At 53.4% G+C, this 55,077-nt stretch carries 58 protein-coding genes and 2 tRNA genes (2 of these 60 running past the window's edge); 35 read left to right on the forward strand and 25 right to left on the reverse strand.

Going from position 1 to position 55,077, the window contains the following annotated elements:
• On the reverse strand, positions 1-103 hold the 5' portion of the coding sequence (locus OU789_RS03325) for a hypothetical protein (protein WP_274653278.1). 98 nt of this gene lie to the left of the window's left edge; the window shows 103 of its 201 coding nt (coding positions 1-103); it begins with the start codon at positions 101-103; the stop codon falls past the left edge of the window.
• A gap of 2 nt (positions 104-105) precedes the next feature.
• Complete coding sequence (locus tag OU789_RS03330) at positions 106-318, reverse strand: helix-turn-helix domain-containing protein (protein WP_058260738.1); 213 nt, start codon at positions 316-318, stop codon at positions 106-108.
• Positions 319-518: 200 nt separating this feature from the next.
• On the opposite strand from OU789_RS03330, the gene OU789_RS03335 reads away from it, so the two are divergent.
• The gene (locus OU789_RS03335; RefSeq protein WP_274653282.1) at positions 519-1,118 is read left to right on the forward strand and encodes a hypothetical protein; all 600 of its coding nucleotides are present in this window, start codon (positions 519-521) and stop codon (positions 1,116-1,118) included.
• A gap of 2 nt (positions 1,119-1,120) precedes the next feature.
• Here the strand turns inward: OU789_RS03335 and OU789_RS03340 are convergent, their stop codons facing one another.
• The gene (locus tag OU789_RS03340; protein ID WP_040103946.1) at positions 1,121-1,435 is read right to left on the reverse strand and encodes an Arc family DNA-binding protein; all 315 of its coding nucleotides are present in this window, start codon (positions 1,433-1,435) and stop codon (positions 1,121-1,123) included.
• Positions 1,436-1,519: 84 nt separating this feature from the next.
• Here OU789_RS03340 and OU789_RS03345 point away from each other — a divergent pair, with 84 nt between their 5' ends.
• From OU789_RS03345 to OU789_RS03355, 3 genes are read left to right on the forward strand one after another with little or no spacing between them, the layout of a single operon-like run.
• Positions 1,520-1,714 carry an Arc family DNA-binding protein gene (locus tag OU789_RS03345; protein WP_274653290.1) on the forward strand — a complete coding sequence of 65 codons (195 nt, stop codon included), beginning with the start codon at positions 1,520-1,522 and terminating at the stop codon, positions 1,712-1,714.
• A gap of 23 nt (positions 1,715-1,737) precedes the next feature.
• Positions 1,738-1,929, forward strand: a complete 192-nt coding sequence (locus OU789_RS03350) for a hypothetical protein (protein WP_025060031.1) — start codon at positions 1,738-1,740, stop codon at positions 1,927-1,929.
• Positions 1,926-2,957: a site-specific integrase gene (locus tag OU789_RS03355; protein WP_274653293.1), complete on the forward strand. Its 1,032-nt coding sequence runs from the start codon at positions 1,926-1,928 to the stop codon at positions 2,955-2,957. Before OU789_RS03350 ends, OU789_RS03355 begins: the two co-directional genes overlap by 4 nt.
• Before the next feature lie 68 nt (positions 2,958-3,025).
• Here OU789_RS03355 and OU789_RS03360 read toward each other — a convergent pair.
• Positions 3,026-3,099, reverse strand: a tRNA-Cys gene (locus OU789_RS03360).
• A gap of 257 nt (positions 3,100-3,356) precedes the next feature.
• On the opposite strand from OU789_RS03360, the gene OU789_RS03365 reads away from it, so the two are divergent.
• The 3 genes from OU789_RS03365 (at position 3,357) to OU789_RS03375 (ending at position 6,456) form a co-directional block, all read left to right on the forward strand.
• Complete coding sequence (locus OU789_RS03365) at positions 3,357-4,010, forward strand: protein-L-isoaspartate O-methyltransferase family protein (RefSeq protein WP_274653295.1); 654 nt, start codon at positions 3,357-3,359, stop codon at positions 4,008-4,010.
• 70 nt (positions 4,011-4,080) lie between these two features.
• On the forward strand, positions 4,081-5,475 hold the full coding sequence (locus OU789_RS03370; RefSeq protein WP_274653297.1) for a TolC family outer membrane protein: 1,395 nt from the start codon (positions 4,081-4,083) through the stop codon (positions 5,473-5,475).
• Positions 5,476-5,550: 75 nt separating this feature from the next.
• Positions 5,551-6,456, forward strand: a complete 906-nt coding sequence (locus OU789_RS03375) for a DUF2497 domain-containing protein (protein ID WP_274653299.1) — start codon at positions 5,551-5,553, stop codon at positions 6,454-6,456.
• Between the two features lie 21 nt (positions 6,457-6,477).
• On the opposite strand, the gene OU789_RS03380 is transcribed toward OU789_RS03375, so the two are convergent.
• Positions 6,478-7,929: a cobyric acid synthase gene (locus tag OU789_RS03380; protein WP_274653301.1), complete on the reverse strand. Its 1,452-nt coding sequence runs from the start codon at positions 7,927-7,929 to the stop codon at positions 6,478-6,480.
• 128 nt (positions 7,930-8,057) lie between these two features.
• Positions 8,058-8,372, reverse strand: coding sequence for a DUF6280 family protein (locus OU789_RS03385; protein WP_263953854.1), 315 nt, complete (start codon positions 8,370-8,372; stop codon positions 8,058-8,060).
• Positions 8,373-8,586: 214 nt separating this feature from the next.
• On the opposite strand from OU789_RS03385, the gene efp reads away from it, so the two are divergent.
• Positions 8,587-9,150 carry an elongation factor P gene (gene efp, locus OU789_RS03390; RefSeq protein ID WP_263953853.1) on the forward strand — a complete coding sequence of 188 codons (564 nt, stop codon included), beginning with the start codon at positions 8,587-8,589 and terminating at the stop codon, positions 9,148-9,150.
• Positions 9,151-9,225: 75 nt separating this feature from the next.
• Here efp and ygfZ read toward each other — a convergent pair whose 3' ends face one another.
• Positions 9,226-9,954: a CAF17-like 4Fe-4S cluster assembly/insertion protein YgfZ gene (ygfZ, locus tag OU789_RS03395; protein WP_274653329.1), complete on the reverse strand. Its 729-nt coding sequence runs from the start codon at positions 9,952-9,954 to the stop codon at positions 9,226-9,228.
• Between the two features lie 84 nt (positions 9,955-10,038).
• On the opposite strand from ygfZ, the gene OU789_RS03400 reads away from it, so the two are divergent.
• Both OU789_RS03400 and OU789_RS03405 read left to right on the forward strand, forming a co-directional pair.
• Positions 10,039-10,731, forward strand: a complete 693-nt coding sequence (locus tag OU789_RS03400) for a TIGR04283 family arsenosugar biosynthesis glycosyltransferase (protein WP_274653331.1) — start codon at positions 10,039-10,041, stop codon at positions 10,729-10,731.
• 181 nt (positions 10,732-10,912) lie between these two features.
• Positions 10,913-12,112 carry a pyridoxal-phosphate-dependent aminotransferase family protein gene (locus OU789_RS03405; protein ID WP_274653333.1) on the forward strand — a complete coding sequence of 400 codons (1,200 nt, stop codon included), beginning with the start codon at positions 10,913-10,915 and terminating at the stop codon, positions 12,110-12,112.
• Here the strand turns inward: OU789_RS03405 and OU789_RS03410 are convergent.
• The 3 genes from OU789_RS03410 to OU789_RS03420 all read right to left on the reverse strand — a co-directional run bounded on the left by OU789_RS03410 (position 12,109) and on the right by OU789_RS03420 (position 16,690).
• Positions 12,109-13,221, reverse strand: coding sequence for a pyridoxal phosphate-dependent aminotransferase (locus OU789_RS03410; protein WP_274653334.1), 1,113 nt, complete (start codon positions 13,219-13,221; stop codon positions 12,109-12,111). The genes OU789_RS03405 and OU789_RS03410 overlap by 4 nt on opposite strands.
• A gap of 101 nt (positions 13,222-13,322) precedes the next feature.
• A complete protein-coding gene (locus tag OU789_RS03415; protein WP_274653336.1) occupies positions 13,323-16,178 on the reverse strand; it encodes a valine--tRNA ligase in 2,856 nt (951 codons plus the stop codon).
• Positions 16,179-16,258: 80 nt separating this feature from the next.
• The gene (locus tag OU789_RS03420) at positions 16,259-16,690 is read right to left on the reverse strand and encodes an Lrp/AsnC family transcriptional regulator (protein ID WP_274653338.1); all 432 of its coding nucleotides are present in this window, start codon (positions 16,688-16,690) and stop codon (positions 16,259-16,261) included.
• Positions 16,691-16,880: 190 nt separating this feature from the next.
• On the opposite strand from OU789_RS03420, the gene OU789_RS03425 reads away from it, so the two are divergent.
• Together OU789_RS03425 and OU789_RS03430 are read left to right on the forward strand one after the other, a co-directional pair.
• A complete protein-coding gene (locus OU789_RS03425) occupies positions 16,881-19,178 on the forward strand; it encodes a xanthine dehydrogenase family protein molybdopterin-binding subunit (protein ID WP_274653340.1) in 2,298 nt (765 codons plus the stop codon).
• Positions 19,162-20,262 (forward strand): DUF2235 domain-containing protein, encoded by a 1,101-nt coding sequence (locus tag OU789_RS03430; protein ID WP_274653342.1) that lies wholly within the window; start codon positions 19,162-19,164, stop codon positions 20,260-20,262. The genes OU789_RS03425 and OU789_RS03430 overlap by 17 nt, the downstream gene beginning before the upstream one ends.
• Here the strand turns inward: OU789_RS03430 and OU789_RS03435 are convergent.
• The 3 genes from OU789_RS03435 to metF form a co-directional block, all read right to left on the reverse strand.
• Complete coding sequence (locus OU789_RS03435) at positions 20,259-20,645, reverse strand: GFA family protein (RefSeq protein WP_274653344.1); 387 nt, start codon at positions 20,643-20,645, stop codon at positions 20,259-20,261. The two genes, OU789_RS03430 and OU789_RS03435, sit on opposite strands and share 4 nt — an antisense overlap.
• An 18-nt stretch (positions 20,646-20,663) precedes the next feature.
• A complete protein-coding gene (locus OU789_RS03440) occupies positions 20,664-21,143 on the reverse strand; it encodes a PaaI family thioesterase (protein ID WP_274653346.1) in 480 nt (159 codons plus the stop codon).
• Positions 21,144-21,224: 81 nt separating this feature from the next.
• A complete protein-coding gene (gene metF / locus OU789_RS03445; protein WP_274653348.1) occupies positions 21,225-22,112 on the reverse strand; it encodes a methylenetetrahydrofolate reductase [NAD(P)H] in 888 nt (295 codons plus the stop codon).
• A 94-nt stretch (positions 22,113-22,206) separates the two neighbouring features.
• On the opposite strand from metF, the gene OU789_RS03450 reads away from it, so the two are divergent.
• Positions 22,207-23,124, forward strand: a complete 918-nt coding sequence (locus OU789_RS03450) for a LysR family transcriptional regulator (protein WP_263953841.1) — start codon at positions 22,207-22,209, stop codon at positions 23,122-23,124.
• Positions 23,125-23,196: 72 nt separating this feature from the next.
• Positions 23,197-23,982, forward strand: coding sequence for an inositol monophosphatase family protein (locus OU789_RS03455; RefSeq protein ID WP_263953840.1), 786 nt, complete (start codon positions 23,197-23,199; stop codon positions 23,980-23,982).
• Between the two features lie 53 nt (positions 23,983-24,035).
• Here OU789_RS03455 and OU789_RS03460 read toward each other — a convergent pair whose 3' ends face one another.
• On the reverse strand, positions 24,036-24,782 hold the full coding sequence (locus OU789_RS03460; RefSeq protein ID WP_274653351.1) for a rhomboid family intramembrane serine protease: 747 nt from the start codon (positions 24,780-24,782) through the stop codon (positions 24,036-24,038).
• Between the two features lie 39 nt (positions 24,783-24,821).
• A complete protein-coding gene (gene putA / locus OU789_RS03465; RefSeq protein WP_274653352.1) occupies positions 24,822-28,217 on the reverse strand; it encodes a bifunctional proline dehydrogenase/L-glutamate gamma-semialdehyde dehydrogenase PutA in 3,396 nt (1,131 codons plus the stop codon).
• A 108-nt stretch (positions 28,218-28,325) separates the two neighbouring features.
• Here putA and OU789_RS03470 point away from each other — a divergent pair, with 108 nt between their 5' ends.
• Together OU789_RS03470 and OU789_RS03475 are read left to right on the forward strand one after the other, a co-directional pair.
• Positions 28,326-28,790, forward strand: a complete 465-nt coding sequence (locus OU789_RS03470; protein ID WP_263953837.1) for an Lrp/AsnC family transcriptional regulator — start codon at positions 28,326-28,328, stop codon at positions 28,788-28,790.
• A 119-nt stretch (positions 28,791-28,909) separates the two neighbouring features.
• Positions 28,910-28,995: transfer RNA gene (locus OU789_RS03475), tRNA-Leu, on the forward strand.
• Positions 28,996-29,042: 47 nt separating this feature from the next.
• Here OU789_RS03475 and OU789_RS03480 read toward each other — a convergent pair.
• Positions 29,043-29,654 carry an ImuA family protein gene (locus OU789_RS03480; protein ID WP_274653355.1) on the reverse strand — a complete coding sequence of 204 codons (612 nt, stop codon included), beginning with the start codon at positions 29,652-29,654 and terminating at the stop codon, positions 29,043-29,045.
• Between the two features lie 107 nt (positions 29,655-29,761).
• On the opposite strand from OU789_RS03480, the gene OU789_RS03485 reads away from it, so the two are divergent.
• Genes OU789_RS03485 through OU789_RS03495 form a run of 3 tightly spaced genes read left to right on the forward strand, consistent with a single transcriptional unit; the run spans position 29,762 to position 32,310 of the window.
• Positions 29,762-30,811, forward strand: coding sequence for an aldo/keto reductase (locus OU789_RS03485; RefSeq protein ID WP_274653357.1), 1,050 nt, complete (start codon positions 29,762-29,764; stop codon positions 30,809-30,811).
• Between the two features lie 17 nt (positions 30,812-30,828).
• Complete coding sequence (locus OU789_RS03490; RefSeq protein ID WP_274653358.1) at positions 30,829-31,359, forward strand: 3-hydroxyacyl-CoA dehydrogenase NAD-binding domain-containing protein; 531 nt, start codon at positions 30,829-30,831, stop codon at positions 31,357-31,359.
• A gap of 42 nt (positions 31,360-31,401) precedes the next feature.
• Positions 31,402-32,310: a DMT family transporter gene (locus tag OU789_RS03495; RefSeq protein ID WP_274653360.1), complete on the forward strand. Its 909-nt coding sequence runs from the start codon at positions 31,402-31,404 to the stop codon at positions 32,308-32,310.
• Between the two features lie 16 nt (positions 32,311-32,326).
• Here OU789_RS03495 and OU789_RS03500 read toward each other — a convergent pair whose 3' ends face one another.
• Entirely contained in the window at positions 32,327-33,004 is a 678-nt protein-coding gene (locus OU789_RS03500) for an NUDIX hydrolase (RefSeq protein ID WP_274653362.1), read from the reverse strand.
• Between the two features lie 205 nt (positions 33,005-33,209).
• On the opposite strand from OU789_RS03500, the gene OU789_RS03505 reads away from it, so the two are divergent.
• Positions 33,210-34,364 (forward strand): alpha-D-ribose 1-methylphosphonate 5-triphosphate diphosphatase, encoded by a 1,155-nt coding sequence (locus tag OU789_RS03505; RefSeq protein WP_274653364.1) that lies wholly within the window; start codon positions 33,210-33,212, stop codon positions 34,362-34,364.
• Here OU789_RS03505 and OU789_RS03510 read toward each other — a convergent pair.
• Positions 34,361-34,771 (reverse strand): DUF983 domain-containing protein, encoded by a 411-nt coding sequence (locus OU789_RS03510; RefSeq protein ID WP_263953830.1) that lies wholly within the window; start codon positions 34,769-34,771, stop codon positions 34,361-34,363. The two genes, OU789_RS03505 and OU789_RS03510, sit on opposite strands and share 4 nt — an antisense overlap.
• 190 nt (positions 34,772-34,961) lie before the next feature.
• On the opposite strand from OU789_RS03510, the gene OU789_RS03515 reads away from it, so the two are divergent.
• The 4 genes from OU789_RS03515 (at position 34,962) to OU789_RS03530 (ending at position 37,015) form a co-directional block, all read left to right on the forward strand.
• The gene (locus OU789_RS03515) at positions 34,962-35,465 is read left to right on the forward strand and encodes an EF-hand domain-containing protein (RefSeq protein WP_274653366.1); all 504 of its coding nucleotides are present in this window, start codon (positions 34,962-34,964) and stop codon (positions 35,463-35,465) included.
• A 92-nt stretch (positions 35,466-35,557) separates the two neighbouring features.
• Positions 35,558-36,142, forward strand: coding sequence for an RNA polymerase sigma factor (locus tag OU789_RS03520; protein WP_274654502.1), 585 nt, complete (start codon positions 35,558-35,560; stop codon positions 36,140-36,142).
• The gene (locus OU789_RS03525) at positions 36,135-36,503 is read left to right on the forward strand and encodes a dihydroorotate dehydrogenase (RefSeq protein ID WP_274653368.1); all 369 of its coding nucleotides are present in this window, start codon (positions 36,135-36,137) and stop codon (positions 36,501-36,503) included. The genes OU789_RS03520 and OU789_RS03525 overlap by 8 nt, the downstream gene beginning before the upstream one ends.
• Positions 36,500-37,015, forward strand: coding sequence for a periplasmic heavy metal sensor (locus OU789_RS03530; protein ID WP_274653370.1), 516 nt, complete (start codon positions 36,500-36,502; stop codon positions 37,013-37,015). The genes OU789_RS03525 and OU789_RS03530 overlap by 4 nt, the downstream gene beginning before the upstream one ends.
• Positions 37,016-37,018: 3 nt before the next feature.
• On the opposite strand, the gene OU789_RS03535 is transcribed toward OU789_RS03530, so the two are convergent.
• Complete coding sequence (locus OU789_RS03535) at positions 37,019-38,395, reverse strand: diguanylate cyclase (RefSeq protein WP_274653372.1); 1,377 nt, start codon at positions 38,393-38,395, stop codon at positions 37,019-37,021.
• A 94-nt stretch (positions 38,396-38,489) separates the two neighbouring features.
• Here OU789_RS03535 and OU789_RS03540 point away from each other — a divergent pair, with 94 nt between their 5' ends.
• Entirely contained in the window at positions 38,490-38,768 is a 279-nt protein-coding gene (locus OU789_RS03540) for a DUF3572 domain-containing protein (RefSeq protein WP_263953824.1), read from the forward strand.
• Positions 38,769-38,804: 36 nt separating this feature from the next.
• On the opposite strand, the gene OU789_RS03545 is transcribed toward OU789_RS03540, so the two are convergent.
• Both OU789_RS03545 and OU789_RS03550 read right to left on the reverse strand, forming a co-directional pair.
• On the reverse strand, positions 38,805-41,984 hold the full coding sequence (locus tag OU789_RS03545) for a reductive dehalogenase (protein ID WP_274653374.1): 3,180 nt from the start codon (positions 41,982-41,984) through the stop codon (positions 38,805-38,807).
• Between the two features lie 17 nt (positions 41,985-42,001).
• Entirely contained in the window at positions 42,002-42,469 is a 468-nt protein-coding gene (locus OU789_RS03550) for a MarR family winged helix-turn-helix transcriptional regulator (RefSeq protein ID WP_274653376.1), read from the reverse strand.
• Positions 42,470-42,593: 124 nt separating this feature from the next.
• Here OU789_RS03550 and OU789_RS03555 point away from each other — a divergent pair, with 124 nt between their 5' ends.
• The 6 genes from OU789_RS03555 to OU789_RS03580 all read left to right on the forward strand — a co-directional run bounded on the left by OU789_RS03555 (position 42,594) and on the right by OU789_RS03580 (position 47,262).
• Positions 42,594-43,358: an HAD family hydrolase gene (locus tag OU789_RS03555; RefSeq protein WP_274653377.1), complete on the forward strand. Its 765-nt coding sequence runs from the start codon at positions 42,594-42,596 to the stop codon at positions 43,356-43,358.
• A 106-nt stretch (positions 43,359-43,464) separates the two neighbouring features.
• Positions 43,465-44,070: a heme NO-binding domain-containing protein gene (locus tag OU789_RS03560; RefSeq protein ID WP_274653379.1), complete on the forward strand. Its 606-nt coding sequence runs from the start codon at positions 43,465-43,467 to the stop codon at positions 44,068-44,070.
• 284 nt (positions 44,071-44,354) lie between these two features.
• A complete protein-coding gene (locus tag OU789_RS03565; RefSeq protein ID WP_274653381.1) occupies positions 44,355-45,056 on the forward strand; it encodes a GGDEF domain-containing protein in 702 nt (233 codons plus the stop codon).
• 252 nt (positions 45,057-45,308) lie between these two features.
• Complete coding sequence (locus tag OU789_RS03570; RefSeq protein ID WP_446719162.1) at positions 45,309-45,515, forward strand: (2Fe-2S)-binding protein; 207 nt, start codon at positions 45,309-45,311, stop codon at positions 45,513-45,515.
• Positions 45,490-45,975 carry a bacterioferritin gene (gene bfr, locus OU789_RS03575; protein WP_274653385.1) on the forward strand — a complete coding sequence of 162 codons (486 nt, stop codon included), beginning with the start codon at positions 45,490-45,492 and terminating at the stop codon, positions 45,973-45,975. Before OU789_RS03570 ends, bfr begins: the two co-directional genes overlap by 26 nt.
• Positions 45,976-46,098: 123 nt before the next feature.
• The gene (locus OU789_RS03580) at positions 46,099-47,262 is read left to right on the forward strand and encodes a WD40/YVTN/BNR-like repeat-containing protein (protein ID WP_274653387.1); all 1,164 of its coding nucleotides are present in this window, start codon (positions 46,099-46,101) and stop codon (positions 47,260-47,262) included.
• A gap of 19 nt (positions 47,263-47,281) precedes the next feature.
• On the opposite strand, the gene OU789_RS03585 is transcribed toward OU789_RS03580, so the two are convergent.
• The 4 genes from OU789_RS03585 to OU789_RS03600 are packed head-to-tail and all read right to left on the reverse strand — an operon-like array spanning position 47,282 to position 51,036.
• A complete protein-coding gene (locus tag OU789_RS03585; RefSeq protein ID WP_274653389.1) occupies positions 47,282-48,202 on the reverse strand; it encodes an amidohydrolase family protein in 921 nt (306 codons plus the stop codon).
• The gene (locus tag OU789_RS03590) at positions 48,202-48,942 is read right to left on the reverse strand and encodes an SDR family NAD(P)-dependent oxidoreductase (protein ID WP_274653391.1); all 741 of its coding nucleotides are present in this window, start codon (positions 48,940-48,942) and stop codon (positions 48,202-48,204) included. The genes OU789_RS03585 and OU789_RS03590 overlap by 1 nt, the downstream gene beginning before the upstream one ends.
• Positions 48,939-49,994, reverse strand: a complete 1,056-nt coding sequence (locus OU789_RS03595) for a Gfo/Idh/MocA family protein (protein ID WP_274653392.1) — start codon at positions 49,992-49,994, stop codon at positions 48,939-48,941. Before OU789_RS03595 ends, OU789_RS03590 begins: the two co-directional genes overlap by 4 nt.
• 22 nt (positions 49,995-50,016) lie before the next feature.
• Positions 50,017-51,036, reverse strand: a complete 1,020-nt coding sequence (locus OU789_RS03600; protein WP_263953812.1) for a LacI family DNA-binding transcriptional regulator — start codon at positions 51,034-51,036, stop codon at positions 50,017-50,019.
• 186 nt (positions 51,037-51,222) lie between these two features.
• Here OU789_RS03600 and OU789_RS03605 point away from each other — a divergent pair, with 186 nt between their 5' ends.
• The 4 genes in view from OU789_RS03605 to OU789_RS03620 are tightly spaced (at most 34 nt apart) and all read left to right on the forward strand, a layout consistent with a single transcriptional unit that may run on beyond the window.
• Positions 51,223-52,539: an extracellular solute-binding protein gene (locus tag OU789_RS03605; protein ID WP_274653395.1), complete on the forward strand. Its 1,317-nt coding sequence runs from the start codon at positions 51,223-51,225 to the stop codon at positions 52,537-52,539.
• A 34-nt stretch (positions 52,540-52,573) separates the two neighbouring features.
• The gene (locus tag OU789_RS03610; RefSeq protein WP_263953810.1) at positions 52,574-53,458 is read left to right on the forward strand and encodes a carbohydrate ABC transporter permease; all 885 of its coding nucleotides are present in this window, start codon (positions 52,574-52,576) and stop codon (positions 53,456-53,458) included.
• Positions 53,455-54,312, forward strand: a complete 858-nt coding sequence (locus OU789_RS03615; protein ID WP_274653398.1) for a carbohydrate ABC transporter permease — start codon at positions 53,455-53,457, stop codon at positions 54,310-54,312. The genes OU789_RS03610 and OU789_RS03615 overlap by 4 nt, the downstream gene beginning before the upstream one ends.
• A protein-coding gene (locus OU789_RS03620) for a mandelate racemase/muconate lactonizing enzyme family protein (protein WP_274653400.1) crosses the window boundary here: on the forward strand, positions 54,309-55,077 show its 5' portion. It continues 386 nt past the right edge of the window; only the first 769 of its 1,155 coding nucleotides appear in the window; the start codon lies at positions 54,309-54,311; its stop codon lies off the right edge, out of view. Before OU789_RS03615 ends, OU789_RS03620 begins: the two co-directional genes overlap by 4 nt.

Consider the following 55,077-nt stretch of genomic DNA (forward strand, 5'->3'; position numbering starts at 1 on the left):
CGTTGTCCCAGCGATACAGAAGGCCGATTTCTTCACCTGTTTTGATGCATGAAATATGGCCGATGGCTTCGGCCGTTGTGCGAACACTCGTAATTTCGGGCAATATCAGCCCCTCTTGTTTAATAACTCTTGTGGGTCGATTTCGAGAGCAAGTGCGATCCGCTCCAGAACATCGATTGATGCTGAATTTTTGGCGAGTTCGATCTCGCTGATATAGCTGCGATCTACATCCGCAGCCAAAGCTAGCTGTTCTTGGCTCAATCCTCTGGAATTTCTTAGATTCCGGACATTTAACCCTACTCGTTCCCGTAATTTCATGGCCTCTATTCGGCCAGATCACAAGAACCGCTCTACGGAATATATTCCACAAAACGCGCGCGAGTATCACAAGTGATGTTCTCGTATATGGTGTGAAGAGCGATGTTGGAGCTACATTTTCAATAATACAGTAATGTAATCAAAAGGCAGTTATTGATATGTGGTGCAGATTTATCAGGAATTGGTTCTTTGGGGTCGCAATGTCTCTGCTTTCCAGTGTGGCTCCTCAGGCAGCGAAAGCCTATCAAGTCGATTGCGCCATTCTGCTTTGCCTGGCTGGTGGGTGGCCCGCGTCAGCAGAATGCGCTCATGCCCGTGCCGTGTTCATCCGTCGGATCACGCCTTGGCCGATTGAGCCACCCCTGCAAATCTGGCGTTGTCCGATGGGTGTTGCGGAGCGCGCGCCTATGCAAAGCACGGCCCCGACAACTTGGGAGGCCAGCAACCAAATCGGCCAGACACTTGGTCACGTCATTCTGGCACAGGTGGTGGACAGTGGCGCAGACATCGACATCAGTGGCCTAGAATTCGATTTCGTGCGCTCGATCCGCGTCTGGGATGTTCGGCACTACAGCCATCGCGAACGCGGTCGCGACGATGATTGCTCTGAAAGCTACAACATGCGTCTCGGGACCTACGGCACGCAGGGCGAATTCGGCTGGCAACGCACGACACCAGCCGCTGCCCCGCAATGGGTTCTGCCGTCACGGCGCTGTTCGTCATCAAATTGGCGACGAGGCGTCGGTGTGGAATGGGAAGATCACGAAGGCAACCACGGATATGAGTGGGTGGCCTACTAGGGCTATTCGCCGATATCCTTCATGCGTTCCGCAATGTCGCCCGCAATGCGCTCATACAGGGCCGCTTGCTTGTCCCTTGGCGTCCCAGGCTTTGGGTTTCTTCGACGGATGCGTTTGGCGAGCCAGAAGAGCAATCGCGCGGCGGGGTCATCCAGTTTTTCCGGTACAGGAGCTGGATAGTTTTCTTCGAGGAGAGCAACGACCTCGGCATTCATGCTGCGATGGTTGGCCTCGGCCGCGAGGCGTATACGATCGCGCAGGCCGTCTGGCAGCCGTACGATGAACTTATCCTGATTTTGAGAGCTTTGTTCTGGCATGGTGGCACTGTGCCATAAAAAGCAATTGACGCAATAGTGGCTAAGTGCCACTAACAGGGTATGATTTCAACCTGGAGGCGTTTCATGAACAGTCGTAAACCAATGCAGCTTCGGCTTCCGCAAGAGCTCAAGGAGTGGATCAAGGCGGAGTCAGATCGCAATGGAAATTCCCAAAATTCAGAAGTGATCCGTGCCATTCGGGCAGCGAAAGACAGGCGCTCTACGCTCGGATCAATTGGAAATATCAATATGGATCAGGGTGATAGTGCGCGTTGTTAACGAGCAGGAGAGGTGTCGATCAGATGACCAAAGCAAGTGTTCAGACAAAGGCGAAACAGGCGGCCTCGGCCTTCATCCGTGAGGCGCGGGAGGCAGGTTGGCAGAGGGCAAAATTTGAGATCAAGCCGGATGGCAGTGTCATCGTCGATGCCAACATGGTCGCTCCAGAGGCGGCAGACGACTTTCTCAACAGTGACCTGAGAATGGGCGAATGACTCGCAAGAGCTTGCCCAAATACGTCTACAATGACCGGGGGTATCTCCGGTTCATCCGGCGTTCGCGCGGTATCTCGGTCATGATGCACGAGGAAGCGGGCACGCCGGAATTTTGGGATCATTACAATCGTCTGCTGAAAGGAAAACCCGCGCCAGCGCCGGTGAAACGCAATTTTGAGGCGTTGATTCTTAGCTACTACGAGAGCGACGCCTACAAGAAGCTGAAGCCCCGTACGAGATCCGACTATCGGCGGTATATCAGCCACATTCGTGAGATCTGGGCCGACAAAGACCCTGCTAGGATCGAAACCCACCACATTTATGAACTGCACCGGGCAAATGCGGACCACTGGCGGCAAGCCAACTATCTTGTCCAGGTCATGGTCGTCTTGATGAATCACGCCCGGTTGATCGGCTTCATCAAGAAAGAACACGGCAATCCGGCGAAGGGTATTCCGCTTTTCAAGCAGCAGAGCGACGGCTGGGAGCCGTGGCCAGATGATGTTCGGGAAGAGTTCGAAGCGCTGGCTTCAAAACGGGCGCGGCTGGTCTACGAGCTATGCGTTGGCACAGGCCAGCGCATTGGCGATGTCGTGAAGATGAGGTGGGAGCACTTCTCCGATGAAGGATTCGATTTCACGCAGGGCAAAACCGACAAGCCTCTTTGGATCCCGCTCACCGACCGCCTGAAAACCCAACTCGAAGGCATTGCGCGAACAGACGGCACTGTCGTGACCGACACCAAGGGGCGGCCAGTGAGCTACCGGATCGTTGCGGAGGAAATGCGCACCATCAAAAAGAAGATGAAGCACGAGAGGGCGAGCTACTACAAAACGCACGGGCTGAGGAAAAATGCGACGATCGAGCTGTATCTGGCTGGATGTGATGACGAAATGGTCAAGGCGGTCACCGGCCATTCAGGCGTTGAGATGCTGAAAAAGTACGGTGGGCCGATCCGGCAAAGAGAGCTCGCCAAGCGCGCTCAAGAGGCAAGAAATCAAATGGAACGAAGCAAGACCGAAACGTGAAAGTTTCAACGGTTGTTTCAAAAATGGCAGTGAAGGAGAGTAAGGATGACGCAAGTCATTGATTTTATTGGAGGCGAGTACCGGAATCGAACCGGTGTACACGGATTTGCAATCCGCTGCGTCACCACTCCGCCAACTCGCCTTTTGTGGTGTGGCATCTCGTTAAGAGTCGCCGTTCGTGCGTTGTTTAGGAGCATATCTAGAGCACTTCAAGTGCTCTTTTCTACTGAGCGAAACCGCGACCGTCAAAAATGCGAACAATTCCAGCTAAATGTGGTAATTGTTCAACGTTTTTGATGGTCTTGAAAAGAATACTTCGCTGACAGTCTACGATTATTGCTCATCTTCTTGAACTGTGGCATCACAGATGAAACGAAACTAGACGAACGAGTTTAGTCAATGACTGATTTTTCTACCCGCCGCACAATGATGGTCGATACACAAATTCGCCCGTCCGATGTTACCAAATTCCCGATTATTGCGGCTATGCTAGAAGTGCCGCGCGAAGATTATGTTCCAGAGGAGCTGCGGGAAGCGGCATATCTTGATGGAAATATCGCGTTAGGCGAAGGGCGGGTGCTGCTGGAGCCGCGCACATTCGGCAAAATGCTTGATGCGCTTGATATTCAGGCGAGTGACCTGATCCTCGACGTAGGCTGTGGACTTGGGTATTCGACTGCAGTGCTCGCGCATATGGGCGATACTGTCGTGGGTGTGGAGAGCGATGAGGCACAGGCGGACACTGCTCAGGAAACGCTTTCGGCCGGCGGAATCGACAACGCAGCAGTCGTCGCAGGGCCACTTGCTGACGGTGCGGCGAAGCACTGTCCTTACGACATTATCGTTATCGAAGGCGGTATCGAAGTATTGCCTCAATCCATCGCGGATCAACTCAAAGATGGCGGCCGAATTGCGGCTCTATTTGTAGAGGGAACACTCGGCGAGGTTCGGATCGGTCAGAAAACGGATGGCACAATTGCGTGGCGCAGAGCCTTCAATGCGGATGCCCCTGTGCTGCTAGGATTTGAAAAGACAGAAGAATTTGTACTATAACAGAAACCGGAGAGTCGTTTCCTCTGTGTTTTATTAAGTAATAATTGGTCAATGAACCGGGAGTGTGGATATGGGACTTAAGTTTCTGAAACGTGGAGCGGCCATCGCGGCGACAATTGTTTTGGCGAGTTCCACCGTCGTTCGCGCAGAATCTTTGCCTTCGGCATTGGCAGCTGCATACAACAATAGTGGCTTGCTTGAGCAGAACCGCGCGGTCTTGCGCGCTGCAGACGAAGATGTGGCGCAAGCCATGGCATCCCTTCGCCCGACACTTTCCTATATCGCGCGTACCTATGGCGATTACTTTGATGCACAGAATCCTGCGATAGGTCAGGGCAGCGTCCTCAGCGGTGATATTTTCATCAGCGCGCAAGTCATCCTTTTCGACTTTGGTCGCAACCAGCTTTCTGTTGAAGCGGCTAAAGAAGCAGTCCTCGCTACTCGGCAGGGCTTGATCTCTGTTGAACAGCAAGTTTTGTATGACGCCGTATCGGCATATATGGGTCTGCACCGAGATCAAGAATTTGTTCGCCTCGCGCGCAGCAACCTTGCAGTGTTGACGCAAGAACTTCAGGCCACTCAGGACCGCTTTGATGTTGGTGAAGTAACGCGAACAGACGTTTCGCTCGCTCAGGCTAGCCTCGAATCATCACGTAGCGATCTTGTTGAAGCACAGGGCCAAGAAGCGATCTCCCGCGAAGTCTATCGGACGGCGATTGGTAAATACCCAACAGGCTATGTGGAACCTCCGCGCGCACCGACAACGCCTTCCTCACTTGAAGCCGCACGTCAGGTCGCGCTGCGTACGCATCCGGATATTCTCGCTGCACAGAAATTCGTCCGTGTTGCGGAAATCAACGAACAAGCTGCACGTCTTGCTTACCGTCCTACACTTTCGGCAACCGCACGTGCTGGCTACACAGCGTACTCGCAAACATTTAACCGTTCTGACGCTTCGGTCGGTCTTGAGCTGTCCGGTCCGATTTACCAAGGTGGCCGCATTCCTTCGGTTCAACGTCAGGCATTGGCGAATGTTCAGGGTCAACGCGCGAACCTTCATCAGGCAAGACTGTACGTTGACGAAAATGTTGGTCGTGCATGGTCTATTCTCCTCGTGTCGCGTGCCAGCCTTGAGGCATTGAAAGCTCAGGTCGTAGCTGCAACGGAAGCTTTTGAAGGTGTTCGTGAGGAGGCCCGCCTTGGTGCGCGTACAACGCTCGACGTTTTGAACTCCGAACAGAACCTCTTGGATGCGCGCGCGCGTGTCATTGATGCAACAACCAACCAGTACCTCGCGGCCTATGGTTTGTTGGCGTCAATGGGACTTCTGACTGCGGAAAACCTCAATTTGAACGTGCAAACATACGACCCAGAGACCTATTACAGAGCTGTTGAAAACGCGCCAGCGGCATTCAGCCAGCAAGGCCGAGCATTGGATCGTGTGCTAAAGAGCCTCTCGAAATAATCGAATTTTCTCTATCTGTTGGCAGACGGGGGAAATCGAAGTACACTCTTTCGTGAGGTGACAGCAGGAAAAATCATGTCCGATTCCGTGACAAATGTTGAAGTCGAAGACGTAATTTCATCAATCCGCCGCTTGTTCAAAGAGGACAAGCCACAGCGAGACGATGACGTCGTTGCAAAGACTGAAAAAGCAAGCGTGCTTGAGCTTAAAAGCGACAAGCCTCTGGCAGAAGCAAAGCCGCGTGATGCGCTGGTTTTAACGCCAGCTTTTCGTGTGAAAGAGAGCCAAGAGTCTCAAGCAAAGCCCGCGCAGGTATTAGAATCGGCTGATGACAGTGCTGATTACGAAAATCGCGAAACGGAAAAGCCCCGTAAAGCATTGTTCAGGCATCGAACTGATCCGCTTGTCCTTAGTACGCCATTGAGCGACGAGCAGATTAAAGACGATGCGCCAAGTGTATCAAGCTCCAGTGACGAATTGCGCGCCGATATTTCACGGGCGCAGTCGCGTTTGGAAGCGACTATTGCCGAACTCGAGGCCGCGATTTCCGGCCAGCAAAGCGATTGGGAACCGGACGGAAGCGAAATCGCTGGGTCGACTCCTGAAACACAGCCGCTAGAAGAAGCAGATGACGAGATCGATGCCGAACTGGCACGCGCACTGACACCATCAGAGCAGCCCATCGATATCGCATTCATGCGCCGTCAGAAGGCTCAGGAGAGCAAACCAGTTCTTCAGCCAGTAGAGACGCCTGCACAAGACGATACCGCTGCAAACGTCCACGAGATCGTACCGCAGTCTACCACCGAGAACCTTCCTCAAGAAGAGAGTGCCTTTGACGAAGAGGCATTGCGCGAGTTGGTTTCAGAGATTGTTCGCAGCGAACTCCAAGGTGCGCTTGGTGAGAGAATTACACGCAATGTGCGCAAACTTGTGCGTCGTGAAATTCACCGGATCGTAAGCTCGCCCGATTTCGACTGAAATTTGCCAGAGTTTGTTGGACTAAGTTTCGACGGGCTCGGCAAGCGCTAACAAACCATCAATGTCAAAATGCTGTTCTAGATGCGCAGCGAGTGCGTCGAGAGTTTCTTCGACTTGCGCTTCATGCTGCCTTGGTTTGATGTCTAAGCCCAGTTTTGCGAAAAAGGCCCGCCGAAATTCGTCAGCGGCGAAAATTCCGTGTAAATAGCATCCGACAACATTCCCGGAAGCTGCACCCTCTGGGCGGCCACCAACTTCGAAGGCTGCGTTGGCGCAGTCTTTCCCATCGGTCTCGCCTATGTGGATCTCATAGCCTTTGATCGAAAGGCCGGTTTCAATATGACGCCCATTGGACAGCTCTAGCCGTTTTTCGGGCAGCATTTTTGTTATGACATCAAGATGCCCTAAGCCCTTCACGCGTGTTGGCGTGCCTTCTAGGCCCATGTCGTCGATCAACTCTTTGCCGAGCATCTGATAGCCCCCACAGATACCCAAGACATGTCCGCCACGGCGAATATGGGCGGCGAGGTCAATATCCCATCCTTGTGCGCGGAAATGGGCGAGGTCGGCGATTGTCGATTTGCTGCCTGGTATCAGAATGAGATTGGCATCGCCCGGTAGTGGGCACCCGGATTCAACGATTTCCACGCTAATCGTATCTTCGGCGAGGAGCGGATCCAGATCGTCAAAGTTGGCAATCCGGTTGAGGCGGGGCACCGCAATCTTGAACGTTCCGTGGTGCGTTGCTCGAATGTCCATTATGTCTTCGGCAGGCAGCATTCCCGCGTCAGGGAACCAAGGGAGAACGCCGAGAGAGCGCCATCCGGTCCGATTGCAAATCTCTGTTAACCCTTCGTCAAACAAGCTGACATCGCCGCGAAACTTGTTAATTGCGAAGGCTTTGATCCTTTGGCGGTCTTCTTCGGGCAGGACCGCATGTGTGCCTACGACCTGTGCAATTACACCGCCGCGGTCAATGTCTCCGATAAGGACAACGGGAACTGACGCGGCCTCTGCAAAGCCCATATTGGCAATGTCGCCTGCACGAAGGTTAATTTCGGCGGGGCTGCCTGCGCCCTCAACAAGTACAATGTCGCAGCTCCCTGCCAACCGTTTAAAGCTCGACAGTACTTCTGGAAGCAGGCTTTCTTTGAATGCGCCATATTCTTTGGCCTTCATGCTACATCGCCGTTGACCGCGAACCACGACCTGCGCGCCGACGTCTGTCTCTGGTTTGAGGAGTATTGGGTTCATGTCGACAATGGGGGCCACGCGGGCAGCCATGGCTTGAAGAGCCTGCGCGCGTCCAATCTCTCCGCCGTCGCTCGTTACTGCGGCGTTGTTTGACATGTTTTGTGGCTTGAAAGGGCATACCGAATAGCCGCGATTGACCAGCGCACGCGCGAGGCCGGCAACAATCATTGACTTGCCGACGTTGGAGCCTGCGCCTTGTATCATTATTGCCTTTGCCAAGAAGATGCTCCGACTGTCGCTTGTTTCTAGGCAATGTCGGGGAAAGTCCCGCGAAGTACAAGAACTAGGCGCACAAAAACAAAGCGCGCCCTTAGGGCGCGCTTGTAACTCTCACATACAGTGAGGATTTAGGCAGCTTCGGCCTGCTGGTTGCGGCGTTCGCTTTCCTCGCGGGAGAGCGCAACAGACGTCCGCACGCCATTGGAAACAAATTCCATCAACCCTTCGACAACACGTTCGTTAGGGTCAATTCCGGCACAGGACAGAACCTCACGGCCGTCACGCGAACGTGCCCAGCGTGCGATCTGTTCAGGACCGTTGCCATATTTTTTGTCATCTGCAATTGCATCATCCAATGCAGCCAAAACCACCGCTGCGAATAGCTTTCGCGAGCGATTACCTTGTTCGTGGTTGAAAGCGGTGCCATCAACGAAATCAGCCATCTCGTCGTCCTTTTGATTCTTGCTCTTGCACTTTGGGGCGTTTGCCGAATATGGCGATAATTGCGCGATTCGGTATACCTTGAAATGCATATCACTTATGCGTTGAGCGCATAGCTCTGTAGTTCAAACGTCCGATATAGTCGTCTTGTTCTCTATCGTCGCTCAATATATAGGTACACAAACGTTTACATCAACCTTTGCGACGAGATTTGAAATGCCAAAAATCAATGGGAACGAAATTCGGCCTGGAAACGTGCTTGAACACAATGACGGGCTGTGGGTTGCGGTTAAAGTAGACCACGTAAAGCCAGGAAAAGGCGGCGCTTTTGCCCAAGTTGAGATGAAAAATCTCCGCAACGGTTCAAAACTGAACGAACGTTTCCGCAGCGCCGATAAGGTCGAACGTGTGCGTCTGGAGCAGAAAGATCAACAATTCTTGTACGAGAATGATGGAATGTTGGTCTTCATGGATACGGTAACGTACGACCAGATCGAACTGCCTTCTGATATTCTTGGTGATCGCCGTCCTTTTCTTCAGGACGGCATGACAGTTGTGATCGAATATTACGATGAAGAGGCGCTTAATGCGACGGTTCCACAGAAAGTCGTGTGTAAGGTTGTCGAGACTGAGCCCGTGGTAAAAGGGCAGACAGCTGCCAATTCTTTTAAGCCCGCAATTTTGGACAACGGCGTTAAAATCATGGTTCCACCCTTTGTAGGGCAGGATGAGGATGTTGTCGTGAATACTGAAACGATGGAATATTCCGAGCGCGCCTAAGGGTAAGAAAATTCATTTAAGCCTCGCCAACGCGGGGCTTTTTTGTGTCCTTGGCTAATTTAACATACTAGTGCGTTAGAGGCTTGCAGTAATGCGAGCGTCTCCTGCATTAAGATCACCTTTTGCGCGATCGAACCGAAGATAGGCAATCGCTTGGGAACCAGCTTGCGAATAGAGCGTGCCCGCCGGTTTGCCGGCATTCGTAATTTCGGTTCCTATGGGCGCCGCGCCAGAAATCTCGACGGTTACTAGCCCCTTACGCAACTCGGTTTTGTGTTTCATGCGCGCGGTAACTTCTTGCCCAACGTAGCAGCCTTTCTTGAAGTCCACACCGTTCAACCGCTCAAAACCAGCTTCGAGGATATAAGTGTCGGGCGTTAGCTCAACACCGCTTTGCGGAATAGTGTGCTCGACGCGAAGCGAGGTTAGGTCAACTGTATCGTCCGACTCTCCGTAGGATCGCCAGCCTAGTTGAGGGTGCCGTGGATCTGCATGTGCGCCGTCAGGAGTTTCGCCCAAGCCGTTGGATACACGGAGCGAGGTTTCTTCGATCGCAACATCGGCTCGAAGTTTGTACATGTTTAGCCGTTGAACAAGGCTCGCCGTGAGGCTGCTATCAACATCCACTAAAAACTCTTCACCCGTATCCAGCAGGAAAAAATCGGCAAGATACTTGCCCTGAGGCGTGAGCAGCGCGGTATAGATAAGGCCGCCTTTTGTAACGTCATTGGTGACGAGCCCCTGAAGAAACTCTACGCGATCCTTGCCGGATATTTTCAAGACGTTGCGTGTATCGCTAGACATTGTATGTTCCTCTTTCACAGCAGAGACCAATATAGGTGTATCTGTTGTGAAAAGGACAGAAGCAAATCCAATGATTGCGTGAAAATGCGGGCACCTCTCTCGATTGTTATTCCGACACTGAATTCCGAAGCAGGGCTTCAGGATACGCTCGCGAGCCTGATGGAAGGTGTTGCTCAAGGTATCATACGCGAAGTGATCGTGAGCGATGGAGGCTCATCCGACAGAACGCTCGAAATTGCTCGTGATGTTGGAGCCGAAATTGTTTCTGGCCCTGCGTCTCGCGGGGGGCAGCTTCGTCGCGGCGCAAACGCAGCGAATGGCGAATGGCTCCTGTTTCTGCACTCTGACACAAAGCTTACTGCAGGCTGGGTTGAGGCGGTATGCTCGTTTGCCGCGCGTCCAGATCAAGCGGGTTACGGCAAGCTCAAGTTCGCCCAAGTCGGGATCAGGGCAGGACTTGTTGCCCGAGGAGCAAATCTACGATCGTCGCTGATGGGGCTGCCTTACGGTGATCAATCTCTGCTGATTTCTAAGGCTTTGTATGAAGAAATTGGCGGTTACCGCGATCAACCTCTTATGGAAGACGTAGCAATTGCCCGCGCGTTGCGGGGCAGGCTCAAACCTGTTGGTTATGCTGTGGAAACCAGCGCTGAGCGCTATGAACGCGATGGGTACACGCGGCGCGTATTGCGCAACTGTACAACACTCACGCGATACTTGCTTGGCGCTTCGCCAGAGAAGCTGGCCAAAGGCTATAGAGCCACATCTTCTTCGTGAAATCGAAGTTCTTAAATTGGTGTGTGCGGCGATAAAAAACGGATTTCGCCGCAAAAGACCGCTCTGGCATTGTTGTTTTCGCCTAAAGCAATGCCAAAGAGAGGCAAGGTGGCTCAAGATCAATTGACCTCGATAAATTTGGTGAGTAATCCGATTTGGAGTACTTACAAAGGACCCGAACATGAGCCTCGCAAACGGACGTAGCTATCTCGCAATTCCTGGGCCGTCGGTTATGCCCGACCGTGTGCTGCAGGCAATGCATCGTCCGGCGCCGAACATATATTCGGGTGAGTTGGTTGACTTGGTGGCTAGCGTTGTTCCCGATCTTAAGGCAATTGCAGGCACAAATCATAACGTCGCAATCTATATCGCTAATGGCCACGGAATTTGGGAGGCCGCACTCGCAAACACTTTGGCACCAGGAGAGACTGTTCTTGCGCTTGCTACAGGGCGTTTTGGCGCGGGATGGGCCGAGATGGCTGCGAGGATTGGGATTAACCCACGTGTCCTCGATTTCGGGTTGAGTGCAACTTACGATCTCGAAGTTATCAAAGAGGTCCTTCGTGCTGACACCGAGTGCGAGATCAAGGCGATTACGACTGTGCAGGTTGATACCTCCACATCAGTTCGCAATGATATTAAGGCGTTGAGGGATGCAATCGACGAGGTTGGGCATCCGGCATTGTTGATGGTTGACTGTATTGCCTGCCTAGGCTGCGAAGAGTTCCGGATGGATGATTGGGGCGTCGACGTCATGATAGCAGCAAGTCAAAAAGGGCTTATGACACCGCCAGGCGTAGGTTTTGTGTTTTTTGGCCCGAAAGCCGCAGAAGCGCGAAATGGGCTAAACCAAATCTCGGCGTATTGGGATTGGAACCCGCGCGCGAATCCGGACGAATTTTACCAGTACTTCGCTGGTACTGCGCCAACGCATCACCTATTTGCGCTCCGAGAGGCGCTGACGATGCTGGTCCACGAAGAAGGTCTCGAGAATGCCTATGCCAGACACAAAACGCTCGCACGGGCTGTTTGGGCTGCTCTCGAAGCATGGGGCAAAGAAGGGTCAATCGCGTTAAACATCGCTGATGAAAGCCTTCGCAGCTTTGTTGTCACATCTGTTAATATTGATGCGCCAAATGCAACTGCGCTCCGCGATTATTTAACTGAAAATTTGGGCGTAACCCTTGGGATCGGGCTGGGCATGGCGCCTTCTGGATCGCCGGAGTGGCACGGGCACTTCCGCATTGGCCACATGGGGCATGTAAATGCGCATATGGTGCTCGGAGTTATTGGCTGCATTGACGCTGGCCTAAAGGCGCTCAACATCCAGCATGGAAGTGGCGCGATGGATGCGGCGGTGCGGGTTATCGCAGAGGCTTAGTCTGCGGCGCGCGCAGCAGTCAGTGCTTTTGGTAGGGCTTTTTCGAACAGTTCCATTTCCCGCTCCGGCCCCGTCGAAATCCGAATGCAACGGTCTTGCGGTGGGTTAAACGGCATCCGTACGAAAATATCCCGTTCCATCAGTTCCGACAAAACGCGCTTGGCAAATGCGCTGTCGCTTCCGCAATCAATCGTCACGAAATTCGTGGCCGAAGGCAGAGGCTCAAGCCCATTTGCTCTGGCGGCTTCAGCAATTCGATCGCGGGATCGTGCAACGTTATCCTTAGTCTGCACCAGATAGTCTTGATCAGCGAGAGCGGCAACTGCACCTTCAAGGCTGATGCGGCTTGCCCCGAAGTGATTGCGAATTTTCCCAAAGTCGCGGATCAAATCTGGATGCCCGATGGCATAGCCCACACGCGCTCCTGCCATGCCGTACGCCTTTGAAAAGGTCCGCATTCGCAAGACCTGCGGGTTATCCATGTCCCATTCTGGTGCGGTGCCTTCAGGCGCGAATTCGATGTAAGCTTCATCAAGAATTAGCAAACACCCATCAGGTAGCCTCGCAATCATATCTTCGATGACGTCCGCGTTGTGCCAGGAGCCCATTGGGTTGTCTGGGTTTGCAATATAGACGAGCTTCGCGCCGCATTCGCGGGCTTTATCCAGCAGCGCGTCAGGGTCTTCGTGATCGTCCTTGAACGGAACAGTTTCGATTTTCCCGCCAAATCCGGCGACATGATAATTGAATGTCGGATAGGCTCCAGCCGAGGTCACAACGCAATCTCCCGGTTCGATAAACAGCCGCACAACATAGTTCAGCAGGCCATCAATCCCTTCGCCAATTAGAATGTTATCCGCGGATAGCCCGTGATAGTCGGCCAGCGCATTTCGAAGCTCAAAGCACTCCGCATCCGCGTACATCCACACGTCTTTGGCAGCATCTTGCATCGCTGCAATTGCCTTGGGCGAGGGGCCAAACACACTTTCGTTTGCACCCAACCTCGCCGCAAAGGGTCTGCCCCGTGCACGTTCGTTGGTTTCCGGCCCGACAAAGGGGCTGATTGCCGAAAGGGTTTGGGCGATGGCGGTTGATTTGGGTGCTGTCATGGTGGGGATTATCGCGGGATTTGAAGGGTGTTCAAGTGGCAGAAACAAAACGGGCGGCCACTGGAGAAGTCCAAGGCCGCCCGAAACTGATTTTGTATTGCTTAAGCGAGTTCTGCGAGGCGTTGTTTGGCCGCTTTGAGTTTGGTGGCTTCTTCTTCAAGCTCCGCCAATCGGGCGCGACTTTCCTCAACCACGGCTTCAGGCGCACTGGCCACGAATTTCGGGTTGTTAAGCCGGCCGTTCAATCCGCCAAACTCTTTCTCGACCTTGCCGAGTGCTTTGGTCAGGCGCGCTTCTTCAGCCTCAAGGTCGATGATGTCAGCAATCGGCAGCGCGAACGTTCCGCCCGGTACGGCGATGGTGACGCAGCCTTTTGGCAGGGCATCCACAGCGGCAATACTCTCTATGCGTGCGAGCTTAAGGATCAGCGCCTCGTTGCGCGACAAGGCATCTTGATATTTTGCATCAAGTTCGATTTGCAGCATTGGGAGTTTGGCGCCTGCAGGAACGCGCATTTCCGCGCGGATAGAGCGAATACCTTCGATCAGGCCGATGACCCAATTCATTTCGCGGTCTGCGTCTTCGTCAATCAGGTCTTCGCCATATGTTGGCCAGTCCGCATGGATCAGCATCTTGTCGCGCGCAGTGATCGAGCCCCAAAGCTCCTCGGTGATGAACGGCATGATCGGGTGTAGTAGCACAAGGCACTGATCAATAACCCAAGCCATCGTTGCGCGTGTTTCCGCGACGATTTCTGCGTCATCCGAGTTGAGTAGGGGTTTAGCAAATTCCACGAACCAGTCGCAAACCTTGCCCCACGTAAAGAAATAGAGCCCATTTGCGGCATCGTTGAAACGATAGTTTGCAAGAGATGCGTCAAACTCAACACGTGCTTTGGCCGCTTCGCCAATGATCCAGCGGTTAACAGTTTGCTTAACAGCTGTTGGATCGAAATCCTTACTCGGAACGCAATCATTCATCTCGGCAAATCGAGCGGCATTCCAAAGTTTCGTGCCAAAGTTGCGATAGCCCTGAATGCGGCTTGTCGACAGCTTGAGATCACGACCCATCGCGGCCATGGCCGTCAGCGTAAACCGCACCGCATCCGCGCCAAACTCGTCGATTGTATCAAGCGGGTCAATCACATTGCCCACCGATTTTGACATCTTCTTGCCCTTCTCATCGCGAACAAGCGCGTGGACATAGACGGTGTGGAACGGGATTTGATCAACAACAGAAAGCTGCATCATCATCATGCGGGCAACCCAGAAGAAGATGATGTCAAACCCTGTGATGAGTACATCCGTCGGGAAGTATTTCTTGAGCTCTTCGGTGTCGTTCGGCCAGCCGAGCGTTCCGATGGGCCAGAGTCCAGAGGAGAACCACGTATCAAGCACGTCTGGGTCGCGGGTTAGGGATTTGCCGCCCGCAAGTTCAATGGCTTCTTCTTCGGTGGCAGCGCAATATTCGTTGCCCTCGTCATCATACCAAACCGGAACCTGATGGCCCCACCACAGTTGGCGCGAGATACACCAAGGCTCGATGTTTTCTAGCCAGTGGAAATACACTTTGGCATTGGCTTCGGGCAGGATTTGAGTATCGCCATTGCGAACAGCTTCAAGCGCGGGCTCAACGATCTGGGCGGTGTCCACAAACCACTGATCGGTTAGCATCGGCTCGATCACCACTTTGGAGCGGTCGCCGAACGGCTGCATCACTGGCTTATTCTCAACAAACGGAACCTGAACTTCTTGCTCGTTTCCGTCTTCGTCCTTGGTTGTCTCTGTTGTCATGACCGCAAGGCCTTCGGCGGTGATGTCCGCGATGACTTTCTTACGGGCCTCGAAGCGGTCAAGACCGCGGTACTCTTCGGGAACGAGGTTGATTTCAGTGACGTCTGCGGGCGCTTCGCCGCCTTCAGCGATGGCTTGGGCTTGGGCTGCTGCGTCGGCATAGGCAAGGCCATCTGCACGCATCGCGCCCTTGGTGTCCATCAGGGAGTAGAGCGGAATGTCGTTGCGCTTGGCAACTTGATAGTCGTTGAAGTCATGCGCGCCGGTAATCTTAACCGCACCTGAGCCGAAGTTCATGTCGGGGTATTCATCAGTGATGATCGGGATCAGGCGGCGCTGCTCTTTCGGGCCGACCGGAATCTCACAAAGCTTGCCAACGATTGGCGCATAACGCGCATCATCAGGATGAACCGCAACCGCGCCATCACCGAGCATGGTTTCAGGACGGGTCGTGGCAATAGAAATGTAATCGCGAGTCTCGCTCAGGGTTACGTTTCCGTCTTCATCCTTCTCGACATATTCATAAGTTTCGCCACCTGCGAGCGGATACTTGAAATGCCACATATGGCCCGCAACTTCGATGTTCTCGACTTCGAGATCGGAAATGGCCGTCTCAAAGTGCGGATCCCAGTTAACGAGACGTTTGCCTTTATAGATCAGCCCTTTGTTGTACATGTCGACGAATACTTTGCGCACGGCGTGCTGGAAATTGTCGTCCATGGTAAAGGCGTTGCGAGACCAGTCGCAGGTCGCGCCGAGGCGTTTAAGCTGGTTGATGATCGTATCGCCGGATTGCTCTTTCCACTCCCAGACTTTCTCCAGGAATTTCTCGCGGCCAAGCTCCGCGCGGGAGGGCTGGTTTTCTGCGGCGAGTTTGCGTTCGACAACCATCTGTGTGGCGATGCCTGCGTGGTCTTGCCCCGGTTGCCAGAGCGTATCAAAGCCGCGCATCCGGTGCCAACGCACAAGAATATCCTGAAGCGTGTTGTTAAACGCGTGGCCCATGTGGAGCGAGCCGGTCACGTTGGGCGGCGGGATCATGATGGAAAAGGTTTCAGCACCGGGCTTGGCGTTTGCGCCCGCTTTGAACGCGCCAGCCTCTTCCCATTTTTCATACAGGCGGCTTTCGGCTTCTGCCGCGTTGAATGTTTTTTCCATCGCCATTTCAGGGCCCTCGGTTCGGATAAATCTGGTTCTCGTTGCCATACCCAATAGAGGGCGCAAGGGAAAGGGGGCGCGATGAATTAAGTGGCGCGATCCAGCTTGGTAGACAGGTGAATTAGGCTCTCGGAGCGACGAACACCGGTGATCGCAGCGATTTTGTCGATGACCGCATCGAGGTTTGGGGGTGTGTCGACGATTACCCAAAGCATGAGATCAAAACGGCCACTGGTCGTGTGAATGCGTTTGACCTCGGCGATCTTTTCCAAAGCCTTCAGAATATCGGGTAGCGCGTTCGGCTCGACATCAACGAGAACGGTTGTAGAGATTTTGCCGATGTTTGAGGTGTCGCCCAGTTGGATTGTGTAACGGGCGATCGTGCCGTTTTCCTCCAGCTTTTCGATGCGTGTTTGAATGGTACTACGCGCCACGCCGAGTTTGCGCGCCAAGTGGGCAACGGAAATCCGTGCATCTGTGCTAAGCTCCGAGATCAAGGTTCGATCGAGTGCATCCATCTGGGTTTCATCGGTTGCCGGCGAGAATGTTCGCAGACAATTTAAGGCGCTAGGCTTGGCGACTTGTCAAGTTTTGCGGCATGCGAGGTTACTCGGATATTTGCAAAACCTGCTGGACAGTGAGGCTGGCGGAGTTAAGGTCTATGGCTGAGGATGCCCGATCATGCGGACAGGGAAGAGGCGAGTTTCGATGGATAAATTTGGTAAAAGTCAGTCTGTTAAGCGAACAGAGGATATCCGGTTTCTGACAGGGCAGGGTCGATATGTTGATGACATCACGCCAGAGGGTGCTTTGCATGCCTATTTCTTGCGCTCGCCGGTTGCCCATGCGGAGATTACCGAGCTGAACCTCGAAGATGCCAGAGAAATGGATGGGGTTAAACTCGTCCTGAGCATGGCAGAGCTTGAGGCAATGGGGCTAGACGCGACGCTTGCCTGTACGGTTGTAAAAAACCGCGACGGGAGCAAAGGCGCTGATCCAATGCGGCCGCTTCTAGCCAAGGGTCGAGTCAGATTTGTTGGTGAGCCGGTAGCGGTTGTCGTGGCAGAAACGCTCGAACAGGCCCGCGATGCGGCGGAAGCTATTGAGTTTGATTACGAAGAATTACCCGCACATGTCAAAGTGTGCGCCGGGGGTGAGCCCTTGCATAAAGAGGCGCCGGACAATGTTGCCTATGACTGGGCGATGGGCGACGAAGCGGCCACGGAAGAGGCGTTTGCAAAAGCAGCGCACCATGTGAGTTGCGAGGTTGTTGATAACCGTATCATCGTGAACTCGCTCGAGCCGCGCGGGTGTTTTGCCGAGTTTGACGGGCAGCGCATTCACCTTTCGGTCAACGGGCAGGGTGTGTGGCCTTACAAGGCTCAAATCAAACGAATTCTAAAGATGAACGAAGACGATATCCGGGTCACAAATCCCGACGTGGGTGGTGGATTTGGCATGAAAGCCATGCCGTATCCGGAGTATTTCGTTGCCGCCGCCGCCGCTCGTGAGTTGGGTGTACCTGTGCGTTGGATGGGAGATCGATCAGAGAGTATTCTGACAGATAATGCAGGCCGCGATCTTGTATCGACCTGCGAGCTTGCTTTTGACGAGAACCACAAGATCCTCGCTTATCGCGTGACAACCGTAAACAACCTTGGTGCCTATAATTCGAACTTCGCACAGCCGATCCAGACCGAGCTTTTCGCCAAAGTCCTGATGGGCACGTACGACTGCACCACAACGTTCCATGCGGTGAAGGGCATCTTTACCAATACCACGCAGGTCGATGCGTATCGTGGCGCTGGTCGACCTGAAGCGATCTTTGCGCTTGAGCGTACGATAGATACCGCAGCGCGCGAACTTAACGTTGATCCTTGGGAGCTTCGGCGCAAAAACTTTATCCCCAAAGATCAGTTCCCCTATCGGTCGGCGACGGGTGAGCTATATGACGTTGGCGATTTTGAGCGTGTTCTTGATCGAGTTGAGAAGGAATGCGACCTCAACGGTTTTGCCGCACGTAAGTCGGAAAGTGCCAGCCGCGGGAAACTTCGTGGCATGGGGCTTTGCTACTACATCGAGAGTATCCTCGGTGATCCGTCGGAAGACGCAAAAGTCGAATTTCACGAGGACGGCACCGCGAGCATATACGTGGGTACTCAAAGCAATGGGCAAGGGCATGAAACAGTCTATGCGCAGTTCCTGTCGGACCAGACGGGAATTCCCGCCGACAAGATCAAAGTTGTTCAAGGCGATAGCGATTTGATCGCGCGCGGTGGCGGTACAGGCGGTTCGCGCTCTGTGACGGTGCAAACACACGTGACACTCGCTGCGGTTACAAAGATCGTCGCAGCTTACCGCCCTTACCTTGCCGAGAAAATGGGCGTCGATGAAGAGGCCGTAAAGTTTGATGACGTGAGCTTTCGTGCGGAAGGGTCGAACCTTGCTCCAACCATGCTTGAAGCTGCTGCGATGGCGATGGCAGATGGCCGAAAGGACTTGTTGAGCTTCTCTGCGACAGCAGAGATTCCTGGGCGCTCATACCCGAATGGCGCGCACGTGGCAGAGGTTGAGGTTGACGAGGAGACCGGTAAAGTCGATGTTGTCCGCTACACAGTGACGGATGATTTTGGCAACCTTATCAACCCGATGCTTGTTGCGGGCCAAATCCACGGCGGTGTTGCGCAGGGGCTGGGGCAGGCACTCACAGAGCAGGTGGTCTATGATGACGACGGGCAGCTTCTGTCGGCAAGCTTTATGGATTACGCCATGCCGCGTGCCGATGATATGCCATTCGTTGATTTCACAACCGAAGGTACGCCAAGCACAGCAAACCCGATGGGAATGAAGGGTTGCGGCGAAGCAGGAACAGTTGGTTCAATGGCATCCGTTGCGAATGCTGTTCAAGATGCTCTTTGGGAACGTGGCGTGCGTAAAACAGATATGCCATTCACGCCAAGCCGAGTGTGGCAGATGCTTCAGGACGCAAATGGCGCGGCTTCTTAACAGACTCAGGAATTGGATTGGGTTTGGTGGCGGGCGCGAGCAGACACCAAGAACACTACAGCGCGGGCCAGTTACGCATGTGATCATTCTGGATGGCACGATGTCGAGCCTTGATGAAGGGCACGAAACAAACGCCGGCCGATTATACAAAATGCTCTGCTCGTTGCCTGCGCAAGTCCGGCCAAATTTACGCTACGCGTCCGGAGTTCAATGGCGAAGCTGGCGCAATACGCGTGACGTGTTGGAAGGGCGCGGCATTAACCGTCAAATTCGCGGAGCTTACGGTTTCCTTGCTAGCAGGTATCACACAGGCGACAAGATTTTCCTCTTCGGGTATTCACGCGGGGCATTCGCGGTAAGAAGCCTTGCCGGAGTCATTGATCGCGTTGGTTTGCTCAAACCAGAGCACGCCACTGTGCGGAATATTCGAACCGCATATCGATTGTATCAAGGGCCAAGGCATTCTCGTGCGATCGAGGAGTTTCAAGCGGCCTATTGCCGAACAGAAGTCGATATTCAGATGGTTGGTGTTTGGGATACGGTAAAAGCGCTGGGCATGCGGCTTCCGTTTCTTTGGCGACTGACAGAGCCGAAACACGCGTTCCACAACCACAAGCTCGGTAGGGCCGTAAAGCACGGGTACCATGCGCTGGCGCTGGATGAAAATCGGTCTGCTTTTGCGCCTGTTCTCTGGTCGTGCCCTCCGGACTGGCACGGTGATGTTGAGCAGATGTGGTTCCGTGGAACTCATGGCGATATCGGCGGTCAACTTAGTGGATTTGAGGCTGCACGCCCGCTTGCGAATATCCCACTGGTTTGGATGTTGGAGAAGGCTGAAGCTGTCGGGCTGACCATGCCAGAGGGGTGGCGCGCAACCATCGACTGTGATCCAGACGCGCCCTCTGTCGGGTCAACGCGGGGCTGGGGCATGCTTTTCGTCGCCCGCAGTACTCGTGTGATTGGGCGAGATATTTCGGAGCGCGTTCACGAGACAGTGCCAGAAGACCATAAGCTTGCATTGGAGTTGCGGCAGGCGGCGAAACCTGAAATCAAACCGGAGCAAACGTCTCAAATAGAGGCTTAGGTCGCGTTTTGGGGCAATCCATCTTTGATGTCATAATAGTCCCCTTTTTCGGCCGTGAAGATATGCATGCCCAACTTAATTTCTGTGGGGTGATCTATCGCGCCCATAGCAACCGCAATTTTGCCTGAGTTGTTCAAAGGCTCCCAAAACAGACTTGAACCACATGTCTCGCAAAATCCGCGTCTGACTTTCGCGGAGGATTGAAACCACTTGAGCGAGGAGGCATCCGTGATGTTGAGCGCGGATTTGTCTATGTCGGTCGATGCCCAGAAATGACCAGAGGTCTTGCGGCACATTGTGCAATGACATGCGTCGGGAGCGGTTAGGGCTCCTGAAATCTCAAAGGTAATTGCGCCGCAAAGGCAAGAACCGGTGTGTGCCATCTGAATGTCCTTTTGCCGTTATGATTTGCTGGGCGTCATGACAAGGCAAGTCGTTGAGGCCGTGGCGTAGAGTTTACCATCTTCGACTCCGCGAATTTCACCTCTGGAAATACCGGTGGACCGCCCTGCGTGTTGACTTGTCCCGCGAGCTTCGACCTCCATTCCAAGCGGAATAGAGCGGGTGATATTCACCTTGTATTCCAGTGTTGTATAGGCGGACCCCTTGGGCAGCATTGTCATCACGGCACAGCCCATACAAGTATCCAGGATCGTGCCGTACCAGCCGCCATGTACAGCGCCCCATGGATTGCGGTGGTCATGAAGCGGGGTTCCGCGAAAGGCAACATTGCCTTCGGAGACTTCGACAATGCGATAGTTCATCACGCCGGATATCGGCGGTGGGCTTACATTTCCAGCAAGCATTTCTTGCATGTATTCAAGCCCTGACATCGAGAGGATGTCCTCGGTGCTCGATACTTTTATGGGCGACTGGCTCATATCGCTCCCCCTTCAATTCTCAATGTAGTTGAAAGGAAGCGTAGGTGTGGAACAACGAAATGGAAAGCCGCGAAAAGTCGGTTACGCGACGTTTTCGAGCGACGCTTCTGGTGTAATGCCAAGTGCATGGCACACGTCGCGTGTCCGTTCTGGGCGGTTGAGCGTATAGAAGTGCAAATCTTCGACGCCCCCGTCGATCAGTTCGCTGCACAATTCCGTGCAGAGCGAAGTAGCGAGAAGCTCTGTGCGATCATCGCGCTCTGCCTTCTCAAACGCATCGGCAACCCAGCTTGGAACAGACGTGCCGCAACGCGCTGCAAACCTTTGGGTGCCGGCCCAACTTTGGATTGGGAGGATGCCTGGAATGATTGGCGCATCAATTCCGGCTTTCTCGCAACGATCACGGAAACGGAAGAACGTATCGGCTTCGAAGAAGAACTGCGTAATCGCGGAATCTGCTCCAGCGTCAATTTTGCGTTTCAGCCAGTCAACATCGGCTTGGGCATTTGGCGCATCGGGGTGCGGCTCTGGATATGCTCCAACGCGAATTTTGAATTTTCCTATGTCGGCCAGTGCTTCGATCAGTTCACAGGCATCCGCGAACCCTTCGGGGTGCCGCGTGAATTTGTCTGCGCCTTTTGGTGCATCACCACGCAGGGCGACAATCTCTTTCACACCAACTTCAGCGTAGGAATTGGCGATTTTCAGCGTTTCTTCGCGCGTTGCGTCAACACATGTCAGGTGCGCAGCGACGTTCAGGCCGTAATTCTTGTGGATCGTGGCAACCGCTTCGTGTGTCAGATCACGAGTTGTGCCGCCAGCGCCATAAGTGACCGACGAAAAACTCGGCGCCAGAGGCGCGAGCGCGCGCACAGTGTCCCAAAGCCGAAATGACGCTTCAAGCGACTGTGGTGGGAAAAACTCGAAAGAGATGCGTGGTGTTTTCGGGGCGGTCGTGGCGGCGGTCATTGCGATTCTATCCTTGTTTGCTGGCCCCTTGTCACATATCTCCATTTGTGAAACAAATTCATAATTCTCAAGATTAATATGAGGCGCGTGCATAATGCACTTGGAGTTCCGACATCTACGCACAATAAAAGCAATTCACGAGGCGGGCGGTTTGGCGCGCGCGGCGGATGTGCTGAACATCACGCAATCGGCGCTGAGCCACCAAGTCAAAGGGCTTGAGGATCAGGCTGGCGTGGAGCTTTTTGTGCGCCGTTCCAAACCTTTGCGGCTGTCTGCTGCGGGGATGAAACTCTTGCGGCTTGCGGAGAAGGTTTTGCCCGAAGTCGCAGCACTTGAGGCGGATTTCGCAGGGCTCCTGTCTGGCAAAAGCGGCCGACTTCATATCGCGATCGAGTGCCACGCTTGCTTTGAATGGCTGTTTCCGGTGTTGGAAGAATTCCGCAAGGCTTGGCCCGATGTTGACGTCGATATCCGCCCGGGACTTGCATTTGATGCATTACCTGCATTGCAGAAAGAGGGTGTTGATCTCGTGGTATCTTCGGACCCAGAGAAGCTGGAAGGCGTTGAATTCTACCCCCTTTTTGACTACGAACCCGTTTTTCTTGCCTCGGTGAACCACCCGCTTGCGAAGAAAGATTACATCGAAGCCGAGGATTTTCGCGGAGAAACGCTGATTACCTACCCGGTGGACCGCTCGCGGCTTGACGTGTTCACTGAGCTTCTGACACCCGCGAAGGTCGAACCGCTTGCTGTTCGTCAGGTTGAGCTTACAGCAGTTATTCTTCTGCTCGTTGCTTCAAATCGTGGGGTCGCAGTTTTGCCGGATTGGGTTGTACGTGAAGTTCGTTACAATTCCGATTACGTCACGCGGCCCTTGGGCAAAGACGGAAAAACCAAACGGCTCTATGCCGCCGTTCGTACGGATGACGCGGCCAAGCCTTATATGTCCAATCTTATTCGATTGGCACGGACCGAGCCGGTGAAACTTCAGCGAGGAATGCCTTCGCCGTAACGAAAACCCCCTTTGCTCTTGGCAAATGGCAGTGCCGCGCGTATATGCGCGGGCGTAACAAGGAGTGTCCCTATGATCGGCAGTGCAAATCTCAACATTATGGTGAAAGCCGCCCGCCGTGCAGGCCGCAGCCTCGCCAAGGATTTTCGCGAAGTAGAGAACCTGCAGGTTTCCGTGAAGGGCGCCGGAGACTTCGTGTCAAAAGCTGATATTTCTGCGGAAGCGATCCTCAAAGAAGACCTTATGGGTGCGCGCCCGACTTATGGGTGGCTGGCCGAGGAAAGCGAAGAGATTCCCGGAACAGATCCAACACGTCGTTGGATTGTTGATCCGCTCGATGGCACCACAAACTTCCTGCATGGCTTGCCGCATTGGGCTGTCTCTGTTGCGCTTGAGCACAAAGGCGAGATTGTTGCCGGTGTTGTCTATGACCCGACTAAAGATGAAACATTCTTTGCAGAAAAAGGGCAGGGCGCTTGGATGAACGAAAGCCGTATTCGGGTTTCAGGACGTCATCGTATGATCGAAACGATCTATGCAACCGGCCTTCCGTTCGCTGGGCGCGCAGATCTGCCTGAAACACTGCAGGATCTGGCGCGTATTCTTCCTGCGTGTGCAGGAGTGCGCCGTTGGGGTGCTGCGGCGCTTGATCTCGCTTATGTGGCTGCTGGTCGGTATGACGGCTTCTGGGAACGACGCCTGAAGCCATGGGATATGGCAGCTGGTCTTGTGTTGGTGCGTGAAGCGGGCGGCCTTGTTGAACCGCTTGAGCCAGAAAATAATATCCTTGAGAGTGGCGCGGTAATCTGTGCAAACGAGCCGGTCTTTGACAGCTTTGCCAAGATCATTCGCGGCTAAACTGCGTGAACACAATTGAATGAAGGCGCGCTTTGGCCGCGCCTTTTTTGTGTCTATTTCCGACGCGTGACACGCGGAATAGAGCTTTTGGAAAGTTTGTATTCCGTTTCTGGGTGTGGGGCATGGCCATCATTGCGCTCCCAGAATTTCGTGGCTCCGAGGCGAAGCCAGAGCGGTGCGGTCATAATGACACCAGCCACAAATCCACCAGCATGAGCCCAGAATGCGACGCCGCTTGTGTTCAAATCCGCTGTGAATCCGTTAAAAACTTGCAGCCCGAACCACACGCCAAGCACGATCCAAGCAGGGATCGGGAAGATGCGAAAAAACACAATAAAGATAAACAAAACATCAACGCGAGCTTTGGGATAGAGCAATAGATACCCGCCCATGACTGCCGCGATTGCGCCCGAAGCCCCGACCATCGGGATTACTGAGCTCGGATCGGCAAACGCGTGCGAAAACCCAGCTACAATTCCGCCAAAAAGGTAAAATGCGAGGAAGCCCATATGCCCCATCGCGTCTTCCATATTGTCGCCAAACACCCACAAAAAAAGCATATTCCCTGCAAGATGCATGAAACTTCCGTGCAGAAACATGCTGGTTATAGGGGTATGAAGTTGTGCGCCGTCAAAAACAAACTGTGGCACCATGGCCCAACGCCAGAAAAACGCGTTAATCACGCGAGGGTCGTCAAGGTATTGCCAGTATGACAGGAAGACCACGATATTTATCGCGATCAATGCATAAGTGACAAATGGTGTTCGCTGTGACGGGTTGTGATCGCGGATAGGAAACATAGTGCCAGATTGCCCAACCGCGACTGTCCGTCAAGCGCTTTACGGTGTCTGTCCCGCCAGCAATGCGGCGTTTCCGCCTGCGGCGGTTGTATCAACACAGAGGTGGCGCTCGTGCAAAACATGCCCAGCATCGGGGTGTCCGGTGATAAGCGGCAATATCGGACCGGACCGAGACGCAAGCGCCTTCACGTAAGGTCGTGCATTTTGGCCCCAGTAAATTGCGCCTGAAAAACCTGTGAGTTCGGAAAGATCGGCGGGTTGCACCGTTGCAGCAACTGCAATGCCACCTAAGGCTTCTACGGCCTCTGCTTGGGCCTTTTGCGCCTCTATCCCCGGTCCGAGACACAAAACAGGTGGGCGAGGCGAAGCGGTAAGTGTGTTCGCTTCGCCCGTTGGGCCAGGGAGGATTTGAAGATCGATTGATGTGCTTACTTTGGCAACATTGATTTTTGTTTGCACGGTTTCAATTGGTTCAAACTCCTCGGCGTCCTCAATGATCGGAGCTGCATGCGAAGTGAAACGCGCAAGATAGTTCGGTCCGCCCGCCTTCGGTCCAGTTCCCGAAAGACCTTCGCCACCGAAGGGTTGGCTTCCTACGATCGCACCAATCTGATTGCGGTTTACATAAATGTTTCCGACGTGAAGCTTTTCTTGCACTTCGGCTACTCGGGAGTCGATCCGGCTGTGCAACCCGAAGGTCAGGCCGTAGCCGCTTGCGTTGACTGCGTCCAATACCTCATCAATTGCACCGGATTTGAATGTCGCAAGATGTAATACTGGCCCAAAGATCTCCTCTTCCATTTGCTTTACGCCAAGTGGGGTCGATATCAATACCGGTGCCACGAAATGGCCGACTGACGGCGCCGGAAGCTCTTTGATAATACGCCCCTCCGATCTGGCAGCGGCAACATAGCTCTGGATTTTCTGTTGTGCGGCTAGGTTAATAACAGGGCCGATATCGGTTTGCAGTAGGGAGGGATTCCCCAATGAAAGCAAATCCATAGCGCCCGTAAGCATTTTGGTGAAGCGTTCCGCGACCTCCTCCTGAACATAGACGCACCTTAGAGCAGAGCACCGTTGCCCCGCGGATTGGAAGGCGCTTGCAATAACATCAGTAACAGCTTGCTCAAGGAGCGCTGTGCTGTCGATAATCATCGCGTTCAGCCCGCCGGTTTCTGCTATTAGAGGCGCACCCGGGGCGAGGTTTTCGGCCATTGCAGAGCGGATGCGTAGAGCGGTGGCTGTTGAGCCAGTAAAGCAAACGCCATCCACGCGTGAGTCAGAAACAAGTGCCGCCCCTACGGTGGCTCCTTGGCCAGGTATAAATTGCAGAACGTTTTCTGGCACGCCCGCTTTATGCAGTAGATCAACGGCATAGGCAGCAATGAGAGGCGTGTCTTCAGCGGGCTTTGCCAATACTGCGTTGCCTGTCGCGAGAGCCGCCGCGATTTGTCCTGTGAAGATGGCCAGCGGGAAATTCCATGGCGAAATGCAGGTGAAGGTCCCAACGGGCGGGTTCGTATGAGACAACGCTTGCGCGCCATAGTAGCGCAAAAAATCCACGGCTTCGCGAAGTTCGGCTAAACTGTCCGGAATGGTTTTCGCCGCCTCACGGCATAGCAATGCGAATATTTCGGCTGTGTTTTCCTCGAAAAGCGCGGCTGCGCGATCGAGTGTTTGCTTACGCTCAGAAGCGGGCGCGTCCCAAAGCTCGGCTTGCTTGAGTGCATTCTCGATGTCAGAGGGGCTGGACTCGTGAACATGCCCAACACAATCGTTTGGATCGAATGGATTGAGGGAGTGAGCCGCTTCGTCGTTAGAACCAACGCCGAACGTATAGGTTTTCTGCATGAATTCATCACGGTGGCGCAGCAGCTCGTTTGATGCGAGTGCAAAGTCAAGATCGATACCCGCCGAGTTTTTCCGTTCTGGTTCAAATAACTCGGTGCCCTTGGTCAGGGCCGGTGCAGCTTCAGCTTCAAACGGATCAGCAACGACTGTTTCGGGAGGAACGTCCTCGTCGACCACCTGATTCACAAATGAACTATTGGCGCCATTTTCCAAGAGCCGCCGCACGAGATATGCCAACAAATCGCGATGCGTGCCGACGGGCGCATAAATACGGCAATCTGTGCCGAAGTCGTCGCGGGTCAGGTCATGAAGTGCTTCGCCCATCCCGTGTAGGCGTTGAAACTCGAATTTCGCGCTCGGCGGTGCGATATGGCGAATTGCAGTGATCGTGTGGGCATTGTGCGTGGCAAACTGCGCGAAGATGCGGTCATTGTAAGACAACAACCGTTTGGCGCAGGCTATGTAGGAAATGTCTGTCGCGGATTTGGATGTGAAAACCGGAAACGCAGAAAGGCCAAGCTCTTGAGCGTGCTTGATCTCGCTGTCCCAATATGCGCCCTTGACCAACCGCAGAGTGATCTTACGATCCTGTTCCTCGCAAAGCGCAGCGAGCCAATCGATAACGTGGCGCGCGCGCTGTCCATAGGCCTGCACCACAACGCCCAGCCCGTCCCAATCTGCAAGATCAGGATCGCGCAGCAGGGCTTCGATGATTTTGAGGGATAGATCCAGACGATTGGCTTCCTCTGCGTCGATGGTGAAGCCCATGTTGTTGGTTTTCGCCATATTCGCCAAGGTGCGCACACGGGGCAGAAGTTTCGTCATTACCAGGGCTTCTTGCGCGGGTTCGTAGCGTGGAAAAATTGCCGAGAGCTTGACCGAAATTCCTGCGCCACTGATCGGGTCATCCTGCACGCCGATCTCGGTGATTGCGTTGGCGTAGTGGTTGAAATGCATCTTGGCGTCCGCTTCGGTCAGGGCCGCTTCGCCGAGCATGTCGAAAGAATAGCGATACCCCTTATCGACCATCGCCTGTCCGCGCTCCATTGCGCCTTCGATGGTTTCCCCAAGAACGAATTGGCGGGCCATCTCCTTTACTGCGCGCTTAACGGCAACGCGAATGACCGGATCGCCCAAACGCTGAACTGCGCCGCGCAAAACGCCGGCTATGCTCTTGTCCGTCGGCTCGAGAACTCGGCCCGTGAGCATGAGCGCCCAAGTGGAAGCGTTCACAAGAGAGGAAGCGGCTTTACCAAGGTGCTTACCCCAATCGGACGGGGCGATCTTATCTTCGATGAGCGCGTCCACGGTGGGCGCATCTGGCACACGCAGAAGTGCCTCTGCCAAACACATAAGCGCTACGCCTTCTTCTGTTGAAAGGCCGTATTCAGCAAGGAAGACTTCCATCAACCCCGGTTTGGACGACGCCCGAAGCCTGCGCACAGTTTGGGCGGCTTCCATGGAAATCAGCTTACGCGCCTCTTCGCTTAGGTCCGCAATGTCGCGCAAACTGGCGAGGGTAGCGTGCTCGTCGGCGTATGTAGCGTTTACGATGTTTTGGCGCAGTTGGGAGAGATCAGACATGGCGTGCCTTTCGTTTTCCTAATTATGCCATGTTGCTTTTGGAGATATTCTCTATATTTTCTTGAAATGTAGAAATTTTGCCCAAATTTTTACCGCGTTGTGGAGTGAATGATGCAAGACTTGGATTCCTTCGATGAGAAAATACTATCCGTTCTCAGTGCAAACGGACGGATCAGCATTACCGATCTTGCAAAGCGCATAGGGTTGTCAAAGACGCCAACGCAGCTTCGGGTAAAGCGACTGGAGAGCGAAGGGATTATCTCTGGCTACCGCGCTGTTCTTGATCCAATCAAGCTTGGGCGAGATCACGTTGCCTTTGTAGAGGTGCGCCTAACTGATACTCGCGAGGCGGCACTCACCGCTTTCAACGAAGCAGTTCGTCAAATCGCAGAGGTGGAAGAGTGTTATATGCTGGCGAGCCAGTTTGATTATCTGTTGAAAGTGCGGACCCATGACATGAAAGATTATCGTGATGTTCTTGGTGGTCGTATTTCCGCGCTTCCTTTTGTGTCGCACACAAGTACGCATGTTGCGATGCAGGCTGTGAAAGAGGGCGGGCGTTGGCAATCCTAGGCGTTTTTCCGACGTTGCTCGATGCAAGTTTAACTGAGTGCGATTACGATGGGTTGGGCTCTGGACACGCATGCAATCTTGTGCCACTTGTTGGCCAAATCGAGCCGCTTGCGGCTTTTGGGGGCGTGGTGGAATGGTATACACAAGGGACTTAAAATCCCTCGCCGGAAATGGCTTACGGGTTCGAGTCCCGTCGCCCCTACCACCTTTGTTTCAGAATAGTTTGTGCCCAATGTCAGGGCTTTGTACCGCTTAATACATGCGCAATTGTGCGGGTTCCAACGTGAAATCGTTTTGGCGCCGCGTGACGTGCCATGCTTTTGGTGGCGCCATACGTGCGCGGCGACGTTCGAGATGCCACCCCGCGGAATCGGTTCTGTAATCCTGCTCCATGAACCATCGCGTTTCACAGCCTTGTGCACCGCCATTGCCGGACGTGAGCAACAAGGCAAGCGGGCGGGTGCTGTGATCTTTGGCGCCAGCGGCGGCGGCCAGATGCAGGCGGCGTACCGCGGTCAAGCCAGGGAGTTCCGGCAGCAAGCCAACCACAAGTGGCACAACACCTGCGCGCAGCACTTCTTCGATGCTGCCAAGCAAATCTCCGGTGTTGGGGGTTGCCACCAAAACAAGGCGGGATGGGTCAATAAACTCCAGAACGCCAGCGGGATTGAGCTGCTCATTGTCCCACCGAGGATGAACCCAGAATACAGGACCCTCGGTTGCGCGCGCAATTATAAGCGCCAATGTCTTACGGGCGCTGCCGCAGATTTCATGAGCGCGGCATGGTGTCAGCGACAAGTCATCCAGAAACGAAATGCCCTGCACCGGACGATTCTTCTTACGAGTCAGGAGGGGGGTGGACATAAGCGAAATTTATCATGTTCTCATTTTGTTCTCAACTGATTTTCCCCTTGTTCCCCCGTTGAATGCCCCTAAGTTATGGTGAACGCAAAAGAACAACAGGACGCACGATGAAAAAGATCAAACTGGGACGCAGTGATATTGAGGTGACGCAGCTTTGCCTCGGCACAATGACGTGGGGCACACAAAACACCGAAGCCGAAGGGCACGCGCAAATCGACTATGCCGCCGAGCAGGGCATCAACTTTATGGATACCGCTGAAATGTATCCTGTGAATCCGGTATCGAAAGAGACGGTCGGGGACACAGAGAGCATTATCGGCACATGGATCGCCAAGAACCGGAACCGCCGCGACGATTGGGTTATTGCGACCAAAATCGCGGGCTTGAACGGCCGATTTGTCCGTGAGGACCAACCCATCACCGGCGAGACAATGAAAGCAGCGGTTGAGTCTTCGCTCAAGCGTCTACAGACAGATGTGATTGATCTTTACCAAATCCACTGGCCAAACCGTGGCTCGTATCACTTCCGTCAGTATTGGGACTTTGACGCGAGTGGCCAAAATCGCCAAGAAACGCTCGATCATATGGCTGATGTGCTGCGCGCAATGGACGAGTTGCAAAAGGCAGGCAAGGTTCGGGAGTTCGGCCTTTCCAACGAAAGCGCATGGGGCACGGCGCAATGGCTTCGCCTAGCGGATGAGCTTTCCGCACCGCGCATGCAAACCATCCAGAACGAATATTCGCTTCTTTGCCGCTTGTTCGACACCGATCTGGCGGAGCTTTGTGTCAACGAAGATGTGACTCTGTTGGCATATTCCCCGCTCGGGTGCGGATTGTTGACCGGCAAGTATGATGGCGGTGAAACAATTCCGAAAGGGTCTCGCCTTGATTTGAATGGCGATTTGGGTGGACGTGTAACGCCAAAAGTATGGCCAGCGGTTGAGGCTTATTTGAATATTGCGCGCAAACACGATTTGGACCCGTCGCAGATGGCGATTGCGTGGTGCATGACACGGCCATTCCCTATCTCGCCAATCTTTGGCGCGACATCCGTGGAACAGCTGGAGATTGCCCTAGGTTCGGACGCTGTTGAATTGAGCGATGAGGTTCTACGCGATATCAAAGAAGCATATCGTGAATTCCCGATGCCGGTCTAATCGAGAGGAAATTGAATTTGGAAAAACGCGCAGCGATCATCGGATGCGGAAAAGTAGGGCGCAATTGGGCTCTGCTATTCTTGCGTGCGGGCTGGTCGGTGCGCGTTTTCGACCCGGACACTGGCGCGACCGATCAACTGCAAAAACTGGTTGGGCAGCTTGCCGATAGCGAACCGGGTTATGAAAACGGACTATCACGTCTGTCCGTTCATCAAACGCTTTCTGATACGGTAGAGGGCGCGCTCTGGATTCAGGAAAGCGCTCCGGACCGACTTGATCTAAAGCGCAAGATTTATCAGAAAGTTCAGGTTACCTGCCCAACAGAGGCAGTTATCGCATCCTCAACCGAAACACTTGGTGCGCATGAAATACAAGCCTGCGCAGTGCGTCCCAAATTTGTGCTGGTTGTGCGGCCGATGTCTTACGGCTTCTCAAACCCGAAAGTTGCGGTATTGGGTGGCGTGAAAACCAATCCGAAGTTCTTAGCGCAAGCGGCAACATTCCTACAGGAACTCGGCCTTGAAACCGAGATTAATTCCGGCCGGTAAACAAAACCTAGACAGGGTACGGATGCTCGGGCATCAGGTGATATGAATATCTGGATCCCGATTACAATCGCTGCCGCATTTGCACAAAATCTGCGGTTTATGCTGCAAAAGCACTTGAAAGCGACGGAGCTTTCAACGGCCGGAGCAACCTTTTCACGATTTCTCTATTCTGCGCCGTTGGTCGCGCTGCTTCTCATAGTCTATCTGCGCCTTTCCGAAACACCAATGCCGGACCCGAACGCACGGTTCTGGTTTATGGCCCTTACTGGTGGCCTCGGTCAAATTTTGGCGACCATGTGTGTTGTTGCGATTTTCTCTTATCGCAGTTTTGCTGTGGGGATCACCTTCAAGAAGACCGAGGTCTTGCAGACCGCATTATTGGGCTTTGTTGTTTTAGGCGAAGGGATATCTGCATGGGGCTTGGGAGCGATCCTGATTGGCTTCACCGGGGTTATCCTTCTTTCGAAAGCCCCTGGTGATAATGACCGTAATTGGATTGAGCGCATGTTTACGCCCGCTGCCGGGTTGGGACTTTTATCTGGAATTCTCTTTGCATGTTCCGCAATCGGGTATCGGGGAGCCTCTTTGTCTCTGGGGCTTGATGTGCCGTTTTTTGCGCGGTCCTGTTTTACATTGGCCGTGGTCACGAGTAGCCAAACCGTTGCCATGGCCATCTGGCTCTATTTTCGGGAAAGCGGCGAGATCACACGTGTTCTGCGCAGTTGGCGCGTTTCCGGCCTGGTTGGTCTAACATCAATGGCGGGCTCGCTCGGTTGGTTCACGGCCTTCACATTGCAAAACGCGGCCTATGTCAAAGCCTTGGGACAGATCGAGCTTTTGTTCAGCTTCATAGCAAGTACGGTTTTCTTTAAGGAAGAAGCAGCTACGAGAGAGATTGTCGCAATGCTGTTGTTAACGGGATCAATCTTGCTGTTGGTGCTGCTGGCCTAACGAAATACCCGCATTGTTATTCAACCGACGGAATGCGCGTGAAAATGTTGCGTTTGTCGGTTGCCTTAAAATAAGGGACCTCGGAAGGACGCACACCCGTTTTCAGATGTTTCTCAACTTCGGCAAGCACGACTTCGGTTATGAATGGTAAATCAAAACTCCGCGCATTAGACAGCTCAATCCATTGTAGGTGGGAAAGCTCGTCCGAGGCGGCGCTGAAATCATCGGGATCGCTCTCGAGATTTTCGGCATCCACAAGAAAGAACCGCGCATCAAATCTTCGTTTGGGGCCAATCGGAGTCACTGCGCGAAACACAAATCTGAATCCTTCTGCGGAAGGGCGATAGCCGCGCTGCGCATAGGTTTCCCAATCTTTGGGTGGGGTTTTCCACTCGGCCTTGGAGCCCAGTATCAAGCCCGCTTCCTCCCAGAGTTCCCGAATTGCCGCCACAGGCAAAGCACGAGCCAGTTCTGGCGCGCAGTCATGAAGAAGCTGTTCTTGGCACGCAGGTTCCATTGGCTGCATCAGCGGAATATTTACGTCATCCAAATCAACCGCTCCGCCGGGAAACACGAATTTGTTCGGCATAAACGCTGCTTTTTGTCCGCGTTGCCCCATTAAGACATGTACGGCGCCGGAGATATTGCGATGCAAGATAAGCGAAGCAGCGTCGCGAATTACGGGAGAGTTCATGGTGAGCCTTTGGTGTTGTTCTTGCGCGCAACCGCAACGCTATAGGCTTGCATATCGCAGTTCAATGTCTTGCCGCTAACCTAGCTCGGCCCCAAGCGTGAAAATCCGCAACTCGGGGGTAAACAATCCGTTCAAAACAAGCCACACTCCACCCGCTGACTCGGCATTCGAGTTCAAAGACCTTTGCTGCAAAAGGCCGCCAGACATGACGCAAAGACCCGAAACAGTTCTGACGAACGCAAATATCATTCTGGACGAAGAGGTGATTTATGGCACGCTTACGATCGCGGGAACTGAGATCAAAGAGATCACCCAAGGCCGTTCGCAGATTTCAGGCGCGATAGATTGTGATGAAGACTTCCTAGCTCCTGGCCTCATTGAGCTTCACACTGACAACCTCGAACGCCATATGACGCCCCGCCCAAAAGTTGATTGGCCGCACCGTGCCGCGATTGTTGCGCATGACCGCGAGCTTGCAGGGGCAGGGATAACCACCGTATTTGATGCGATCCGCGTGGGATCTATCACGTCTGACTTGAGCAAAAAACGCTATGGTAAATATGCCCGCCAGATGGCCGACGAAATCCTATCTATGCGCGATGCGGGTGCTCTTGGGATAAGCCACCATATTCATCTTCGTGCGGAAGTCTGTTCTGAGACACTGCTAGAAGAGTTGGAGGAGTTCGGGCCAGATGATCGCGTCGGAATTGTTTCTTTGATGGATCACACGCCTGGGCAGCGGCAATTCAGCGACCTAAAGAAATTCGAGGATTACGTCTGCGGCAAGAACGGTTTGTCGCGAGACACATTTGGCGAGTATATCGACTTTCTTAAAGGTCTGCGTGATACCATTGGCGCTAAACATGAAGAGGCGACTGTTCGTGCTGCGAAACGTTACGGCGCAACGCTGGCGAGCCATGATGATACGACACGCGAGCAGGTTGAGGCCTCATTCAAACATGGTGTGACAATTGCCGAGTTTCCAACGACCGTCGAAGCGGCGCATGCTTGCGCGGACCAAAATATCTCGGTCATCATGGGGTCACCCAACTTAGTGCGCGGCGGGTCGCATTCCGGAAATGTCGCGGCCTCCGAACTCGCCGACCTAAACCGCGTTGATATTCTTTCGTCTGACTATGTACCGGCATCTTTGCTTCTTGGCGCTTTGCAGCTTGCCGATATGTGGGATGATCTGCCGCGCGCGTTGGCAACCGTGACGAAAGCTCCTGCACTTGCAGTCGGTTTGGATGATCGTGGTGTACTTGCGCAGGGAAAACGAGCGGACATCATCCGGTTTGGCAAAGTCCTTGATGCACCCGTCATTCGAGCGGTATGGGCGAATGGCGACCGTTGCGGCTAGTTTTGTCCGCTGCCGGTGCCGAAACCATGCATCCTCTTGGCCCATTGAATCCCGATCATCGCCCCTTTGAAGCGGGGGAGCAGATAGAGCGAGAGCGCAACGCAGCCAACGGAGAAGGCGCCTGCGAGAATAAACGGATCTGGTTGATAGGCAGTGAAGACCGCCAGAAGGAGCGGCGCCATGATGTGTCCAACAACCAGGATTGTCAGATACGCAGGCCCGTCGTCCGCGCGCTGGTGATAAAGCTCCTCGTTACAGACGGCGCAATTCGGGCGTACTTTTAAGTAGCTCATCAGAATTGGGCCAGACCCGCAGTTGGGGCATTTTCGCTTCCAGCCACGCATGATCGCCTGTTTGACTGGCCGGTCGGTGTCTGTGCCGGTTCTGTCTGTAGCAGTGTTTTGCATGATGTTGTCCTTGTTCGCGCCTCTATATTTGCCAATGCCTGCTGCAGATGAACAGTGGGCAATCTGTCCTTGCGGCGCGATGTCGCAAAATAATTCGATTTCAGGCGACGGAATTCCGAACCCCACGCGTTTTATTTACAGATCACGAGCTGAGAGACGGCTTGTGACAACATTCAAAAAGGATGGACAAATGAAACATATGACATTGATCGCAGGACTTTCCGCAGGCCTCTTGTTGGTTGCAAGCGCGGGTGCCGCGATTTCCCAGACAGATGGCGAGAAAGGCGACAAACGCGGCGGCGCTCGTTTTAACATCGAAGAGATCGATACCAATGGCGACGGAATGATCTCTCAGGAAGAGATTGCGGCCCATCAAGCTGCGCGCTTCAAAGCGATGGATACCGATGGCGATGGAAAAATCTCCAGCGAAGAAATGGCGGCACAGGCCGATAAGAAACGTGCAGAGCGTAAAGAGAACCGCAGCGAGCGGATGATTAAGGCGCTCGACAAAGATGGTGATGGCCTAGTGAGCGAAGAAGAAATGCAAGCCCGCTCCATGGGTGACGACATGTTTGAAAAGCTCGATACTGATGGAGACGGCCTTCTGAGCATGGAAGAACTTAAGGCTGGCCATAAGCATATGGGCAAGAAGAAGGGTAAACGCGGACCAAAAGGCGAGCGCGGATCCGAGTAAAGTAAACAGTTTCTGCCTCTTCCCAGGTCCAAGGTGCCGGCTTGGGAAGAGGTGCGTTGCCAGAATTAATCAAAACGGATACGCCGGACTCTATGTCAAACGCGCGCGAAACCCTATCTGAGGTTCCGGAAGAAGAACTGTTGGTGCTCTATGCCAACGGCGACAGAGCCGCGGCGCGGGCGCTGACTGAATTATTTGCACCCAAGGCTTTTGCCTTTGCGCAGAGATTGCTTTCTGATCGGGCCGAAGCCGAAGACGTGGCTCAAGAAGCTATGTTGCGGCTATGGAAAATTGCTCCGGAATGGAGGCGAGGGGAGGCTAAAGTCAGTACTTGGCTCTATCAGGTCACGCGCAACCTCTGTACCGACAGGCTTCGCAAGCGCCGAGGCGTTGGGTTAGACGAAATCGCTGAGCCGCTGAGTGATGCCAAGTCTGCCGATGAGGTCATGCAGGCAGAGGATCGGGCGAAGGCGCTTCAGCTGGCAATGGAAACACTTCCCGAGCGCCAGCGCGCGGCGATTGTTCTGCGACACTTCGAAGGGCTTTCAAACCCTGAAATCGCAGACGTATTGGAAATCAGTACCGAAGCTGTCGAGAGTTTGACGGCGCGGGGAAAAAGGGCGCTTGCCAAGCTATTGTCAAGGCGCCGCGACGAGTTAGGATACACCGATGCCTAAGACACCTGAAAAACCGATTGATCTTGATGATTTTTTCGCCGCCGAGAAACAGGCTGTGAACGAACCGTCGGCTGATTTCATGGCGCGCGTACTTCATGATGCTGAAGATATTCAGGACGCGTTCGCACCGCAGGCCCCTTCTCCTAAGCCGAAACCTATTTGGGAAGCTTTGATCGGTGCGATCGGTGGTTGGCGGTCTGTGGCAGGGCTGGCAACGGCAACGATTGTCGGTGTTTGGATCGGTGTATCTCCGCCTGAATCTTTGGACGGCTTGGCAAGCTTCGTCTGGTCGGAGGACGCGGTCAGCTATGCGGAGTATCTCCCGAATTATGACTACACGTTATTGGAGGGGCAGCTATGAGCGATGCACCTGATACTAAAAACACAAAATCCAGCAGCTTGCAAAAGTATCTGTTGATCGGGTCTTTGGTGGTGAACTGTCTCTTTATTGGTGTGCTTGTCGGTGGTGCTGTAACGGGCGGCAAAGGGCATATGCGCCCACCACAAGGTGAGGTCGATATCGGGCCATTCAGCCGCGCGATGGATGAGCAAAACAAGCAGGCCCTGAAGGAAAACTTGAGCGGCCGAATTACGAAACGAAGCCGTGAAGATCGGCGTGAAGCACGCGTTTTGTTAATTGGGTTGATAGAGTCCATTCGCGCGGAAGAATTCGATCCGGAACGTCTGGCAAACTATTTCGACAAGATGAGCGAACTCGGAGAGCTTCGTAGAACGCAAGGCGAGGCGGCGCTGATTGAGGAGATTTCAAAGATGAGCGTGGAGGAACGTATCGCCTACGCAGACCGCCTTGAAGCGCAGTTCAAACGAAACCGATCGAATGGCAAGAAGCCACCTCGCGACGATAAAAAATAAATATTAATGCGTGTGCTCGCTGACCGAAACCTGATTGCGGCCGTCGGACTTTGCGACATAAAGCGCTGAATCCGCACGTTTAAGAAGGTCATCAGGAGTTTGTGTTGCGCTGTCCGCGATGGCGACACCGATGCTTAGAGTCGCCGTAATCTGGTGATTGGTTCCAGGTATGGAAATAGGCGTGGCTTCGACTATTCGCCTGACACGCTCTGCGGCAATTCTGGCTTGCTCTAGTGATGTTTCCGGCATCGCAATCAAGAATTCCTCGCCCCCATAACGTGCAACCAGATCTACGCTACGCAGACTTGCACGTATGCGCTCGGCGACCTCGCGGATGACCGCGTCTCCTGCGGCATGACCGTAGGTGTCGTTCACCTGTTTGAAGCGGTCCAGATCAAGCATCATCACAGCGTAGTCTCGTTGGCTTCCCTTGGCGCGATTGGCGATATGTTTCAGATGCGGCAACGCATAGCGACGGTTGTAAAGGCCCGTTAACGGATCGATGACCGCCATGCGGAGCCCGTCCTGTACGTTTTCTCTGAGCTTGTCGGCCTGACGTTTCCGTTTGAGCTGCGTGCGGAGCCGAAGCGCAAGTTCTTCAGCGTTAACATTTGAGCCAACAATGTCATGTGCGCCGAGATCAAGAGCAGAGATGGCATCCGCTCCATTCGGGTTTTCGAGCAGCATCACAATCGGGGTATAGCGTGTATCCTGTCTACTTTTGAGCTCTGACAAAAGCCTGAGCATTTCGGACGCCGAAGTACTATTGGCGGCCAGAAGGATTACATCTGGCGACGTTTTATTGCGGAAGCCTTTTAGTGCTGCATCTGGCGAAAGTGTTTCAACGCGATCTCTGATTTGGTTTGCAAGGCTTTGCTGGATTGTTTCTGTGCTTGCGGAGTCAGCAGAAACAATTGCGATTTGCCCTTGGGTTGCAAAGCCGCTCGAAGCCTCGGCAAAGCCCGTGTCTGTAAAGCTTGGAGCGTTCTCTCGTAATTCCTCTATGGCCCCGCGAGCGCGCAGAATACTGCGAATTTTGGCGAGCAGAATTTCTTCGTGTATCGGCTTGCTAATAAACTCATCCGCACCGGCTTTTAGAGCTCGTAATCTAGTATTGGGATCGCTACTGGAGGAGACTATAATTATGGGGATTTCACGGGTTTCTGGGTGCCGGCGCAGGGCCTCACAAACGGTGATGCCACATTTGTCGGGTAATTCAGAGCTTAGAATAATCAGGTCAGGAGATTCTTTAATGGCAATGCGAATGGTCTGCGCACCGTCCGCGGATTGGCTCACATCGTAAAATGCGCTCGCGAGGTTAGCTTTGAGCACAATGCGATTGGTGGCGACGTTGTCCGCAATCAGTATTCGGCCAGCCATGTCATTCCCCGCGAATTTGACTCAATTTACTACCGTTGCGTTTCATATTTGGTTAGATTAGTTAAAATTTCCTTTCCAAAGAGTGTAAAAGTCGATGAATCCAGAAACTGCGCAGGTGCGGGCAATTCAAGCATTAGGGTGGCTTGCCGGTAACGAGGAACTTTGGGATGTATTCCTTGGTTCAACGGGCGCGAGCGCCAAAGATGTGCGTGCTGGTGCAGAGGACCCAGAGTATCTTGGGTCGGTGCTGGATTTCGTGATGTTGGACGACAAATGGGTCATGGACCTTTGCGCCGCGATGGGGTGGCCATTTGAAACGCTCAAGCAAACACGCATCGCGCTTCCGGGCGGTCAGGATGTTTCTTGGACTTGATTAGTTATCAATGGGTTACGGACCAGCAGTCATAACTCACATGTCGAGGATAATCTCCCCAGACTTATTTTTGGCGCGGGATTGACAAAGGATCAAAGTGTTCTCTTTTTCAGCTTCGGAGAGCACATAATCACGATGCTCAACCTCGCCGCTTAAGTAGCCGCATTTACAGACCCCACAGAGGCCATCAGAGCATTTCAGGTCGATTTGATACCCGCGTGCGATCAGCGCGTCAGCCGCGCTTTCTTCGGACGAAACGTTAACCTGCGTGCCGTCCTTTAGTTTGAGCGTAAACGGATGGTTAACGTAATCTGGCGCATCCGGAACCGCGAAATACTCAAGATGGCGCGCATTTTCAGGGAAACCGTTAACTTTTGCAGCTTCGAGCACAGCGTCCATGTATGTGTCAGGGCCACAAGTATAAACGTGCGCCTCGGGTTGGTATTTGAGAAGTTTCCCCAAATCTGCGCGCGTGCCTTCTTCGGAGATATGAAAGTTGACACGATCCTTCCACGGTACATGGGCGAGTTCGTTCAAAAAGCCTGCGTCCTGTCGGTTTGAGCAGCTGTAATGTACTGAAAACTCTTTGTTAAGGGCATGCAATCGATGTGCCATTGCAATCATCGGCGTGATGCCAATACCGCCACCCATCAGATACGACATGGAAGCATCTTCGACCAATGGAAAGTGGTTAATTGGTTTTGAGATAAAGACACGACGGCCTTCGTTGAAAATCCTATGCATGAGCTTAGAGCCACCACGTCCTTCATCTTCTCGGAGGACAGCGATCTGGTATTTGGAACGGTCTGCAGGGTCACCGGATAGCGAGTACTGGCGGAAGAACTCTGGGGCTACAACAACGTCGATATGTGCGCCCGCCGTTGCCTCTGGGAGCAGCGCGTCATCGGGGGCCGTAAATTCATACTTCGTGACCAAGTGGCTCATCTGCTCGGCTTTAGAGATGACGAGCTGCATCACTGGCGAGTCCTCGTCCGAGGGAGAGTAGATGTGTTCTGTTGGAATTCCTTTGGCGCGGCGGGCCTTATGTTCTTGCGCCGATATCATGGCTTTATATGCCTTGATGCCAGCCTCTCTATCCATATGGAAAGGCCAAGCATATGGCGGCGGCGCGAGCGATGCGGGGTAAACCGCCAAAGTTTGATCTTCGAATTTTAGGTCTAGAGACTTCTGTAGGGGCCGATCGCTCGGAGGTTTCAGCGGAGGGCGGTAAGCGCCATCATCGCGCATCTCAAGATCCCACCACCATTTCTTGCCTTGGACAACTTCGCCGTTTCCAAGCGCGTCATCAATCTTGGCTAAAGCTTTGGCGCTCGATGGAAAATTCATCGCGGCCCAGCGGAATGGCGCTTCGGAAAACAGCCCCTCAAGGTTCCAAGGGCAGGTTTTCATGCAGCGCCCACACATGGCCCCGGCTTCGTTGGTAATACGATATGTGGTGCATTTTTGGCTGTCGCTTTTCCAGATTTCATAGCCATTGAACATCGCCTTCGGGCCAGCGGTGATTGCGCCAGAGGGGCATTCACGCGCGCATTTATTGCATCGGTCGCAAAATTTCTGGAGGCCGAAGTCAATAGGTTTGTCGTGCGTCATTGGCATGTTGGTGGTTACGATACCTGATTTAAGACGCGGCCCAAGAAACGGGTTGAGAATAACTTCACCAATGCGGCTTACCTCGCCAAGACCAGAGAGCAGAAGAAGAGGTGGGTGCAGCACCTCGTCATCCATGACCGAATGCACGCGCGCGGTATAACCAAGGTTGCGGATGTGCTGTGCGATTACACCACCAAGAAGTGAGAAACGAAGATAGGCGCGCATACTTTGGGCACAGGCGATCCAATCGTCGCCAGTTGCGCCCTCCATTGTCTCGTGCCCTTGGTCAACGATCATGGAGATCGCGTTTTCGTGGTAGGGACTGATCGGATTTCCGGCGGTGTCATGGCTGTAGTACGCATAATCTGGACAAGCAGAGAGCCCGACAGCATCGACGCCTAGGAAATAGAGTGCAGCTTTTATGTTTTGTGCGTTATTTTCTGCGTCTTGCGCTGTTTCATGTACGCTTTCCGCCGCATCGCCATCTTGAAGAAGCAGAAATGCTCCGAGCGATGGCCGGAACGCAAACGCAGACGCAGATTTGCGCACGTAGTTGCCGTTTTTCGCGGCGTCCTGAACTTTTTTACCCATGTCGCCAAATAGCGCGCGAACAAAAAGACTTGCGCGTTTGGGAACGCGTGCGACGTTTTCCGCATCAATATATGTGGTCGGATCATCTACCCGTTTGAGCGTTTCAAAGGGATGGGGGCCAAGCGCATAATCGCGTTTGGCATAGGGGTCTCGGCGGGATGCGCTTTGTGCGTGGCGCCCAAAGCCGGTCGTGTAGCTGCTTGGCGGCGTCGCGCCTTCGGCTAATGGTTTGTCTGCGTCGAGTTCGAGGGTGGTTGTAACCACTGCAAGGGCGTAGTTTTCGCCGACAAACGGATTGCGGCCCGATGCGTCAATAAGGCCAGAGACACCCGCCAGATGCCGCAAATGGACGTTGCTCGCTGCTTCGCTATGGGCGCGGGCGTCATATCCGAGGCTGCGGATGTAGCTTGCCAGCGTCACGGCTGTCTCGGCCGCGCGCAAACATGAACGGTGGGTTTCGGCTCCGATAATCCAATCGGTACCCGCCTCGTTGGGGCGTGCAGGGCGTGGAAGATCGTAGAGAAACACAATTGCATGGGTATGGTGCTCGCAACCACTCGGAGGAAGCCGCATCGACTCCTTTAGGCCAGCCATAATGACATCAACACCGGCGGCCATGCTTTTGGGCTGCATCGTTTCGATTTTTTCCGCAAGGCGCGCCACATCAGGGTTCTCGGTTGCTTCGTTAAGCCATGCGGATTTTGGAACTGCACAAGTTGCAACCATGGAAGCATCGCAAAAGTACCCGAAGGATTTTAAATGATCCGCGCGTTCTTTGGGGTCGGTCGGAATCTCTGCGATCTCTTTTTTGACCATGCCCTCACGTGTGGCGTCCAGCATGGCCTGATATTCCCGCATAGCGCGAATAATCGAAAGGTTGTCGTCAGTCTCAAATCGCAAACCCATCTGTGGAAAAAGGGCCTTCCCGTCAAACGTTTCGGCGCGCGAAAGCTTTTCAAGCGGAAATCCACCGAGCGAAAACGGCCGTTTAGCGTAGGAGAAAAGTTTGCCCATGGTCGTTCCTTAAGCGTTCAGATGTGCGATAGCTCGCTGCCTTCATCCTGCTGAAGGCAAAGGAGTAGAGCGAGAAATTCTTCAAGTTGGGATTCAGAGAGCTTGGCTTCGAACTTATCAGCGTTCGCGCGAGCGGCTTCAGTTCCGATACGGAGAAGGTCTTTGCCTTTAACCGTTACGCTAATCAATTTCGAGCGGCCGTCGCCGCCGTTTGTTTTCGGCTCCTTTTCCCTTGAAATAAGGCCCGCTTCCTCCATTCCTTTGAGCGCGCGCGAAGTTGCCGTTCTATCAATCCCGATAAATTCCGCGATATCTGAAGGGTGGCGTAGGCCCTCGTTTTCGACGGCGAGTAAAGTACACCAAGAAAGCCGCGTCAGTCCGATCCGGCGCAACTCGGTTTCGAAACCACGCTCAAGAAGGCGCGCAGTTCGACTAACCTGATACCCGAGGGAATTGTGGAGAGAGTAGGGGACTATTTGCGTCATTAGTTGACATTGTCAATTAAGTTGCGCGGTGTCAAATTTAAAGTTTCTGCATGTCACGGTTGAAACTGTTACAAAAAGGCTTGAAACTACTGCGCGATCTCATCGGAGTTCTCTGGGAGGAGATATGGCCGAAATTTTGGGTGTCCTTTTTGACAAGGACGGCACGCTTTTTGACTTCAAGGCGACGTGGCAGCGCTGGACGCTTGGGTTTCTGACGGACCTTTCCGGCGGCGACGCAGCCAAGAGGCGAGCTTTGGCAAAAGCGGTCGGCTTTAACGCGGACACATGTAAGTTCGAGCGCGACTCCCTTGTTGTGGCAGGGACGCCAGCTGATATCGCGGAGGCATTATTGCCCCATTTACCAGGGCAAGGGCGAGAAGGATTTATTAGCTATGCCAACCAAGCCGCCGCCCGAGCAACTATGATCGAAGCTTGCCCCTTACGCCCACTTCTGCGGGGACTTTCTGCGCGCGGATTGGCTCTTGGCGTTGCTACGAACGATGCCGAAGCCCCTGCGCGTGCACATCTTCGGTCAACCGGTATCGAAGATGTTTTTGACTTTATTGCTGGCTTTGACTCGGGATTTGGTGCCAAGCCGGCTCCAGGTATGTGCAAGGCATTTGCTTCTCATACGTCGTTAAAACCAGACCAAATCGTGATGGTCGGAGATTCTCGCCACGACTTGTTGGCCGGACGCTCCGCGGGAATGAAAACAGTTGCGGTTTTAACAGGCATGGCCAAAGCGTCAGAACTGGAGCAATTCGCAGATGCTGTGCTGCCGCATGTTGGCCACCTACCAGCGTGGATTGAGGCTCAAATGCCAGTCGAGCTACCATTGAAGTCTGCACATAAATCGAACGGATCCGAAGCACGTCAGGCGCCTGTCTAAAGAAGAGCGCGAGCTCAATATCTCCTCAATTTTAGTCATTCTGACAAAGTTCGGCAATTATTAATGCTTTTTCCCTAGCCATGAATGGGCAGCTAAGGGGTAAGCCATGCACGGATTGTTTAACCGGTCCATACAATGCTTCGTGTACGATATTTACGGCGTTCAGGTTTGGGAGCGCGTGATCCAGCGTGCCGGGTTGAAGGTCTCTAATTTCGAGACCATGCTTCTTTACCCCGACGAAACTGTTTTTTCACTGCTGGGAGCGCTTTCGAAATCTACAGGGCGGCCAGTGGACGATCTTTGCGAAGATTTGGGGACATATCTCGTTTCTCATCCAAGCGTGGCTGCACTACGCCGCCTTCTGCGTTTTGGCGGGGAGACATTCACGGAGTTCTTGCATTCGCTGGATGATCTACATGGTCGCGCGAAGCTCGCGGTGGATACGCTGGACCTTCCGCAGTTGGAGTTAGACGAGCTGAATGCCCGGGAGTTTCGGCTGGGGTGTTACCATCCCGATGAACGGTTTTCACGCGGGTGTTCATTCGTTCTGGTTGGAATGCTCCGAGCGATGGCAGACGATTACGGAGCTTTGGTGCTTCTTGATTACGCGGGCGTAAACGGACGCTTCCATTGTATTTCAATTAAGCTTTTGGATGTCGAGTTTGCCGAAGGGCGGGCATTTAAGCTGTCTGAGAAAATTGGTCAGGCATGATGAGTAAAATTGAATTGGCATTCGAGCAATGGAACACATTGATGCCTTTGTATGTTTACGTTTCCGAGAGCGGTCACATTCAAAGCGCCGGGGATACATTTCTTAAACTATTCCCGCGCGAGGTCATCGGGGCCAAATTCTTTGAAGTACTCGAGGTGTCGAGGCCGAAATCCGTGTGTTGCACCCAAAACTTGCGAGAGCTTGTCGGGCTGAAGCTGCACTTTCGTTGCCGGAAAGATAGCTCGACGCAGTTCACCGGTTTGGTCGTTCCTGCGGCCGATGGAATGGGTATGCTTGTGAACTTATCGTTCGGCATCTCCGTTATAGATGCAGTTCGGACTTATGATCTCACGAGCGGCGATTTCTCCCCAACCGATCTCGCTATCGAAATGCTTTACCTTGTTGAAGCCAAGGGGCTGGCGATGGCGGAAGTTTTTGCGTTGAACGAGAGACTACAGACCGAGAAAGAGGCGGCGGAAGAGCAGGCCGCAACAGACGGTTTAACTGGGCTAAATAACCGGCGATCGTTGGAGTTGCATCTGTCTTACTTCATTGAAAACAGAGTGCCTTTTGCGCTTGCTAATATGGATCTGGACTACTTCAAAAAGGTGAATGACAGCTTTGGTCACGCTGCTGGCGACCACGTTTTAATCCGCGTTGCTGACATCCTGAGGGAAGAAACGCGTGCGGATGACATATTAGCGCGGGTCGGAGGAGACGAGTTCATTCTATTGTTCAAGGGGTTGGTCAACCGCGACCGTTTGAATGAACTTGCCGCGCGATTGATCCGCAGAATTCAGGAGCCAATTGTATTTGAGGGGAATAGTTGCAACATCTCATGCAGTCTTGGATCGACCCTTACAGACCTTTATCGCGCTCCAACTATTCGCGAGATGCTAAGAGATGCTGATGCTGCTCTCTATGCATCAAAAGCTAAAGGAAGAGCGTGCCATACTCTTTTTAGTGCGGAAACTAGCAGAGTTTAAACTTCATTGAATGATCATTTCGGAAGCTTGAGAGCTATGCACTATTAGAGCCTTTGGCGAACATTTGCTCTGAAGCGACGTGAACCGAGGAGTTGTAATTGACATTTCTGACAAAAGAAGTCAGAGATGCGCGCGCTGCGGCTTCGTTTCCGACCGCAGAACTGAAATTTAGGTTCGAGGCGAGAGTTTGCGATGATTGTTTGCCAATGTATGAAAATCACAGACCACGATATTCATTCGGCCATTGATTGGATGCGGGCTGCAGATTCCAAGGCAATCATTAGCCCCGGAAAAATCTATCGCGCATTGGGAAAAACTGCTGATTGCGGAGGTTGCATGCCCCTTTTCCTAGACACGATGCGCAGTAGTGCTAACCTCGAAGTACCATTTGAACTGAGCAATTTGCGGACAACTCTTATTTCGGAGGAACGTTATGAAAGAAAATCAGAAGGTTATTGATTATCTCAACAAATCACTGCGTCACGAATTAACGGCAGTGAGTCAGTATTGGCTGCACTATCGGCTTCAGGAAGACTGGGGTTTGGCGCATATGGCAAAGAAGAGCCGCGAAGAATCCATTGAAGAAATGGAACATGCTGACAAATTGATCGAGCGCATCATCTTCCTCGGCGGCCATCCGAACTTGCAAAAGCTTGACCCACTGAAAATCGGTGAAACTCCGCGCGAAACGCTGGAATGTGACCTCGCCGCCGAAGTGAGCGCTCGTGATCTGTACAAAGAAGCGCGTATTTGCTGTCAGGAAGAGGGCGATTTCGTTTCCATGAAGCTTTTTGAAGAGCTTCTTGCAGATGAAGAAGGACATATTGATTTTCTCGAAACTCAACTTGATTTGCACGATCGTATGGGAGCCGAAAAGTATGCCCAGTTGAATGCAACCAAGATGGATGAAGCTGAATAGAAAAGCCCTAGTCATGTGAGCACTCAGCCATCTTTTGGCGATTGAACGCGGCAAACACGCGGCAAAAATGTTAAAATCGAGCACTGCGTGCTATGCTAGATCAAGCATAGCGAGGTGGATGTGATGATCTTAACGGGTACGAATATATTGCTTGGCACGACAAAAGGCGTGTTTTTGCTCTCAGGTGGCGAAGATCGAAAAGACTGGAAGGTCAGCGGTCCTTTCTGCGATGGCTGGCCGATCAACCACGTAATAGGTGATGCAAAAACTGGTGCGCTCTGGGCTGGCGGTGGCGGAGAATGGAATGGGGCTGGCGTTTGGCGGTCCGATGATGGCGGAGCGAATTGGAGCGTAACGCGTCTGTCAAAAGGGTTAATCGATCAATGGGCCGCAGAGGATGCAGACTTCGCAGAAATGATCGGTTGGACCGATACGCCGCTTCCATTCACTGACGAGATTTCACAGATTTGGTCGCTCAATTATGAACACGGGCGGCTGTTGGCGGGAACCAAACCCGCAGACCTGCTTGAAAGTGCCGACAATGGTGAAACGTGGACCAAAGTTGAAGCGCTAACCAATCATCCTTCTTCAAAGAGCTGGAACCCGGGCGCCGCCGGACTTGTATTGCACACGATTGTGCCAGACCCTGACAACTCCAAGAAAGCCTGGGTCGGCATTTCGGCGGCGGGTGTGTTTGCAACAGAAGACGGCGGCAAAACTTGGGACCGTCGAAATCGCTTATCAAATGCTGAAGGCTGTGACGGTCATGATCATCCGGCGGCGCCACAAAACGGCGAAACGGGCCATTGCGTGCATAATATGGTGCGGGCCAGCGGCAAAGATGATCTTCTTTATCAGCAAAATCATCACGGAGTCTGGCGCTCGTCTGATGGTGGGCGCAGTTGGGACAATATAACTGAAGGATTGCCCTCGACCTTTGGCTTTCCAATCGCTGTACACCCAGCGGACGCAAAAACAATCTGGGTGATGCCATTGAATGGTGACAGCCAAGGGCGTTTTCCGCCGGATGCTTCGGCTGCGATATGGCGATCTCGCGATGGTGGAGAAAGTTGGCAGGATATGCGAGACGGGCTACCGCAAGAGGCCTGTTATTTCACTGTGCTACGGCAGGCGATGGCGACGGATACGCGCTCCTCTGTAGGCGTTTATTTCGGAACAAATTCAGGTTCGGTCTTCGCGAGCTTTGACGAAGGCGAAACATGGCAGGAGATCGCACGACATTTGCCGACAATCCTTTCAGTCGAAACACTGGATCGCGCTGAATAGTGGCTTTAAGTTCTGCCAACTAAAGTCGATAAACCTTTCGCGCAGTGCCAGAGAAAATCAGTTCGATCTCGGCTTGGCGCCTATTCCTAAGGATTTCAGCAAGTTGGGTGAACTGTTTCTTCAGCGAACAGTTCACGGCTTCCACAGGGAGGTTTGAACCATACATGACGCGATCGGCGCCAATGGTTGAGACGAGATGATCGACAAATGGCGTTAGTACTTCTGGCGACCAATCGAGTGCGACAGTCCAAAGCCCCGAGAGCTTGCAGTAGACGTTTGAAATGTCGCGCAGTCTTGTGATACCCGCGCGCCAAGTTGCTGCGTTGTCTGGTTGCTCTGGCTCGAGAGTTCCGAAATGGTTTACGACAATCTTTAAATCTGGGTGCGCTTGCGCGAGATCGATGAGTTCGGAAAACTGTTCCGGCACAATTACAATCTCTAAGCAGAGGTTGCGGTCTTCAAGGGTGGTGAGAGTTTGACGAAACTCGGGTGCGCTCATAACGTCGGGGCGTATTGCATTCCGCCAGCGTCGCGCTTTGTCCCACGTGACGGACGCGCGAATGCCGCGGAGCGCGGTGTGGGCAGCATGTCGAACAATTTGGTTCTGAGCTGTTGCATCGAGTGGATCGACTTCCGCAACGATTGCCGTTGGCCAACCCGTCGTATCAGACAGATGTTGAATCCATGCGGTTTCATCAACCGGGTCGTCGGCACCACAATTTGCCTGAACATGAACGCTCGCGGAAAGCGGCAAGTCACCAAATTCCGCGAGGTAGGTTTCAGGGAGGTAGTCACGCTGCAAGGTCGCTTTGCTTCCAAAACGGCCTGGGCCTGAATTTGGGGCAAGCCACTTGTATGGGAACCGGTCCAGCTCCCAGAAGTGGTGATGCGCGTCGACAAGCTCGATACCATCAAGGAAGCTTGTACCTTGGTAGGGCATTAATAGGTTGCCCGACCGCCGGAGAGATCAAAGACCGATGCCGTGGTGAAGCTGTTTTCCGGTGAGCAGAGCCAAGCAATCATTGCCGCGGCTTCGTTCAGTTCAAGAAAGCGCCCGCGAGGAATCTTAGAAAGCATATAGTCGATGTGTTCTTGCTTCATTTGATCGAAAATCCGAGTGCGAGCTGCGGCTGGCGTGACGCAGTTCACCGCAATGTCTATGTCGGCCAGTTCTTTGCCAAGTGATTTGGTAAGGCCGATAACGCCCGCTTTGGATGCAGAATAGGCGCTTGCGTTCGGATTGCCCTCTTTGCCGGCGACGGAGGCGATGTTGACAATGCGGCCGTAAGATTGCGCTTTCATGGTTGGCACAACAGCGCGGTTTACATGAAATGTTCCAAGGAGGTTGATTTCTGTGATCGCGCGGAACTCATCCACGGGGTAATCCGCCAAAGGGCCGTTAGAGCCGGCAACTCCAGCGGAGTTCACGAGAATGTCTGCGCGGCCTGTTTTCTCAAGCGTTTTGGTCATGGCGGCTTCGACGCTCTCCCAAGAAGACACATCGACCTCGCAAGCAAATGCACCGCCGCCAATTTTAGCCGCGGCTTCTTCCGCGAGAGCAGTATCACGGTCCCAGATCGCCACCTGAGCGCCACCTTCGGCAAGTCGGCCTGCTGCAGCAAATCCGATACCCTGAGCGCCACCTGTCACGATGGCGGTTTGATTGGCAAACTGTGTCATGTCTCTGATACCTTATGTGTTTGATTTATCTTGAATTCTGCGCCATTGGATTGTCCGGAATGGATGATGGCGTGCAGTGTTTCTACGGCTCGGGCGCCAACATCGCCGGGGCTTTCATTCTTGCCGTTTCCAAGGGCTATATCGACCAGCCGATCAGCGGGTCCTTCGCAACTGTATGTCCATGCGCCATCAGGAACTTCGGCAACTTTGGTTTCACCGTCTGGAAGTTTCAGCACGAGCCGCTGGGTTTCGATGTCCAACAACACCGAACCGGTGCTGCCATAGATCCTAATATCGACCTCAAATCCGTGTCCGTGCGGAACGCCGCAGCTTCCTGAAAAGACGCCCGTGGCGCCGTTATCAAAGCGAACTGCTGCGGCATCATGCAAGTCAATCGTCGAAGGCGCATCAAATAGCATCGAACGAACCGAAGAACACCGCAGATCGGTAAGCCAGTATAATATCCCGAGCGCGTGCGAGAGCTGGCCGTAGGCATAGCCACCGCCCTGATCCGGTGATTCCCATGTGCTGCGATCGGGTTGAATTGCGATGTGCCGCCACTTGGCCAATTCGCCGCCTGCAAATATTGAGCGTGTGAACGAGGCCATATGGCAAACCACATGTTCGATCTCGCCGATTTGCGCAATCATATCACGCATCTCGTCAAGGCCGGGCTTGTAGTTCCAGCCATATGCAACAAGCAGTTCCCGATTTGCTTTTCGCGCTGTTTCAACAAGCTCCCAAGCGTGTTCCGGTTCAAGGCACATCGGTTTCTCCACGAGAACATGACAGCCTTTTTCAAGGAATGCTTTTGCTTGCTCAAAATGAAGGTTGTGCGGAGAGGAGATCACGGCGATGTCGATGTCCCGATCAAGAATCTCGCGCCAGTCTTCGGTCGCGAAATTGAAGCCGAATTCATCCTTGATGAGGTTAAGCTCCATTTGACCAAGCCTGCAGACGCTGTCGAGCTCGACCTCATTGCGTTTTGCTAGGACGGGGATATGCATACGGTATGCGAAATGCCCCGCACCGATGATCGCTGCTTTTACCATGCTGCGCCGTTCTCCTTTTGGCTCATGTGCTTTGCCTGATTTGAAGGCGATAGCCGATGTCGTGAATTGCCGGTTCGGTTACTTCGCCATCAAGGCGGTCGATAACCAATTGAGCGGATTGAAGACCGATTGCGCGGCCACGAATTTGAACAGTCGTTAATGGAACCGGCAGGAGCGAGGACATGCTAAGATCGCCAAACCCTGCAATCGCGACCTCGTCAGGAACGGAAACGCCGTTTGATTGGCACCAAAGCATCGCGCCCTGTGCGGGAAGTTCTGCGAGGAAAAAGAGCGCATCAGGACGCTTTTTGCGCGCCATCAAGTTCTTCATGAGATTGACGCCGGCATCGATGGTCGCTGGGTTTTCAAATTCGATAACCGTTGATTCATCAACAGACCGTCCAGCGGCGCGAAGCGTATCCATGACGCCACGCGTTCGGTCAGCGGCCTGATCGTTGTGTTCGGAATGGCCGCCGACCATGACAATATCCTCGTACCCTCGATCTATCAGGTAGCGAGTCATGTCGACCGCAGCGGCATAGTTATCAAAACCAACCACACTATCTGTGACTTGCTTGTTGAGGTTCCAGGCTTCGACGACAGGGCCGGAAAAGTTCGCCAAAAGCTTTCGAGTCGCATCTGTATGAGAGAAACCCGTTACAATGATCGCATCAGCTTGGCGCGCGATGAAAGTTCGGACGGCTTCTTCTTCTTTCTTCGGGGACCAATCGCTGACCGCCAAAAGCATCTGTTGTTTGCGGGGCTCCAAAATATGGCTGATACCTTGTGCAAAGTCAGCAAATAGCGAGCTTGCAAGAATCGGGACAACAACGCCGATCATGTCAGAGCGCTGTGAGACCAATGACCGCGCGGTAAGATTCGGGATGTATCCGATCTCTTCGATTGTCTTCTGGACTTTCTCGCGTGTTTTTTCGTGAACTGTCTCTGGCTGACGAAGTGCGCGCGAGACTGTGATAAGCGAAAGCCCAGCCGCTTTTGACACATCCTTGAGCGTCACTTTTTTGTTTTTGTTTTCCGCCATTAGAGAGCCTTTCGGTGTTTCTTGTTTGCTTAGGCGTACATTGGGAGCAGTGTTCACGCTTCGCAAGAGGCTTAGAAAATTTCCATTGACATACGAGTATCATTGCCAATAACGTCCGTCAATAAGCAATGATATACGAACATCATTGTGTTGGAGAAGCGCAGATTGCGTCAAAGGGAGGAATATATGAAGAACTCAATTAGTCGTCGCTCATTCCTGGGAACAACTACGGCTGCTGGCGCAGTCTCGATGTTGCCATTGAATCAAGCGCGTGCAGCGTCCGGCGAAATTTCGGTGTGGAAATTCGGCGGGACGCCTCAAGAAGTAGAGCAGTGGGCTCTGCGTAATGATGCATTTACGTCAGCGAACCCAGATGTCGGCTTGAACTACTCCTATTTCAATGGACAGATTCGCCGCCAGAAAATCCTCGCGGGCTTCCAAACGAACCGCCTTGCGGATGTGATCATCGCATTTGGTCAGGATATTCCCGAGTTTGCCGGTTTTGGAATGCTTCAGCCGCTGGATGATATCGCGGGTGACAAGATCGCCGAATGGAAAGAGCGTATCGTTCCGGAGGTATTCGAGTCGGGCATGCATGATGGTAAGCTTTATGCGCTTCCAACATATGTAGACATGGCGAGCTTCCTTGCGATCAACCTCGATGCGATGGAAGAAGCAGGCTTTGATCGTCCACCTGAAACATGGAGCGAATTGCGCGAATATGCCAAAGCGATGACCAAACCAGACCGCCCTGGATTGGCGTTCCCTGCAACAACTGCTCCGGTTGATATCAACATCTTTGAAGGTCTCGCCTATGCAAACGGTGGTCGGATCTTTGATGAGGAGAGCGGAAAAGTCACTCTAAACGATCCGGGTGTGGTCGACGCGCTTCAGTTCTATGTGGATGTAATTGCTGATGGTTCTACCCCAGCGTCCACGTCACTCACCGAAACCTTCTTCCGCGATACGGCGCAGCTGTTTGGGCAGGGTCGTTCGGCAATGTGGATTGGTCTGTCTTGGCTCAATACACCTTGGGGCGTGAATGATGATGTGCGTTGGACAGGCGTTCCGATGCCGCGCCCAGATACGCCAACTGGCAGCTTTGAGCCGGTCAACGCAATTATGGACGGCACCGCAATGCTCATGGTTTCAGCGCGTTCGGAGAATCCGGAAGCCGCGGTCGAGTATCTCGATTTCTGGTCACAGGACGATCAGCTTGAAATCTGGGGCGGTCAGCCTGAAATCGCGCGTATCCCTGCTGGTAAAGCGGCTTGGGACAATGCCGAGCTTAAAGAGGCATGGCCGAATTGGGTTAAGTCGTATGAAGAGGGTTCGCTCTTTGCGGGCGCTGCACCGATGCCACGCTTTATCGGGGTTTCTGCGATTGAATCCGCTCTTGGCACTGCGATCCAGCAGGCTGTTCTGGGACAGAAAACGCCTCAGGAAGCGCTGGACGAAGCAACAACCGCTGCTCAGGCACAGATCGATCTGATCCGCGGATAATTAAGTAAACACACGAAAAAAGGAGGGCCCGACGATGCTGAAAAGCGATCGTTTTCTGGCGTATGCTCTAATTTTGCCCGTAGTGGCCGCTGTCTTGGCATTTGTCGTCGGGCCCACCTACAATGTTGCAACTCTTAGCCTCACACAGGTTGTGATGGGGCAGGAACGCGGCTTTGGCACGTTGAATAACTTCCGTGCCCTTTGGGCCGATCCAGTCTTCGGATTGGTACTCAAAAATACCGCTATTTGGATCCTTGGCGGCACGCTGCTTTGCGTAAGTGTCGGGCTAGGCGTTGGTGCTTATCTCGCCATTGACTCCAAGGTAACCGGATGGCTGCGCGCGCTGATCCTTTTGCCTTGGGTGCTGCCTGATGTGGTCACCGCAATGGCTTGGAAATGGATGCTTCACGGCCAAGTCGGAATCATTGGTCAAACCCTTGAATCGACGGGGCTTACCGAAGGAACCATCTCCTTCATGGGCGATCCGAAGCTTGTGATGTGGATGCTCGTTGTGGTGCTTGTTTGGCGTAAGATGCCGCTCGTTGCGCTTATCCTGTGCGCTGCGATCCGCGCTGTTCCTGACGATCAAGTCGAAGCTGCGCGAATGGATGGCGCGAATGCCGTAGAGCGTTTCCGCTTTGTGACGTTGCCGAATATTGCATTTTCGCTAACTGCTGTGACCGTCATCTCGATGATCTGGATCACCGCTGAATTCGCGCTGCCGTGGATCATGACGGGCGGTGGCCCTGCAAACGCCAGCCAAATCATGGCGACATACATCTATCAGCAGAGCTTCGAGTTCTTCAATTGGGGCGTTGCTTCCGCCATGTCCGTGATCAATCTCGTGATGCTGGTGTCGATCGTCGCTCTCTATCTCTACGTTAACCGCCGCTCCTGGGCTTCGGAGGCATCGAAATGAACGAACAACCGCGTACACTTTATTGGATCATGCTTGGTCTTGTTGGCCTCGTTATCTCGATCTACGTCTTGTTTCCGGTGTTCTGGCTTTTCTTGGCCTCCTTCAAGACACAGGCTGAACTGGCGCAATTACCGATCTCCTTCTGGCCCGAAGCGCCGACACTGGAAGCCTATAAGGCACTGTTCTCGCCGACCCACCAAAAGGGCCAGCTCCTTGATTGGCCACAGCTTATCGGCAATAGCTTCTTCATTGCCGTCAGCTCGACAGTCATCGTTCTGATCTTTGGAACACTCGCCGGTTATGCCTTCGCTCGACTAAACTTCCCAGGCCGCGATCTCATACTCGGTGGGCTGCTCATCAGCCGAATGTTTCAGGGCGCAGCACTGTTGCTTCCCACATATCGCCTCATGAGCATGCTGGGCCTTCAGGATAGTTTGATCGGCTTGGTGCTTCTTTATTCTGCTTTCGGGTTGCCGTTCGCGACATGGATCATCGCGTCCAGTCTTCGCGAAATTCCGCGCGAACTTGAGGAAAGCGCAATGATGGATGGTGCGAGCCGCTTGCAAAGCATGGTCATGGTGGTTCTTCCACTGGCTACACCTGCGCTGATTACTGCTGCGATGTGGCACTTCGTTGGCGCGTGGTCTGAATTTGCCTTTGCTTCGATCCTGCTTGAATCAAATGAGCACAAGACCGTAACAATCGGGCTTGCCAGCTTTGTCGAACTCTTCACGCTGGAATTCCAGTACGTTGGTGCCGCCGCGACGATTGTGGCCTTGCCGATCATGCTGATTTTCCTCTTCGGACAGCGCTACTTCACACGCGGCCTTCTTGCCGGGGCTGTGAAAGGATGAAGATCACCTCGATCATGGCACGGGCGGTGGATTGTGGCTTCAATAACCAGAAGCTTCAAACCTCCCGGGTTGCCTCTCCTATGTCCAAGTTTGCGCGGTTTGTCGAGCAACGCGCAAGCTGGATGTGGCCAACAAAGAAGGTGTTCGTTCGCGTTGAGGACGAGAGCGGCACCGTTGGCTGGGGGTGCACGAACGGCGGGGAGGTCGTTGAGCTTATCATCAACAGTCATCTGGCTCGGTTGCTGGAAGGGGAGGTCTGCGAAGATATTGCCACTCTGAATGCACAAATGTCAGCGGCGCTCTTGCCGAATGACCGATCTGGCTTTGCTATGATGGCCGTTGCGGGAGTTGATATAGCGCTTTGGGATTTACAGGCGAAATCGTCAGCAGGAACGCTGGTGGAGCAGCTTGGCGGTTCTAAAGTCGAACGGCTTCCTGTTTACATGACGACCTCACGGCCCGAGGCTTTTGACGGGATTGCTACTGCTGGCCTAAAAGCTGCGGCGCCTTACGGTCCGGAATCTGGGCGCGAGGGGCTAGAGGCCAATGTTGCCTTGATGAAGCGTTTTGCAGAAGCGGCTGGCCCTGATGTGCCGATCATGATTGACGCGTTTCTTGCGTGGGATGCCGATTACACGCTTCGTTTCGCAGAGGCGATGAAGGACATTCCAATTGCGTGGATCGAAGACCCGATTCATCCGCAGGATGTTGAGGGCTTGCAGAAAATTCGCGATGGGCTGGATTCAGAAATCTCGCTGGCTCTTG

The organism is Halocynthiibacter sp. C4, from assembly GCF_028823805.1.
Classification (GTDB): Bacteria; Pseudomonadota; Alphaproteobacteria; order Rhodobacterales; family Rhodobacteraceae; genus Falsihalocynthiibacter; species Falsihalocynthiibacter halioticoli.

Excerpts from the sequence above, each read along its gene's own strand:
- OU789_RS03375 (WP_274653299.1), top strand. The coding sequence starts at position 5,551 with ATGTCCGATTCCGTGACAAATGTTGAAGTCGAAGACGTAATTTCATCA.
- OU789_RS03545 (WP_274653374.1), bottom strand. The coding sequence starts at position 41,984 with ATGGGCAAACTTTTCTCCTACGCTAAACGGCCGTTTTCGCTCGGTGGA.
- OU789_RS03350 (WP_025060031.1), top strand. The coding sequence starts at position 1,738 with ATGACCAAAGCAAGTGTTCAGACAAAGGCGAAACAGGCGGCCTCGGCC.
- OU789_RS03510 (WP_263953830.1), bottom strand. The coding sequence starts at position 34,771 with ATGCAAAACACTGCTACAGACAGAACCGGCACAGACACCGACCGGCCA.
- bfr (WP_274653385.1), top strand. The coding sequence starts at position 45,490 with ATGAAAGAAAATCAGAAGGTTATTGATTATCTCAACAAATCACTGCGT.
- OU789_RS03400 (WP_274653331.1), top strand. The coding sequence starts at position 10,039 with ATGCGGGCACCTCTCTCGATTGTTATTCCGACACTGAATTCCGAAGCA.
- OU789_RS03345 (WP_274653290.1), top strand. The coding sequence starts at position 1,520 with ATGAACAGTCGTAAACCAATGCAGCTTCGGCTTCCGCAAGAGCTCAAG.
- OU789_RS03420 (WP_274653338.1), bottom strand. The coding sequence starts at position 16,690 with ATGGATGCACTCGATCGAACCTTGATCTCGGAGCTTAGCACAGATGCA.
- OU789_RS03330 (WP_058260738.1), bottom strand. The coding sequence starts at position 318 with ATGAAATTACGGGAACGAGTAGGGTTAAATGTCCGGAATCTAAGAAAT.
- OU789_RS03550 (WP_274653376.1), bottom strand. The coding sequence starts at position 42,469 with ATGACGCAAATAGTCCCCTACTCTCTCCACAATTCCCTCGGGTATCAG.
- OU789_RS03590 (WP_274653391.1), bottom strand. The coding sequence starts at position 48,942 with ATGACACAGTTTGCCAATCAAACCGCCATCGTGACAGGTGGCGCTCAG.
- OU789_RS03340 (WP_040103946.1), bottom strand. The coding sequence starts at position 1,435 with ATGCCAGAACAAAGCTCTCAAAATCAGGATAAGTTCATCGTACGGCTG.
- OU789_RS03370 (WP_274653297.1), top strand. The coding sequence starts at position 4,081 with ATGGGACTTAAGTTTCTGAAACGTGGAGCGGCCATCGCGGCGACAATT.
- OU789_RS03450 (WP_263953841.1), top strand. The coding sequence starts at position 22,207 with ATGCACTTGGAGTTCCGACATCTACGCACAATAAAAGCAATTCACGAG.
- OU789_RS03615 (WP_274653398.1), top strand. The coding sequence starts at position 53,455 with ATGAACGAACAACCGCGTACACTTTATTGGATCATGCTTGGTCTTGTT.
- OU789_RS03335 (WP_274653282.1), top strand. The coding sequence starts at position 519 with ATGTCTCTGCTTTCCAGTGTGGCTCCTCAGGCAGCGAAAGCCTATCAA.
- OU789_RS03430 (WP_274653342.1), top strand. The coding sequence starts at position 19,162 with ATGGCGCGGCTTCTTAACAGACTCAGGAATTGGATTGGGTTTGGTGGC.
- OU789_RS03355 (WP_274653293.1), top strand. The coding sequence starts at position 1,926 with ATGACTCGCAAGAGCTTGCCCAAATACGTCTACAATGACCGGGGGTAT.
- OU789_RS03405 (WP_274653333.1), top strand. The coding sequence starts at position 10,913 with ATGAGCCTCGCAAACGGACGTAGCTATCTCGCAATTCCTGGGCCGTCG.
- OU789_RS03610 (WP_263953810.1), top strand. The coding sequence starts at position 52,574 with ATGCTGAAAAGCGATCGTTTTCTGGCGTATGCTCTAATTTTGCCCGTA.
- efp (WP_263953853.1), top strand. The coding sequence starts at position 8,587 with ATGCCAAAAATCAATGGGAACGAAATTCGGCCTGGAAACGTGCTTGAA.
- OU789_RS03500 (WP_274653362.1), bottom strand. The coding sequence starts at position 33,004 with ATGAACTCTCCCGTAATTCGCGACGCTGCTTCGCTTATCTTGCATCGC.
- OU789_RS03580 (WP_274653387.1), top strand. The coding sequence starts at position 46,099 with ATGATCTTAACGGGTACGAATATATTGCTTGGCACGACAAAAGGCGTG.
- OU789_RS03425 (WP_274653340.1), top strand. The coding sequence starts at position 16,881 with ATGGATAAATTTGGTAAAAGTCAGTCTGTTAAGCGAACAGAGGATATC.
- OU789_RS03605 (WP_274653395.1), top strand. The coding sequence starts at position 51,223 with ATGAAGAACTCAATTAGTCGTCGCTCATTCCTGGGAACAACTACGGCT.
- OU789_RS03485 (WP_274653357.1), top strand. The coding sequence starts at position 29,762 with ATGAAAAAGATCAAACTGGGACGCAGTGATATTGAGGTGACGCAGCTT.
- ygfZ (WP_274653329.1), bottom strand. The coding sequence starts at position 9,954 with ATGTCTAGCGATACACGCAACGTCTTGAAAATATCCGGCAAGGATCGC.
- OU789_RS03600 (WP_263953812.1), bottom strand. The coding sequence starts at position 51,036 with ATGGCGGAAAACAAAAACAAAAAAGTGACGCTCAAGGATGTGTCAAAA.
- OU789_RS03365 (WP_274653295.1), top strand. The coding sequence starts at position 3,357 with ATGACTGATTTTTCTACCCGCCGCACAATGATGGTCGATACACAAATT.
- OU789_RS03525 (WP_274653368.1), top strand. The coding sequence starts at position 36,135 with ATGCCTAAGACACCTGAAAAACCGATTGATCTTGATGATTTTTTCGCC.
- OU789_RS03385 (WP_263953854.1), bottom strand. The coding sequence starts at position 8,372 with ATGGCTGATTTCGTTGATGGCACCGCTTTCAACCACGAACAAGGTAAT.
- OU789_RS03565 (WP_274653381.1), top strand. The coding sequence starts at position 44,355 with ATGGGTATGCTTGTGAACTTATCGTTCGGCATCTCCGTTATAGATGCA.
- OU789_RS03440 (WP_274653346.1), bottom strand. The coding sequence starts at position 21,143 with ATGAGCCAGTCGCCCATAAAAGTATCGAGCACCGAGGACATCCTCTCG.
- metF (WP_274653348.1), bottom strand. The coding sequence starts at position 22,112 with ATGACCGCCGCCACGACCGCCCCGAAAACACCACGCATCTCTTTCGAG.
- OU789_RS03570 (WP_446719162.1), top strand. The coding sequence starts at position 45,309 with ATGCGGGCTGCAGATTCCAAGGCAATCATTAGCCCCGGAAAAATCTAT.
- OU789_RS03530 (WP_274653370.1), top strand. The coding sequence starts at position 36,500 with ATGAGCGATGCACCTGATACTAAAAACACAAAATCCAGCAGCTTGCAA.
- OU789_RS03410 (WP_274653334.1), bottom strand. The coding sequence starts at position 13,221 with ATGACAGCACCCAAATCAACCGCCATCGCCCAAACCCTTTCGGCAATC.
- OU789_RS03595 (WP_274653392.1), bottom strand. The coding sequence starts at position 49,994 with ATGGTAAAAGCAGCGATCATCGGTGCGGGGCATTTCGCATACCGTATG.
- OU789_RS03470 (WP_263953837.1), top strand. The coding sequence starts at position 28,326 with ATGATGCAAGACTTGGATTCCTTCGATGAGAAAATACTATCCGTTCTC.
- OU789_RS03540 (WP_263953824.1), top strand. The coding sequence starts at position 38,490 with ATGAATCCAGAAACTGCGCAGGTGCGGGCAATTCAAGCATTAGGGTGG.
- OU789_RS03495 (WP_274653360.1), top strand. The coding sequence starts at position 31,402 with ATGAATATCTGGATCCCGATTACAATCGCTGCCGCATTTGCACAAAAT.
- putA (WP_274653352.1), bottom strand. The coding sequence starts at position 28,217 with ATGTCTGATCTCTCCCAACTGCGCCAAAACATCGTAAACGCTACATAC.
- OU789_RS03460 (WP_274653351.1), bottom strand. The coding sequence starts at position 24,782 with ATGTTTCCTATCCGCGATCACAACCCGTCACAGCGAACACCATTTGTC.
- OU789_RS03585 (WP_274653389.1), bottom strand. The coding sequence starts at position 48,202 with ATGCCCTACCAAGGTACAAGCTTCCTTGATGGTATCGAGCTTGTCGAC.
- OU789_RS03415 (WP_274653336.1), bottom strand. The coding sequence starts at position 16,178 with ATGGCGATGGAAAAAACATTCAACGCGGCAGAAGCCGAAAGCCGCCTG.
- OU789_RS03480 (WP_274653355.1), bottom strand. The coding sequence starts at position 29,654 with ATGTCCACCCCCCTCCTGACTCGTAAGAAGAATCGTCCGGTGCAGGGC.
- OU789_RS03455 (WP_263953840.1), top strand. The coding sequence starts at position 23,197 with ATGATCGGCAGTGCAAATCTCAACATTATGGTGAAAGCCGCCCGCCGT.
- OU789_RS03520 (WP_274654502.1), top strand. The coding sequence starts at position 35,558 with ATGTCAAACGCGCGCGAAACCCTATCTGAGGTTCCGGAAGAAGAACTG.
- OU789_RS03560 (WP_274653379.1), top strand. The coding sequence starts at position 43,465 with ATGCACGGATTGTTTAACCGGTCCATACAATGCTTCGTGTACGATATT.
- OU789_RS03555 (WP_274653377.1), top strand. The coding sequence starts at position 42,594 with ATGGCCGAAATTTTGGGTGTCCTTTTTGACAAGGACGGCACGCTTTTT.
- OU789_RS03535 (WP_274653372.1), bottom strand. The coding sequence starts at position 38,395 with ATGGCTGGCCGAATACTGATTGCGGACAACGTCGCCACCAATCGCATT.
- OU789_RS03515 (WP_274653366.1), top strand. The coding sequence starts at position 34,962 with ATGAAACATATGACATTGATCGCAGGACTTTCCGCAGGCCTCTTGTTG.
- OU789_RS03505 (WP_274653364.1), top strand. The coding sequence starts at position 33,210 with ATGACGCAAAGACCCGAAACAGTTCTGACGAACGCAAATATCATTCTG.
- OU789_RS03435 (WP_274653344.1), bottom strand. The coding sequence starts at position 20,645 with ATGGCACACACCGGTTCTTGCCTTTGCGGCGCAATTACCTTTGAGATT.